This is a genomic window from Leifsonia shinshuensis, assembly GCF_031456835.1.
Taxonomy (GTDB): Bacteria; Actinomycetota; Actinomycetes; order Actinomycetales; family Microbacteriaceae; genus Leifsonia; species Leifsonia shinshuensis_C.
Genome location: NZ_JAVDVK010000001.1, coordinates 725,300 through 782,970, shown reverse-complemented (window position 1 = coordinate 782,970; position 57,671 = coordinate 725,300). Strand labels below are relative to the sequence as shown.

The 57,671-nt window shown below is 71.4% G+C and carries 45 protein-coding genes (1 of these 45 cut by a window edge); 14 read left to right on the top strand and 31 right to left on the bottom strand.

Annotated elements, in window-relative coordinates; genetic code table 11:
* Positions 1–371 precede the first annotated feature (371 nt).
* From J2W45_RS03835 to J2W45_RS03825, 3 genes are all read right to left on the bottom strand, one after another.
* On the bottom strand, positions 372–1,088 hold the full coding sequence (locus J2W45_RS03835) for a ComEA family DNA-binding protein (protein WP_310129133.1): 717 nt from the start codon (positions 1,086–1,088) through the stop codon (positions 372–374).
* Positions 1,089–1,208: 120 nt separating this feature from the next.
* Positions 1,209–3,821 carry a leucine--tRNA ligase gene (leuS, locus tag J2W45_RS03830; RefSeq protein WP_310129132.1) on the bottom strand — a complete coding sequence of 871 codons (2,613 nt, stop codon included), beginning with the start codon at positions 3,819–3,821 and terminating at the stop codon, positions 1,209–1,211.
* Between the two features lie 128 nt (positions 3,822–3,949).
* Positions 3,950–5,350 carry an anthranilate synthase component I family protein gene (locus J2W45_RS03825; protein WP_310129131.1) on the bottom strand — a complete coding sequence of 467 codons (1,401 nt, stop codon included), beginning with the start codon at positions 5,348–5,350 and terminating at the stop codon, positions 3,950–3,952.
* A gap of 17 nt (positions 5,351–5,367) precedes the next feature.
* Between J2W45_RS03825 and J2W45_RS03820 the strand changes: the two genes are divergently transcribed.
* Positions 5,368–6,177 (top strand): aminotransferase class IV, encoded by an 810-nt coding sequence (locus J2W45_RS03820; protein WP_310129130.1) that lies wholly within the window; start codon positions 5,368–5,370, stop codon positions 6,175–6,177.
* A 25-nt stretch (positions 6,178–6,202) separates the two neighbouring features.
* Here the strand turns inward: J2W45_RS03820 and cydC are convergent, their stop codons facing one another.
* The 4 genes from cydC to J2W45_RS03800 are packed head-to-tail and all read right to left on the bottom strand — an operon-like array spanning position 6,203 to position 11,974.
* Positions 6,203–7,876: a thiol reductant ABC exporter subunit CydC gene (cydC, locus tag J2W45_RS03815; RefSeq protein ID WP_310129129.1), complete on the bottom strand. Its 1,674-nt coding sequence runs from the start codon at positions 7,874–7,876 to the stop codon at positions 6,203–6,205.
* Complete coding sequence (gene cydD, locus J2W45_RS03810; protein WP_310129128.1) at positions 7,866–9,515, bottom strand: thiol reductant ABC exporter subunit CydD; 1,650 nt, start codon at positions 9,513–9,515, stop codon at positions 7,866–7,868. Before cydD ends, cydC begins: the two co-directional genes overlap by 11 nt.
* Before the next feature lies 1 nt (position 9,516).
* Positions 9,517–10,548: a cytochrome d ubiquinol oxidase subunit II gene (cydB, locus tag J2W45_RS03805; RefSeq protein WP_310129126.1), complete on the bottom strand. Its 1,032-nt coding sequence runs from the start codon at positions 10,546–10,548 to the stop codon at positions 9,517–9,519.
* 13 nt (positions 10,549–10,561) lie between these two features.
* On the bottom strand, positions 10,562–11,974 hold the full coding sequence (locus J2W45_RS03800; RefSeq protein ID WP_310134902.1) for a cytochrome ubiquinol oxidase subunit I: 1,413 nt from the start codon (positions 11,972–11,974) through the stop codon (positions 10,562–10,564).
* Positions 11,975–12,064: 90 nt separating this feature from the next.
* Here J2W45_RS03800 and J2W45_RS03795 point away from each other — a divergent pair, with 90 nt between their 5' ends.
* The 3 genes from J2W45_RS03795 (at position 12,065) to J2W45_RS03785 (ending at position 14,364) form a co-directional block, all read left to right on the top strand.
* Positions 12,065–12,433, top strand: coding sequence for a BlaI/MecI/CopY family transcriptional regulator (locus J2W45_RS03795; protein ID WP_310129124.1), 369 nt, complete (start codon positions 12,065–12,067; stop codon positions 12,431–12,433).
* The gene (locus J2W45_RS03790; protein WP_310129123.1) at positions 12,430–13,386 is read left to right on the top strand and encodes a M56 family metallopeptidase; all 957 of its coding nucleotides are present in this window, start codon (positions 12,430–12,432) and stop codon (positions 13,384–13,386) included. The genes J2W45_RS03795 and J2W45_RS03790 overlap by 4 nt, the downstream gene beginning before the upstream one ends.
* A 285-nt stretch (positions 13,387–13,671) precedes the next feature.
* Positions 13,672–14,364, top strand: coding sequence for a DedA family protein (locus J2W45_RS03785; protein WP_310129121.1), 693 nt, complete (start codon positions 13,672–13,674; stop codon positions 14,362–14,364).
* On the opposite strand, the gene J2W45_RS03780 is transcribed toward J2W45_RS03785, so the two are convergent.
* From J2W45_RS03780 to J2W45_RS03760, 5 genes are all read right to left on the bottom strand, one after another.
* Entirely contained in the window at positions 14,357–15,283 is a 927-nt protein-coding gene (locus J2W45_RS03780; RefSeq protein WP_310129120.1) for an ABC transporter substrate-binding protein, read from the bottom strand. The two genes, J2W45_RS03785 and J2W45_RS03780, sit on opposite strands and share 8 nt — an antisense overlap.
* Before the next feature lie 65 nt (positions 15,284–15,348).
* On the bottom strand, positions 15,349–16,086 hold the full coding sequence (locus J2W45_RS03775; RefSeq protein WP_310129118.1) for an ABC transporter permease: 738 nt from the start codon (positions 16,084–16,086) through the stop codon (positions 15,349–15,351).
* Positions 16,083–16,772: an ABC transporter permease gene (locus J2W45_RS03770; protein ID WP_310129116.1), complete on the bottom strand. Its 690-nt coding sequence runs from the start codon at positions 16,770–16,772 to the stop codon at positions 16,083–16,085. Before J2W45_RS03770 ends, J2W45_RS03775 begins: the two co-directional genes overlap by 4 nt.
* Complete coding sequence (locus J2W45_RS03765; protein WP_310129115.1) at positions 16,769–17,668, bottom strand: ABC transporter ATP-binding protein; 900 nt, start codon at positions 17,666–17,668, stop codon at positions 16,769–16,771. The genes J2W45_RS03770 and J2W45_RS03765 overlap by 4 nt, the downstream gene beginning before the upstream one ends.
* 263 nt (positions 17,669–17,931) lie before the next feature.
* The gene (locus J2W45_RS03760) at positions 17,932–18,588 is read right to left on the bottom strand and encodes a TetR/AcrR family transcriptional regulator (protein WP_310129113.1); all 657 of its coding nucleotides are present in this window, start codon (positions 18,586–18,588) and stop codon (positions 17,932–17,934) included.
* Positions 18,589–18,790: 202 nt separating this feature from the next.
* On the opposite strand from J2W45_RS03760, the gene J2W45_RS03755 reads away from it, so the two are divergent.
* Genes J2W45_RS03755 through J2W45_RS03745 form a run of 3 tightly spaced genes read left to right on the top strand, consistent with a single transcriptional unit; the run spans position 18,791 to position 22,142 of the window.
* Positions 18,791–19,891, top strand: coding sequence for an App1 family protein (locus tag J2W45_RS03755; RefSeq protein ID WP_310129112.1), 1,101 nt, complete (start codon positions 18,791–18,793; stop codon positions 19,889–19,891).
* Positions 19,892–19,931: 40 nt separating this feature from the next.
* On the top strand, positions 19,932–21,038 hold the full coding sequence (locus tag J2W45_RS03750) for a winged helix DNA-binding domain-containing protein (protein ID WP_310129110.1): 1,107 nt from the start codon (positions 19,932–19,934) through the stop codon (positions 21,036–21,038).
* A 9-nt stretch (positions 21,039–21,047) separates the two neighbouring features.
* Positions 21,048–22,142, top strand: a complete 1,095-nt coding sequence (locus tag J2W45_RS03745) for an FUSC family protein (protein WP_310129109.1) — start codon at positions 21,048–21,050, stop codon at positions 22,140–22,142.
* A 68-nt stretch (positions 22,143–22,210) separates the two neighbouring features.
* On the opposite strand, the gene J2W45_RS03740 is transcribed toward J2W45_RS03745, so the two are convergent.
* A complete protein-coding gene (locus J2W45_RS03740; RefSeq protein WP_310129108.1) occupies positions 22,211–23,977 on the bottom strand; it encodes a proline--tRNA ligase in 1,767 nt (588 codons plus the stop codon).
* A 57-nt stretch (positions 23,978–24,034) separates the two neighbouring features.
* On the opposite strand from J2W45_RS03740, the gene J2W45_RS03735 reads away from it, so the two are divergent.
* The gene (locus J2W45_RS03735) at positions 24,035–25,486 is read left to right on the top strand and encodes an RNB domain-containing ribonuclease (protein ID WP_310129107.1); all 1,452 of its coding nucleotides are present in this window, start codon (positions 24,035–24,037) and stop codon (positions 25,484–25,486) included.
* Positions 25,487–25,507: 21 nt separating this feature from the next.
* On the opposite strand, the gene ispG is transcribed toward J2W45_RS03735, so the two are convergent.
* The 4 genes from ispG to J2W45_RS03715 form a co-directional block, all read right to left on the bottom strand.
* A complete protein-coding gene (ispG, locus tag J2W45_RS03730; RefSeq protein WP_310134900.1) occupies positions 25,508–26,641 on the bottom strand; it encodes a flavodoxin-dependent (E)-4-hydroxy-3-methylbut-2-enyl-diphosphate synthase in 1,134 nt (377 codons plus the stop codon).
* Between the two features lie 88 nt (positions 26,642–26,729).
* Positions 26,730–28,052, bottom strand: coding sequence for a M50 family metallopeptidase (locus tag J2W45_RS03725; RefSeq protein ID WP_310134897.1), 1,323 nt, complete (start codon positions 28,050–28,052; stop codon positions 26,730–26,732).
* Positions 28,053–28,718: 666 nt separating this feature from the next.
* Positions 28,719–29,801: a 1-deoxy-D-xylulose-5-phosphate reductoisomerase gene (locus J2W45_RS03720; protein WP_310129106.1), complete on the bottom strand. Its 1,083-nt coding sequence runs from the start codon at positions 29,799–29,801 to the stop codon at positions 28,719–28,721.
* A 38-nt stretch (positions 29,802–29,839) separates the two neighbouring features.
* Positions 29,840–31,177 carry an aminotransferase class III-fold pyridoxal phosphate-dependent enzyme gene (locus J2W45_RS03715; RefSeq protein ID WP_310129105.1) on the bottom strand — a complete coding sequence of 446 codons (1,338 nt, stop codon included), beginning with the start codon at positions 31,175–31,177 and terminating at the stop codon, positions 29,840–29,842.
* An 83-nt stretch (positions 31,178–31,260) separates the two neighbouring features.
* Here J2W45_RS03715 and J2W45_RS03710 point away from each other — a divergent pair, with 83 nt between their 5' ends.
* From J2W45_RS03710 to J2W45_RS03700, 3 genes are read left to right on the top strand one after another with little or no spacing between them, the layout of a single operon-like run.
* Positions 31,261–32,241: an FKBP-type peptidyl-prolyl cis-trans isomerase gene (locus J2W45_RS03710; protein WP_310129104.1), complete on the top strand. Its 981-nt coding sequence runs from the start codon at positions 31,261–31,263 to the stop codon at positions 32,239–32,241.
* A gap of 10 nt (positions 32,242–32,251) precedes the next feature.
* Positions 32,252–33,106, top strand: coding sequence for a hypothetical protein (locus J2W45_RS03705; RefSeq protein WP_310129103.1), 855 nt, complete (start codon positions 32,252–32,254; stop codon positions 33,104–33,106).
* A 58-nt stretch (positions 33,107–33,164) separates the two neighbouring features.
* Positions 33,165–33,923, top strand: coding sequence for a lysophospholipid acyltransferase family protein (locus J2W45_RS03700; RefSeq protein WP_310129102.1), 759 nt, complete (start codon positions 33,165–33,167; stop codon positions 33,921–33,923).
* A 23-nt stretch (positions 33,924–33,946) separates the two neighbouring features.
* Here the strand turns inward: J2W45_RS03700 and J2W45_RS03695 are convergent, their stop codons facing one another.
* The gene (locus tag J2W45_RS03695) at positions 33,947–34,420 is read right to left on the bottom strand and encodes an OsmC family protein (RefSeq protein WP_310129101.1); all 474 of its coding nucleotides are present in this window, start codon (positions 34,418–34,420) and stop codon (positions 33,947–33,949) included.
* Positions 34,421–34,457: 37 nt separating this feature from the next.
* Between J2W45_RS03695 and gabT the strand changes: the two genes are divergently transcribed.
* Both gabT and J2W45_RS03685 read left to right on the top strand, forming a co-directional pair.
* Positions 34,458–35,819: a 4-aminobutyrate--2-oxoglutarate transaminase gene (gabT, locus tag J2W45_RS03690; RefSeq protein ID WP_310129100.1), complete on the top strand. Its 1,362-nt coding sequence runs from the start codon at positions 34,458–34,460 to the stop codon at positions 35,817–35,819.
* Positions 35,816–36,829 carry an asparaginase gene (locus J2W45_RS03685; protein ID WP_310129099.1) on the top strand — a complete coding sequence of 338 codons (1,014 nt, stop codon included), beginning with the start codon at positions 35,816–35,818 and terminating at the stop codon, positions 36,827–36,829. The genes gabT and J2W45_RS03685 overlap by 4 nt, the downstream gene beginning before the upstream one ends.
* Positions 36,830–36,935: 106 nt before the next feature.
* On the opposite strand, the gene J2W45_RS03680 is transcribed toward J2W45_RS03685, so the two are convergent.
* From J2W45_RS03680 to J2W45_RS03665, 4 genes are read right to left on the bottom strand one after another with little or no spacing between them, the layout of a single operon-like run.
* Positions 36,936–37,787, bottom strand: a complete 852-nt coding sequence (locus J2W45_RS03680) for an ABC transporter permease (protein ID WP_310129097.1) — start codon at positions 37,785–37,787, stop codon at positions 36,936–36,938.
* Positions 37,784–38,704 (bottom strand): ABC transporter permease, encoded by a 921-nt coding sequence (locus tag J2W45_RS03675; RefSeq protein WP_310129096.1) that lies wholly within the window; start codon positions 38,702–38,704, stop codon positions 37,784–37,786. Before J2W45_RS03675 ends, J2W45_RS03680 begins: the two co-directional genes overlap by 4 nt.
* The gene (locus tag J2W45_RS03670; protein WP_310129095.1) at positions 38,704–39,903 is read right to left on the bottom strand and encodes an ABC transporter ATP-binding protein; all 1,200 of its coding nucleotides are present in this window, start codon (positions 39,901–39,903) and stop codon (positions 38,704–38,706) included. Before J2W45_RS03670 ends, J2W45_RS03675 begins: the two co-directional genes overlap by 1 nt.
* Positions 39,903–41,117, bottom strand: coding sequence for an ABC transporter substrate-binding protein (locus J2W45_RS03665; protein ID WP_310129094.1), 1,215 nt, complete (start codon positions 41,115–41,117; stop codon positions 39,903–39,905). The genes J2W45_RS03670 and J2W45_RS03665 overlap by 1 nt, the downstream gene beginning before the upstream one ends.
* A 381-nt stretch (positions 41,118–41,498) precedes the next feature.
* On the opposite strand from J2W45_RS03665, the gene ald reads away from it, so the two are divergent.
* The gene (gene ald, locus J2W45_RS03660) at positions 41,499–42,614 is read left to right on the top strand and encodes an alanine dehydrogenase (RefSeq protein WP_310129092.1); all 1,116 of its coding nucleotides are present in this window, start codon (positions 41,499–41,501) and stop codon (positions 42,612–42,614) included.
* A 35-nt stretch (positions 42,615–42,649) separates the two neighbouring features.
* On the opposite strand, the gene J2W45_RS03655 is transcribed toward ald, so the two are convergent.
* The 9 genes from J2W45_RS03655 to J2W45_RS03615 form a co-directional block, all read right to left on the bottom strand.
* Positions 42,650–43,258 carry a zinc-ribbon domain-containing protein gene (locus J2W45_RS03655; RefSeq protein WP_310129091.1) on the bottom strand — a complete coding sequence of 203 codons (609 nt, stop codon included), beginning with the start codon at positions 43,256–43,258 and terminating at the stop codon, positions 42,650–42,652.
* Positions 43,255–45,564, bottom strand: coding sequence for a transglutaminase TgpA family protein (locus J2W45_RS03650; protein WP_310129090.1), 2,310 nt, complete (start codon positions 45,562–45,564; stop codon positions 43,255–43,257). Before J2W45_RS03650 ends, J2W45_RS03655 begins: the two co-directional genes overlap by 4 nt.
* Positions 45,564–46,904 (bottom strand): DUF58 domain-containing protein, encoded by a 1,341-nt coding sequence (locus J2W45_RS03645; RefSeq protein ID WP_310129089.1) that lies wholly within the window; start codon positions 46,902–46,904, stop codon positions 45,564–45,566. Before J2W45_RS03645 ends, J2W45_RS03650 begins: the two co-directional genes overlap by 1 nt.
* The gene (locus J2W45_RS03640; protein WP_310129088.1) at positions 46,901–47,872 is read right to left on the bottom strand and encodes an AAA family ATPase; all 972 of its coding nucleotides are present in this window, start codon (positions 47,870–47,872) and stop codon (positions 46,901–46,903) included. The genes J2W45_RS03645 and J2W45_RS03640 overlap by 4 nt, the downstream gene beginning before the upstream one ends.
* Before the next feature lie 97 nt (positions 47,873–47,969).
* Positions 47,970–53,879: an Ig-like domain-containing protein gene (locus J2W45_RS03635; protein WP_310129087.1), complete on the bottom strand. Its 5,910-nt coding sequence runs from the start codon at positions 53,877–53,879 to the stop codon at positions 47,970–47,972.
* On the bottom strand, positions 53,876–55,306 hold the full coding sequence (locus J2W45_RS03630) for a serine/threonine-protein kinase (RefSeq protein WP_310129086.1): 1,431 nt from the start codon (positions 55,304–55,306) through the stop codon (positions 53,876–53,878). The genes J2W45_RS03635 and J2W45_RS03630 overlap by 4 nt, the downstream gene beginning before the upstream one ends.
* A 136-nt stretch (positions 55,307–55,442) precedes the next feature.
* Positions 55,443–56,279: a PP2C family protein-serine/threonine phosphatase gene (locus J2W45_RS03625; RefSeq protein WP_310129085.1), complete on the bottom strand. Its 837-nt coding sequence runs from the start codon at positions 56,277–56,279 to the stop codon at positions 55,443–55,445.
* The gene (locus J2W45_RS03620; protein ID WP_310129084.1) at positions 56,276–57,511 is read right to left on the bottom strand and encodes an FHA domain-containing protein; all 1,236 of its coding nucleotides are present in this window, start codon (positions 57,509–57,511) and stop codon (positions 56,276–56,278) included. The genes J2W45_RS03625 and J2W45_RS03620 overlap by 4 nt, the downstream gene beginning before the upstream one ends.
* A gap of 49 nt (positions 57,512–57,560) precedes the next feature.
* Positions 57,561–57,671: the 3' portion of a cache domain-containing protein gene (locus J2W45_RS03615; RefSeq protein ID WP_310129083.1), read on the bottom strand. 618 nt of this gene lie beyond the right edge of the window; 111 of the gene's 729 nt are visible here — the last part of the coding sequence; its start codon lies beyond the right edge, outside the window; it ends in the stop codon at positions 57,561–57,563.

The window sequence follows — 57,671 nt, the reverse complement described above, 5'->3', positions numbered from 1 at the left end:
GCGGTGCGGCGGACGCTCGACGCGCACGACGACCTGGACCACGTCGGAGCGCCGAGCGGCGCGGTCCAGGTCCTGCGCATCCCGGCCCGGCGCTTGCGCCGCCACCACCCCTGCTCCGAGCGCGACGGCACCGAGCATGACGGCGACGCAGGCGAGCACCCGTCCCGGCCGGTCACGGCCGACTCGACTCCGGCCGGCGGGCAACGGCCTGACCGACTTCCGTCGCGCCCGGGCCACAGCGACACCGATGAACGCTGCCGCACCGATCGCCGCCGCGGCACACACCGCGGCCGCCGCATCCGTCAGCCCGATCAGCACCGCGCACGTCGCCCAGAGGCACACGGCGGGCAACGCGAGCCGAAGGTCCGGCATCAGACCACCACCCGGTCCTTGAGCCCGTCGAAGAGCTTCTGGCCGATCCCGGTCACCTTCATCAGATCGGTCACCTGGGCGAAGCGCCCGTTCGCCTGACGCCAGTCCAGGATGCGCTGCGCGAGCGCCGGCCCGATGCGCGGCAGCGTCTCGAGCTCCGCCTGCGTGGCGGTGTTCAGGTTCACGGTCGCCCCGGCCGGCGGCGCAGAGCCGGTCGCCGAAGTCCCGGCACCGCCCGCACCCGGCGCGGCGGCCGGCGCCGTCTCGCCGACGCGGGGCACCACGAGCTGCTCACCGTCGGCGACCGGTCGCGCGAGGTTCACCCCGGCCGCCTCCGCGTCGTCCGTGAGCCCACCGGCCGCGGCGACCGCATCCACCACTCGTGCTCCCGGCGCCAGCGATACCAGCCCCGGTTTCCGCACCGCCCCCGTGACGTGGACGAGTACCGAGCCCCCGGCGTTCGGGAGCGGCGTGCCGGACGCATCCAACCCAGCCCTGACAGACGAGCGCGCGGTCGGCGTCGGCAGCCCCACGGAGTGGCCCTGCTGGGCGCCCGCAGAGACCAGCACTGCGAGGACCCCCGCCAGGATCAGCAGCACCACCGCGGCTCCAACTCCGAGGCGCAGCCGCCTTGGCGCCGTCGGAGAAGCTCCGGCGGCAGACAGGTCGGCATCCATGGCATCGTCCGCCGCGGAAGGATGTGCTCGGTGTCGCATCCCCTCACGCTAGAAAGCGGCACTTGTCCCGTGCGCGCCGACGCCGAATCGGTGCAGAAACGCCGAAAGCGCCGGGCTGTGGAAACAACCCGGCGCTTTTGCGCGATGACGACCCGGCGCTCAGCCCCGCGGCTTGGTCGCGATGTTGACCAGGCGCGGCGCCCGCACGATCACGTTGACGACCTCGCGGTCGCCGACCGAGCGGCGCACGGCGTCCGACTGACGCGCCAGGGCCTCCAGCTCGTCCGATGCGATCTTCGGCGACACCTCGAGGCGGTCGCGCACCTTGCCGTCCACCTGGACCACCGCCGTGACCGACTCCTCGATCAGCAGCGTCGGGTCGGGCTTGCGCCACTGCGCCAGGGCGACCGACGGCTCGTAGCCGAGCTTCTGCCACATCTCCTCCGCCGTGTACGGCGAGAACAGGTTCAGCGCCATGGCGATGACCTCGGCCGCCTCCCGCACCGCGGCGTCGGCCGGGCCGGCGCCCGTGTCGATCGCCTTGCGGGTCGCGTTGACGAGCTCCATCAGGCGTGCGACGACGACGTTGAACTTGAAGGACTCCACGAGACCGGGCGCATCCGCCAGGAAGCGGTGCGTCACCCGGCGCAGTGCCGGGTCGCCGGTCTTCCAGACCACGTCGGGCGCGCTGGTGACGTCGTCCGCGATCCGCCACGCGCGGGCCAGGAACTTGGCGCTGCCGGCGGGCGACACGTCCGCCCAGTCGATGTCGTCCTCCGGAGGTCCGGCGAACGCCATCGTCAGGCGCACCGCATCCACGCCGTGCTCGTCGAGCTGCTCGGACAGCTTCACCAGGTTGCCGCGCGACTTCGACATCGCGGAGCCGTCCATGAGCACCAGACCCTGGTTGAGCAGCGCCGTGAACGGCTCCGTGAAGCTGATGTAGCCGAGGTCGAACAGCACCTTCGTGATGAAGCGCGCGTACAGCAGGTGCAGGATGGCGTGCGTGACGCCGCCCACGTACTGGTCGACGGGCGCCCACTTCTCGGCCTCGCGCGGGTCGAACGCCTGGGTGTCGTCCTTCGGCGACAGGAACCGCAGGAAGTACCAGGAGCTGTCGACGAACGTGTCCATCGTGTCCGTGTCGCGCTTGGCCGGGCCGCCGCAGCTCGGGCAGGAGACGTTGACCCAGTCGGTCGCTCCGCCCAGCGGGCTCGTGCCCTTGGGCTGCAGGTCCAGTCCGTCGGCCGGCGGCAGCAGCACGGGCAGGTCGGCCTCGGGCACCGGGACCTCGCCGCACTGCTCGCAGTGGATGATCGGGATGGGCGTGCCCCAGTACCGCTGACGCGAGATCAGCCAGTCGCGCAGGCGGAAGTTCTTCGCGGCGGCGCCCAGGTGCGCCGCCTGCAGCGCCTCGGTGACGCGACGGATGGCGTTGGACTTGCTCAGTCCGTCGAACGGACCCGAGTTGATCAGCCGGCCCTCGCCGGTCAGCGCCACGCCCGTCTCGGACGGGTTCTCGAGCGCCGCCTCCTCGGGCAGGATCGGCTCGCCGGTCTCCGGGTCGGTGTGGATCACCGGGATGGCGCCGGTCACCGGCTGCGTCGTGTCGACGACCACGCGCACGGGCAGGTCGAACGCGCGAGCGAAGTCGAGGTCGCGCTGGTCGTGCGCGGGCACGGCCATGATCGCGCCGTGGCCGTAGTCGCTCAGCACGTAGTCGGCCGCCCAGATCGGCAGCCGCTCACCGGTCAGCGGGTTGATCGCGTGGCGCTCCAGGAACACACCGGTCTTCTCGCGCTCGGTGCTCAGGCGGTCCATCTCCGTGGTGCCGCGCACGGCCTCCAGGTAGTCGTCGAAGCGCTTGCGCACCTCGGGACGCGCATCCTGAACCAGCTCGGCGGCCAGGTCGGAGTCGGGCGCGACCACCATGAACGTGACGCCGTACAGCGTGTCGGGACGGGTCGTGTAGACCGTGACCGGCTCGTCGCGCCCCTCGATCTGGAAGGTCACGTCGGCGCCCGTGGACCGGCCGATCCAGTTGCGCTGCATCGAGATGACCTTGGACGGCCAGGCGCCCTCCAGCTGGTTCAGGTCGTCGAGCAGGCGGTCCGCGTAGTCGGTGATGCGGAAGTACCACTGGGTCAGCTTCTTCTTGGTGACCAGGTTGTCGCAGCGCTCGCAGCGGCCGTTCACGACCTGCTCGTTCGCCAGCACCGTCTGGTCGAAGGGACACCAGTTGACCTGGCTGGCCTTGCGGTACGCCAGGCCCTTCTCGTACAGCTTCAGGAACAGCCACTGGTTCCAGCGGTAGTACGCCGGGTCGGACGTCTGCAGCACGCGGTCCCAGTCGAAGCTGGGCGCGTAGCGGCGCATGCTCGCCTTCTGCTGGGCGATGTTGTCGTTGGTCCAGCCGGCCGGGTCGAGGCCGCGCTTGATGGCGGCGTTCTCGGCGGGCAGGCCGAACGAGTCCCAGCCGATCGGATGCAGCACGTTGAAACCCTGCTGACGCCAGTAGCGGGCGATCACGTCGCCCAGCGCGTAAGCCTCGGCGTGACCCATGTGCAGGTCGCCGGACGGGTACGGGAACATGTCGAGGATGTACTTGCGCGGGCGCTTGTCGGCGGGGTCGTCGGTCGCGAAGGGTCGCAGCTCCTCCCAGACCGGGAGCCACTTCTCCTGGATCGCCGCGAAGTCGTACTGCGGGCGGTCGGGTGCGTCCTGCGGGGTGCTCGCGGCCGTGGTGCCGGCTGCGTCGTGCTCGTGTGCCACGTGACTCTCATTCTCGGTTCCGTCGTGCCGCGGGCGGGATCGGGCGGCACGGAAGAGGTCCGGGCGAGATGGCCCGGGTCTCCAGAGTACTAAACGTCGGCGCCGTCCAGTCCGTTCCCAGCGCGCCCTCAGTTCGCCGCGGGCGTGACGTCCGGAGGGTCCTGCGCGGTCAGGCCCGCGGCAGCGAGCAGCGCCGACGCCTTCACCCGCACCTCCGCGAGCTCCTCCTCCGGCACGGACAGCGCCGTGATGCCGCCGCCGGCCCCGATGCTGACCGTGCCGGCGGTGAAGTAGAGGCTGCGGATCACCATGGCGAGCCGCGCGCTCCCGTCGAGGCCGACGTAGCCGAAGCAGCCCGCGAACGCACCGCGCGGACCGTCTTCCAGCCGATTCAGGATGCGCATCGCGCTGAGCTTCGGCGTGCCGGTCATCGAGCCTGCCGGGAAGCACGCGGCGACCGCATCCACCGCTCCGAGTCCGGCGCGCAGCCGCCCCTCGACGCTCGAGACGAGCTGGTGGACCTGCGCGTAGCTCTCGACGGCGAGCAGGCTGGTCACCTCGACCGTGCCGAGTTCGCAGACGCGGCCGAGGTCGTTGCGCATGAGGTCGACGATCATGACGTTCTCGGCGCGCTCCTTCTCGCTCGCCTCCAGCTCCGCCCGGAGGGCGAGGTCGTCGGCGACGGTCGCCCCGCGCGGTCGCGTTCCCTTGATCGGACGGGTGCGGACGCGTCCGCCCGCGTCGACGCGGAGGAACTCCTCGGGCGAGGAGCTGACGAGCACGTCCCCGCCGATCCGGACGAACCCGGCGTGCGGCGCGGGGCTGGCGCGGCGGAGCCGCAGGTGCACCGCGAGCGGATCGGCCGCGGTCCGGGCCTCCGCCCGGTTGGTGAGGCACAGCTGGTAGGCGTCCCCGGCGCGGATGGCCTCCTGACAGGCCGCGATCGCGGCCAGGTACGCGGTGTCGTCGTGGCGCCACGTGGCGGTGGCGTCCGGCACGGTGTGCTCGGCGAGACGTGCCGCGGCCGCGCCGCCGCAGTGTGCCAGGACCTCGCCGGTCGCCGCGATCCACGCCCGCCCGTCCGCATCGTCGGCCGCGACCAGCTCGACGGTCCGCGCCGCGTGGTCGAACGACAGGAGGCGGTCGACCAGCAGGAGGGCCGCGTCCGGGATCCCCGTGGGGGCGACGGGCGCGCCGGCCGCCGCGGCACCGGCCTCGTATCCCAGTCGTCCCCACCACCCCAGCGGATGACCGGACGTCTCGCCGGTCGCTCGGCCGGCCAGGTCGTCGCGCAGTGCGCTCAGGATGTCGCCCTCACGAGTGCGCCCACCGAGCGTCACGGTGCCGTCGGCGACCGAGGCGGTCGCGGTGACGGTGCCGGTGCCGATCAGGCTGCGGCCCTCCGTCGCCTCCGGACCGCTGTCGAGCCAGACGGCGTCGCCCGCGTCCGGCGCAGCGAACAGCGCGGCGAACGCGTCCGCCGGGTCGACCCAGGTGTCGAGCCGGAGCACGCGGAGCGGTGGGGCCACCGGACTAGCCTAGGCGAGTGGATGCGCGCACGACGGAACCCCTGACGACCCTCGCCGACTGGGCGGACGGCGAACTGCGGATCCGTGACGACTGCGAAGTGGTCGAGACCGAGCTGCTTGCCGCCGATTCCTTCCTGGTCCGTCACGGCGCGGCCCTCGCGCTGCGGCTGCACCGCTCGCGCTTCGCCGACACGGTGCGCGAGCAGGGCTACGGCGGGGACGACCTCGCGGAGTTCTGGGAGGCGGGCGTAGCGGCGCTGCCGCGCACCGGCGTCTGGTTCCCGCGGTTCGAGCTGGTGCGCGTGCGCGACGCGCTGCGGTTGCGCGTGCGGGTGCGTCCGGCGCCCGAGCTGACGGAGCGCCTGGTGGTGGCGACCGCGGAACGCGACCCGCGCCAGGTGCCGCATCTGAAGGGCCCGGACATCGAACGACTGAGCGCGGCGCGCCAGGCCGCACAGCGGCGCGGCGCGCAGGAGGCGGTCCTCCTCGACGACGGACGCGTGGCCGACGGCGCCACCACGGCCCTGCTGTGGTGGCGCGACGGCACCCTGTTCACCCCGCCGCTCGCGCTGCCGCGCGTCGACAGCGTCGCCGCGCGGACGGTCCGCGGGATCGCCGCGGCGGTCGGCGTGCCGGTCGACGAGGAGGAGGTGCGCCCTGCACAGCTCGAGGGGGCCGTGCTGTGGGCGGTCAACGCGCTGCACGGCATCCGTGCGGTCACCGCCTGGGTCGACGGTCCGGCGCTCGCCGCCGACCCGGCGCGGACGGATGCGTGGCGCGCCCGCTTCGCGGCGCTCGCCCGGCCGCTGCCGGAGCCGGGCGAGTAGCGACCCACCGGGTCCGCGCCCGCGCTCAGGCGACCAGCCGCCCGTCCTCCATCCGGAGGCTGCGGTCGATCAGCTCGCCGGGCACCTCGGTGTGCGAGATGAGCAGCACGGTGCGTTCGTCCTCCGCTGCGGTGGTCAGCACATCGCGGACGATCCGATCCGCGACCGCGGCATCCACGTTGGCGGTCGGCTCGTCGACGATGAGCACCGGGAAGTCGGCGAGCAGCGCCCGCGCGAGCGCGATCCGCTGAGCCTGCCCGCCCGAGACCAGGGCGCCGCGCTCGCCGACGGGCGCGGAGAGCCCGCCGCGTTCGAGCACCCACTCGCGCAGCCCGACCCGGTCCAGCACGCCGAGCAACTCGTCGTCGCTCGCGGTGTCGCGGGCGAAGAGCAGGTTCTGGCGGATGTCCGCGTCGAACAGGTGCGGCCGCTGCTCCACCAGGCCGACCGCCTGGCGCACGTCGTCCTGCCGCAGGCCCCGCGTCTCCCGGCCGGCCAGCAGGTAGCCGCCGTCGTGGTCGAGCAGCCGGGTGAGGACGTGCGCGAGCGCCGTCTTTCCCGCACCGGTGGGACCGGTGAGCAGCACCCGCTCCCCCGGCGCCAGCCGGAGCGTCAGGTCGCGCAGCACCGGCGTGTGCTCACCGGGCCAGTGCGCCGACAGCCCGTCCAGCCGCACCTCGGGCACGCCGGGACCGGCGAAGGATGCGGCGTCCCGCGCATCCACGGGGATGCCGTCCGGCACATCCACCGGAGCCGTCGTCGCGATCCGCTCGGCGCTCGTGCGGACACGACGCCAGGCTCCCAGAGCGAGCGGAACGGCCCCGAAGACCTCGAAGACCGCGAGCGGCAGCAGGGCGATCACCGTGAGCGAGGGCGCGTCCATCCCCGCGGCGAGAGCGGGGACGCCGACCACCAGGGCGCCGAGCGTGGCCGCACCGGCGAACAGCGAGACGGCGCCGGCCGTGACACCCAGGCCGACCGCACGGCGGCGTGCGACGGACGTCAGCCTCTCGCTCGCCGCCCGGACGCGCTCCTGCGCGCCCGCGAGCGCTCCGAACGCTGTCAGGACGTCCAGGTTGCTCACCAGGTCGTGGAGCGCGTCGTTCAGCGCCGCCCGCAGCGGGGCGATCCGGCGCTCGGCCGTGCCGGTCGCCCACCGGTTCACCAGCACCCCGGCCGCCAGCGCGCCCGCCAGAGCCACGGTCAGCACGACGGCCGCGCCCGGGAGCACCAGCGCGGTGACGACGACGCTGCCCGCGACGACGATGCCCGCGGTGACCAGCGGCTGGACGACCCGCAGCGACAGGTTCTGCAGCTCATCCACGTCGTCCGCCAGCCGCGTGAGCAGGTCGCCCGAACGAATGCCCCGCAGCCCGTCCGGAGCCAGCGGCTCGAGCCGGCGGTAGAGGCGGGCGCGGACCGTGCCCAGCTGCCGGAAGGCCGCGTCGTGGCCGGACAGCCGCTCGAGGTACCGGAAGAAGGCGCGGCCGAGCGCGAAGGCGCGCACGCCCACGATGGCCAGCGAGAGGTACATCAGCGCCGGCTGCTCCGACGCGCGGGTGATCAGCCACGCGGACACGCCCAGCAGGGCGACGGCGCTTCCGCCGCTCAGCACGCCGAGGGCGATGGCGGCCCACAACCGCCTCGCGGGCGGCAGTGCCAGCCGGAGGATGCGACGGACCTCGGGATCAGCCGACATGGGCCACCTCCTGACGTGCCTCCAGTGTGATCACTCGGCCGGCGGCCGAGGCGACCGCCTCGCGGTGGCTGACCACGAGCACGGCGACGCCCTCCGCGGCGATCCGCCGCAGGCCCGCGACCAGCCGCTCCTCGGTCCGGGCGTCGAGGGCGGACGTCGGCTCGTCGAGCACCAGGATGCGGCAGCCCCGCGACCGCAGGCGGTACAGCGCGCGGGCGACTGCCACCCGCTGCGCCTGCCCGCCCGACATCCCGCTGCCGCCCGCGCCGACCACGGTCTCCGGGTCGAGCTCGTCCGCGGCGGCCTCGTGGAGCACGCGGGCCACGAGCTCGGCGTCCGGGTGCTCCTCCCCGAGTGCGACGTTCTCTGCGATCGTTCCAGCGAGGAGCCCGGGACGCTGACCGGCCCAGGCGAGCGCCTCGCGCCGTCCCCCGGCATCCACGCGCCCATCGGCGACGATGTTGCCCTCGAACGCGACGAATCCGAGTGCCGCCGCGAGCAGCGTCGACTTCCCGGCGCCGCTCGGGGCCCGCAGCACCGTCAGCTCGCCGGGCAGCGCCGTCGCGGAGAACCCGTCGACCGCGGTCCGGCCGTCGTAGGCGACGGTCACGTCCTCGAACACCAGTCCGCTCGTTTCCGAGGCCACGCGGCTGGTGCCCTCCTGCTGCGCGGCGCCATCCACCGCCTCCGCCTCCTCGATCACCGCGAACGCCCGCGCCGCCGCCTCGATCCCCTCCGCGGCCGCGTGGTACGACGCGCCGACGTTGCGCAGCGGCAGGAATGCCTCCGGCGCCAGCAGCAGCACGAACAGCCCCACCGAGAGGTCGAGGGAACCGCCCAGCAGCCGCAGTCCGATCGTCACCGCGATCACCGCGACCGACAGGCTGGCCGCCAGCTCCAGCACGAATCCCGAGAGGAACGACATCCGCAGCACCCGCATGGTGTGCACGCGGTACTGCTCGCTCACCTCCCGGATGCGCGCCTCCTGACGGTGCTGGCGCCCGAACAGCTTGAGGGTGGGCAGCCCCGCGACGACGTCGAGGAACCCGCTCGACAGACGCGACAGCGCCGTCCACTGACGCTGCTGCGCCGCCTGCGTCGCCCATCCCACCAGCACCATGAAGACCGGGATGAGCGGGAGCGTCACCAGCAGGACGATCGCGCTGGTCACATCCCGCCACCCGATCGTCACCACGAGCAGCGGGGTCGCGACCGCGGTGCCGATCAGCTGCGGCAGGTACTTCGCGAAGTAGCCGTCGAGCGCCTCCATGCCCCGGCCCGCGACCAGGGTGACGTCGGCACTGGTGCGGCGGGAGGTCCATCCCGGTCCCAGCCTCCCGACGGCCGTGACCAGCCGCTCGCGCAGCTGCCCGACCGCGCGCGCCCCGCCGCGCGACGCCACTGCGTCGACGGCCCAGAGCAGCACCGCGCGGACGGCGATGACGACGCCGAGCAGCACGAGCGTCCCGCTCAGCTCCGGCAGCCGCTCCCCCGCGATCGCGCGGACGATCACGTCCGTCACCAGCCACGCGAACGCGACGATGGATGCGGTCTGCAGCGCCGCGAGCACGGCGCCGGCCGCCAGCGTGCCGCGCGTGGCGGACGCGTAGCGGAGCAGGCGCGGGTCGAGCGGGCGCACGTCAGACCGTCACGGTGGGGACGACGGGCTCGGCCGGCTCCTGCGGGATGTGGTCGTGCGTCACCCGCTTGCGGAAGATCCAATACGTCCAGGCCTGGTACACGAGGATCAGCGGAAGGAAGATCGCCGCCACCCAGGTCATGATCGACAGCGTCGTGGCGGAGCTCGACGCGTTCGCGATGGTGAGGCTGTTCTGCGGGTTCGGCGACGACGGCATCACGTCCGGGAAGAGCGCCGCGAACAACGACACAACTGCGAGGGCGATGGTCGCCGCCATGAAGCCGAACGACCAGCCCTCGGCGCCACGCAGGTTCGCGATCCAGGATGCGACGAGCGCGATCGCCGCGAAGAGCGCGAGGGCCAGGAACACCGGTGAGAAGTGCGTCACCGCGGTCCAGCCGAGGAAGGTCGCGGCCACGACCACCGCCAGGGCGCCGGACACGGTGGCCAGGCGGCGCGCCCTCCGGCGCAGGTCGCCGTCGGTCTTCAGCGACAGGAACACGGCGCCGTGGGTGAAGAACAGCAGCAGCGTCGTCAGCCCGCCGAGCAGCGCGTAGCCGTTGAGCAGGTCGAAGAACGTCCCCGTGTAGTCGTGGTGCGCGTCGAGGGCGACACCCTGGACGATGTTCGCGAACGCGACGCCCCACAGGAAGGCGGGAAGCGCGGAGCCGACCACGATCATCCCGTCGAACCACCGCTTCCAGCGGGCCCCGGCGCGCTGGTGCCGGTACTCGAACGACACGCCGCGCACGATGAGCGCGAGCAGGATGAGCAGGAGCGCCAGGTAGAAGCCGCTGAACAGCGTGGCGTACCACTCCGGGAAGGCCGCGAAGAGCGCGGCGCCGCCCACGATGACCCACGTCTCGTTGAGGTCCCACACCGGGCCGATGGTGTTGATCATCACGCGGCGGTCGACGTCGTCGCGGCCGAGGAACGGCAGCGCCATCCCGACGCCGAAGTCGAAGCCGTCGAGCACGAAGTAGCCGACGAAAAAGAACGCGACGATTCCGAACCAGAGAACTGCGAGATCCATTGCCCTGCTCCTCCTAGTAGACCGTCGCGACCGGGATGGGCTCGCCGGCCTCGTCGAGATGCTGGTCGATGTCCTGCGGGCCCTTCTGCGCCGCCCGCTTGATGAGCAGGAACTCGACGACGGCGAGGGTGCCGTAGACGGCGGTGAACGCGATCAGCGAGATCAGCACTTCGACGCCCGTCGTGCCGGGCGAGACGCCGTCGGCGGTCTTCATCAGGCTGAACACGATCCAGGGCTGGCGGCCCATCTCGGTGAAGATCCAGCCGACGACCATCGCCAGCAGCGAGAGCGGCATCGCCCAGATCGCGATCTTCCACATCCACGCGCGGGGTGGGGTGCGGCCCTTCCGCGTCAGCCAGAGGCCGACCACCGCGATCAGGACGTGCAGCATCCCGAGCCCGATCATCCAGCGGAAGGCCCAGTAGGTGACCCAGATGACCGGCGTGTAGTCGCCAGGGCCGTAGAGCTGGGTGTACTGCGCCTGCAGGTCGTTGATGCCCTCGACGGTGCCGTTCAGGCTGTGCGTCGACAGGAACGACAACAGGTACGGGATGCGGATGGAGAACAGCTCGTGCACGCCGTCCGGTGTGCCGAGAGTGAAGATCGAGAAGGATGCGTCCGCGCCGGTCGAGGTCTTGTAGAGCGCCTCCGCGGCCGCCATCTTCATCGGCTGCGTCTCGACCATGGCGAGGCCCAGCTGGTCGCCGCTGAGGACGGTGCCGATGCCGGCGCCGACCATCAGCCACAGGCCGAACTTCAGGGCGGGACGCATCGTGTCGAGGTGCCGGTTGCGCGACAGGTGCCAGGCGGCCACCGCGATGATCAGGCCGGCCGACACCATGAAGCAGCCGAAGATCGTGTGCGGGAACGCGGCCAGCGCCACCTTGTTGGTGAGCACCGCCCACAGGTCCGTGAGCTCGGCGCGTCCTTTGGCGGGGTTCAGGTGGTAGCCCACCGGGTTCTGCATGAAGGCGTTCGCCGCGAGGATGAAGTACGCGGACAGGATGCTACCCACCGAGACGACCCAGATCGTGGCGAGGTGCAGACCCTTCGGCAGACGGTCCCAGCCGAAGATCCAGAGGCCGATGAACGTCGCCTCCAGGAAGAACGCGAGCAGGCCCTCCAGCGCGAGCGGTGCGCCGAAGATGTCGCCGACGAAGCGGGAGTAGTTCGACCAGTTCATGCCGAACTGGAACTCCTGCACGATGCCGGTCACGACGCCCATGGCGAAGTTGATCAGGAAGATCTTGCCGAAGAAATGCGTCAGCTGCAGGTAGTGCGGCTTGCCGGTGCGGTACCAGGCGGTCTGGAAGACGGCGGTGCAGGTGACCAGACCGATGGTCAGCGGCACGAAGAGGAAGTGGTAGATCGTGGTGAGCCCGAACTGCCAGCGCGACAGCAGGAGCGGGTCCAGCAGTTCGTTCACGTGCATCCCTCCGACTGTTCTACACAACGTAGAACTTCTACTTCTACAGAGTGTAGAACATTCTCAGCCGGTTCGCGCTACCCTGGATACGTGGCCAATCTGGGTGAACTCGAACGGGCGGTGATGGACGCCCTCTGGGACGGCGACGCCCCCCTCAGCGCAGGCGACCTCCGCGACAGGCTAGCGACGGCGCGCGAGACCGGAAAGGCACCGGCGCTGACCACGGTCCTCACCGTGCTCTCCCGTCTCGAGGCGAAAGGGTTCGTCGGGCGCGACCGTGACGCCCGCCCGCACCTCTATTACGCCGCGCTGTCCCGCGCCGGGCACGTCGCCGACCTGATGCGCGAAGTGCTGGAGTCGTCCTCCGACCGCACCGAGGCGCTCGCCTACTTCGTCGGCTCGGTCGACGAGTCCGAGGCCGAGGTGCTGCGCCGCCTCCTCGCCGACCGCAGCGTGTGAGCACCGACCCGGCCGCGCCGCTCGCCGGCGCGATCTTCCTGGGCGCGCTGGCCGTCGCGCTGGCGTGGCCCGTGCCGCTGCTCCTCGCCCGGGCGAAGTGGCCGTCCGCCGCGCCGACGCTCGCCCTGGCGCTCTGGCAGTCGATCGCCCTCGCCGGGGGCATCTCCATGATCGGCTCGCTGCTGCTCGCGGGACTCGAGCCGTTCGGCGACGACCTGTGGAGCCGCATCGGCGGAGCGTGGGCCTCGCTCTTCCACGGTCCGCTGCCGCCCGAGGTCAGCCTCCTGAACGCGTTCCTGCTGAGCGCGGCCGTCCTTCTCACCGCACACCTCGTGCTCAATCTCGCGCTCACCTCGGTGCGGAGCCGCAACCAGCGGCACCGCCACATGGAGCTGCTGCGCCTGCTCTCCTCCCCGCTGCCCGACGTTCCGAGCACACGCGTGATCGACCATCCCGCGCCCGCTGCCTACTGCCTGCCCGGGGCACGCAGCGTGACCGTGCTGTCCGAGGGCATGATCGAGCTGCTCTCCCCCGCCGAGCTGGATGCCGTGGTCGCGCACGAGCGCGCCCACCTGCGGCAGAAGCACCACCTGCTGCTGGACGCGTTCCGCTCCTGGAAGCGCTCCCTCCCCTGGTTCCCGATCGCCACCCGGGCGCAGGACGCGGTCGCCCTGCTGATCGAGATGCTCGCCGACGACACGGCGCGCCGCACCTCCGGGGATGCGGTGCTCGCCGAGGCGATCCGCCTCGTGGACGCCACCGGCCCCGCCGGCGCCGCCCTCGGCGCCCCCAAAGACCGGCGCACGCCCGAGCAGCGGCGCGCCGCCCTCGTCGCGCGCGAGGAGCGCCTCACGGACGGCCGGCGCACCGTCGGCCCGCTGCTCCGCGCGGCCGTGGTCGTCGCGACGGTGCTGCTCGTCGTGGTGCCGCCCCTCGTGATCCTGCTGAGCTGACGCTGCCCGCACGTCCCGCTGGCGCCGCTCGCGCCCTTAGGTGCCGAGATTTGTGCCAAATCGCGGTTATCGCGCCGCCATAACCACGATTTGGCACAAATCTCGCAATCGGACGTCACCGCGGATTCGTGCCGAATGTCGCTTATCGGGGCGGAGGGGGCGACATTCGTGACGAATGTCGCCCGCGGGACGGTACGGGAGGCGGCGCGAAGGCGCAGCGGCGGCTCAGGGGGCGACCAGGGGGCGCCGCTACGCTGCGGGTATGCCGAGACGTGAGCCGTCGACATGAACGATGCACTGACGTGGGTGCTCGACCTGGTGCAGGGCGTCGACCCGGTGCTGCGGACACTGCTCGCCGGGCTCGGCATCCTGTTCGAGACGTCCATCCTGGTCGGGCTGATCGTTCCCGGCGACACCATCGTGCTGGTGGCCGCCACGGGCGTCGACGGGCCCGCGGAGTACGCGGCCCTCGTCGCCGCCGTGATCGTCGGCGCGCTGTGCGGGGAGTCGATCGGCTTCGCCCTCGGGCGCTGGTTCGGGCCGCGCATCCGGGTCAGCGCGCTCGGCCGGCGGGTCGGCGTGCGCAACTTCGACCGCGCCGAGGCCTACCTCGCGCGGCGCGGCGGCATCGCGGTGTTCCTCTCGCGGTTCCTGCCGGTGCTGCACTCGCTCATCCCGCTGACCGTCGGGATGAGCCCGATGCGGTACCGCACGTTCCTCGCATGGACGGCGCCCGCGTGCGTGCTGTGGGCGTTCGCCTACGTCAGTGTGGGTTCCGCGGCGGCGGGGAGCTATCGCGAGCTGTCGCGCGAGCTCCATGGCGCCGGCTACGTGTTCGTGGCGGTGATCGCCGTGTTCCTGGTGGCGGTCTTCGTCGTCAAGAAGGTGCTGTCCGCCCGCGAGGCCAAGCACATGGAAGCGGCGGCCCGGGAACCCGGACCGCCGCTCGATGAGACCGAAGAGCCCTCGGCTACTTGATCGGGTGGTCCTGCAGCCACTTCTTGGCGAGCACGTCGGGCTGCGTCTTGCTGGAGCCCTGGTTCTCGCCGTTCAGGTCGATCAGGTCGGAGGTGGTGAGCTCCTTGGAGACCTTGTCCAGGACGTCCTTGACCTTGTCCGACGCCTTCGAGCTGTTGATCAGCGGCACGATGTTCTGGGCCGCGATCAGGTTCTTCGGGTCCTTCAGAGTCACGAAGCCGTTGTCCTTGATGGCCGGCGTGGTCGTGTAGATGTCGGCGAGCTGCACGTCGCCGTTCTTCAGCGCGGCGACGGTCAGCGGGCCGCCCGAGTCGCTGATCGGCTTGAGCGTCGCGGTGACGCCGTAGGCCGACTTCAGCCCCGGGATGCCGTAGGGCCGCGTCCCGAACTCAGGATTCGCGCCGACCGTGAGCGGGTCGGTGACCTTCTTCAGGTCGTCGAGGCTCGTGACACCCCACTTCTCCGAGAACTCCTTGGTGACGTTGTACGAGTCGGCGTCCTGGGCCTCCGACTGGTCGAGCACCTCGTAGCCCTTGGGCAGGGCGTCGTTCAGGGCGGCGTAGACGTCGTCGCTGGAGGTCGCGGTGCTGTTCTTGTCGTAGAACTGCAGCAGGTTGCCGCTGTACTCCGGGATGAGGTCGATGGAGCCGTCCTGCAGCGCCTTCAGGTACACGTCGCGCTGGCCGATGCTCGGCTTGTACGCGACCTTCACGCCGTTGGCGGCCAGGGCCTGGCCGTAGATCTGCATGAGGATCTCGGACTCGCCGAACGCGGCGGAGCCGACCGTGACGGTGTCACTGGACGACGAGGCGGAACCGGTGCTGAACGCGCCGCCCCCGGAGGAGCAGGCGCTGAGGGCGAGCAGCGCCCCGGCGGCGAGCACGCCGGCCGCGAGGCGGCTCTTCTTCGATGCGAACATGATCTTCTCTTCTCTTGGGTGCTCCCGGTCGGGGAGGCTGGTGTGCTGGGTTGGACAGGACGGGTTCAGGTGGTGGGGGCGCCTTCCGGCACCGGGCGGGCGGCCGAGCGGCCGCCTTCCGCGCTGTCGCGGACACGCCCCGCGGTGACACCCCGGGGCACGACGAGGCGCTGGACGATGGCGAACAGCCCGTCCGCGACGAGGGCGAGGGCGACCACGATGATGGAGCCGCCGAGTACCTCCGGGTAGTTCTGCACCGAGAGGCCGTCGAACAGGAAGCGGCCGAGACCGCCGACCGGCAGGATCGCCGCGACCGTCCAGGTGGCGATCACCTGCAGACCGCCCGAGCGGATGCCGCCGATCACGAGCGGCAGCGACAGCGGCAGCTCGACTTTCGTGAACACCTGCCATCCGGTCATGCCGATCGCGCGCGCGGCGTCGATGGGCGCCCGGTCGACCGACTCGAGTCCCGAGTAGGCGCCCGCCAGGATCGGCGGGATCGCGAGGATCGTCAGGGCGATGAGCGACGGCACGATGGTGAGGTTGGTCGTCAGCAGCGCCAGGTAGATGACGAGGCCCAGCGTCGGCAGTGCGCGCAGCGCTCCGGAGACGCCGACTGCGAGCCCACGGAACCGGCCCGAGTGACCGATCGCGAACCCGATGGGCAGGGCGATGATCGCGGCGAGCAGCAGCGTGAGCAGCGAATAGACGATGTGCTCGCCCAGACGGGCGGGGATGCCGCTCGGCCCGGACCAGTTGGCCGGGTCGCCGATCCACCCGAAGGCAGCCAGGATGTCGGTCATGCGCCGGTCACCGCCCTCATCGCCGCGCGCCGGCTGAGCCGTGCTGCCCGCCGGTTGGATCGCGTCCAGGGCAGGAGCAGACGGCCGAGCCCCACGAGGATCAGGTCGAAGACGAGCGCCACCACCATGATCAGGATGATGCCGACCGCCACCTCCTCGGTGTACGAGCGGTTGAGGCCGTCGGTGAACAGGTAGCCGAGGTTCGGGACGCCGAGGAGCGCTCCGACGCTGACGAGACTGACCGTGCTCACCGACACCACGCGGAGTCCCGCGAGCAGCACCGGTCCGGCCAGCGGGAGTTCGACGGACCAGAACCGGCGCCAGGACGAGAACCCGACGGCGGTCGCCGACTGCAGCACGTCACCCGGCACGGAGCCCAGCGCGTCCGCCGTCGTGCGCACCATGAGCGCGAGCGCGTAGATGCTCAACGCCACCACCACGTTGAGGGGCGACAGGATCTGGGTGCCGATCAGCGCGGGCATCGCGAAGAACAGCGGCAGCGACGGGATCGTGTAGAGGATGCCTCCGATCGTCAGCAGCACGCCGCGGCTCCACCGGTAGCGGTTCGCGACCCACCCGATGGGCAGGGAGACCACGAACCCGATGACGATCGGGAGAGCGGCGAGCCACACGTGGGAGACCGTGAGATTCCAGACCTGGCCGAGGTTCGACCACAGAAAACTCACGACGCGTCCTCACCCTGCGCCGGAGCACCCGCGACCGAGACGGTCGCGGCCTTTGCCTCGGAGGGAGCGGCTGTGCCACGCGGCGAGCCGGAGAGCACGCCGGCGGCGCGCCCGTCGCTGTCGACGAGCACCGAACCGGTCGGCGTCTCCTCGACGTGGAGTGCACGGCGGCCACGGTCGGCGCCGACGAACGACGCGACGAAGTCGTCGGCCGGGTCGGCGAGGATCTCGGCGGGCGTGCCCTTCTGGGCGACGATGCCGCCCTTGCGGAAGATCACGACCTGGTCGCCCAGCTTGAAGGCCTCGTCGATGTCGTGCGTCACGAAGACGACGGTCTTGTCGAGGTCGCGCTGCAGGTGCAGCAGCTCGTTCTGCAGGTCGTCGCGCACGATCGGGTCGACGGCGCCGAAAGGCTCATCCATCAGGAGGATGTTCGGGTCGACCGCCAGCCCGCGGGCCACGCCCACGCGCTGCTGCTGGCCGCCTGAGAGCTGGCTCGGGTACCGGTCGGCGAGCGAGCGCTCGAGGCCCACCGTGTCCATGAGCTCCAGCGCGTGCTCGCGCGCCTCTTTCTTCTTGACGCCCTTGAGCAGCGGGACCGTCGCGATGTTGTCGACGACCTTGCGGTGCGGGAGCAGGCCCGAATTCTGCATGACGTAGCCGATCGAGCGGCGCAGGGCGACCGGCTTGAGCGACAGCACATCCTGGCCGTCGATCTCGATCGACCCGGACGTCGGGTCCACCATGCGGTTGATCATGCGCAGGATGGTCGTCTTGCCGCTTCCGGAGGAGCCCACCAGCACGGTGATCCGCCGCGACGGGATGACGAGCGAGAAGTCGTCGACGGCGAGCGTCCCGTCCGGGAAGCGCTTCGTCACGTCGCGGAACTCGATCACGAGAGCTCTCCCCGGATCGGGGTCGCTGCGCGATCGGAATCGCTCCTGGGGGCGGGGGCGTGTGCGGCCATCTCCTCCACCCAAACAAAACCGCGCGGTTTTGGCAATGAAAAGAGACGAATCGTGACGTTCAGGGTCGGTCGCATTCCGGCCCCCCTTCGTTCGGTGATGTAGCCGTTCGGGTTCTGCGCACTCTGTTCGGAGCACTCACCCGTGTGGATGGCAACCTGCCACCCACCACCGACATTCCCGATCCGACGGGATCAGTGCTGCGGGTCGAAGCGCCGCTCGAGGTACTCCTTGGCCACGGTCCTGGCCTCGGCGATGTAGCGCTCGTCGCCGTTCGGGTCCTCCACGAATGCGCGGTTGATCAGGGAGTCCATGATCTCGACGACCACGTCGAGACGGAACGCCAGGTCGTCCCCGGCGGGCAGCCCGTACTCATCGGAGAGGATCTGCGCGAACTGGCGGGCGAACCCGGCGTCGCGCACGACCTCGTCCTCCGGGACGCCCGCGCGCTCGGCGTCGGCGAACCGGATGATGCGGAAGCCCGGCTCGGTGCGGAACATGTCGACGAAGGCGTCGATCGCGGCCTCCACGGCGTTCCACCAGTGCTCCGGCGACTGCGCGTCGATGGCCTGCACGACGGAGTGGCGGTAGCGCAGGAGCGCGCGGTCGCGGAGGGCCTGCAGCAGCACGATGCGGTCCGGGAAGTACCGGTAGACGGTTCCGATGGAGGCTCCGGCCCGCTCCGCCACCATGGCGGTCGTCAGCCGGTCGAATCCGATCTCATCCACCACGGCCGCGGCCGCGTCGAGCAGCGCGTCGATGCGTGCGGCGCTGCGCTCCTGGATGGGCTCCGTGCGGACGAGCGGTGCTCCGACCGTGCTCTGTCCGGCCACCAGATCGTTGATGGGCACGAGGGCGACTCCTTTTCTCAGTCGAACAAGGCGGTGTTTCGGGTCCCCAGCCCGGCGACAGGATCACCGTCGCACTCAGACGATCATATTCGTGGAAACCTCACTTCCGCTGTGGAATACCCTTCGACGCGCCGCAGAAACAGTCCCCCAGATCTGGGGGATGCATTCGTGTGCACGTTCACTCCGTGAGAAAATGCCTTAGATGCCCTCTTCCGATTCGCGCCATGACAAGGTCTCCGGCGACCCCATCGTCCGTCGCGGCGCGGCGGTCGAGCCGATCATGCACCGCGCCGCCCGCATCGAGGACGCGTTCCACGACTTCCGCGCCCGCCGGGCCCGCAAACGCGGTTTCCTGGCGACGGTGGTGCCGTACACCGGCTACGGCTCGCCCTCGTGGGTGCGCATCCTGGGCCGCGTCGTGCTCGCCAAGGAGCCGCGCCCGGGGAGCCGTGCCGAGCGGCTGCACCGCAGGCGCGAGGAGTCGATCCGCGGCTGGCGCTCCTTCATCAGCGTGCCGCTCGCGGAGACGACGGTCACGGTCGAGATCGAGGGCGACCGTCACGAGGTGACGACCGACCGCGGCGGCGTGATCGACTCCGTGGTCCCGGTGCAGCTCTCCCCCGGGTGGCACATCGTTCGCCTGTCCACCGCGGAGTCGACGCGCGTGTTCGAGGCGCCGGTCTTCGTGCTCGACCCGAAGGCCACCTTCGGCGTGATCTCCGACGTCGACGACACCGTCATGGTGACGGCGCTCCCCCGGCCCTTGCTCGCCGCCTGGAACACCTTCGTGCTCGACGAGCACGCGCGCGTCCCCACCCCGGGCATGTCCGTCCTCCTCGAGCGGCTCTCCGCCGCGCATCCCGGAGCACCCGTCGTCTACCTGTCGACGGGCGCCTGGAACGTCGCGCCGACGCTCACCCGGTTCCTGTCGCGCAACCTCTTCCCGGCCGGCCCGCTGCTGCTCACCGACTGGGGGCCCACACACGATCGCTGGTTCCGCAGCGGCCGCGAGCACAAGCGCACCAGCCTCGAACGGCTGGCGCAGGAGTTCCCGGGGCTGAAGTGGCTGCTGATCGGCGACGACGGGCAGCACGACGAAGACCTGTACGGCGAGTTCACGGTCGCGCATCCCGACAACGTCGCCGCCGTCGCCATCCGCCAGCTGTCGAACAGCGAGGCGGTGCTCGCCGGTGGCCGGTCGAAGGCGGACAAGCACCGGGAGCTCTCCGGTACGCCCTGGGTGTACGCGCCGGACGGCGCCGGTCTCAGCGAGCAGCTGACGGAGCTCGGACTCCTGCCGTAGCGGGCACCGACGTGTCGGTGGCGTCTGCCAGGCTGGTGCCATGTCCTCCGGCCCCATCGCGCACGCGAACCGCGCCGACCTGCTCCGGATGCGCCGGCTCGCGCAGGCGATCGACGGCCCCCGCGAACAGGATCCGGCCGGGGTGGCGCGCCGGCTGCTCGCCCTGCAGGGCCAGGACTTCGCGGCGGGAAGCTGGGCTCTCGCCGTGCGCACCGACCGTGCCACACGCGACGACGTCCTCGCCGAGCTCGACGCCGGCCGCATCATCCGCTCCTGGCCGATGCGGGGGACGCTGCACTTCGTACCGCCGGACGACCTGCGCTGGATGCTCTCGGTCACGACCGACCGGATGGTCGCCGGTCTGGCACGTCGGCACGAGCAGCTCTCGCTGACCGCCGCCGACTTCGCGCGCGCGGCCGATGTCGTCACCGGCGCACTGGAGGGCGGCGGCCGCATCGGGCGCGCGGAGCTGATGGAGCTGTGGGAGTCGGCCGGGATCGGCACCTCCGGTCAGCGCGGCTATCACCTCATCTACTTCCTCTCCCAGACCGGCCTGCTCTGCTGGGGCCCGGTGGTCCGCGGCCCGAACGGCACGCTGGCGCAGGCGCTCGTCCTGCTCGACGAGTGGGCGCCCGCCCCGCCCGCGATCGGAGCGGACGAGGCGAGCACGCGATTCCTGCTCCGCTACCTGACCGGTCACGGCCCGGCGACGATCCGCGATTTCGTCTGGTGGATGAAGGGCACGATCAGCGCCGCGAAGGCGGCCCGTGCGGAGCTCGGCGACGCGCTCACGGCGATCGAGTGCGACGGAGCCGAGTACCTCGTCACGTCCGAGCTCGCCGACCGCGCAGCGGCCACCCCCGCCACCCGCGCCGAGAAGGAGGCGGTGCACCTCCTGCCCGCGTTCGACGAGTACCTCCTCGGCTACCAGGACCGCTCCCCCATCCTCGACGACGAGCACGCCGAGCTCATCGTGCCGGGCGGGAACGGCATCTTCCAGCCGATCATCGTCGCCGGCGGCCGCATCGTGGGCACGTGGCGCCGTGACGGCGCCCGCGTCGTCCCCGCCCCGTTCGCCGAGCTGAGCGGCGCCCGCCGGGCGCGCCTCGAGAGGGCCGCTTCGGCCTACGCCCGGTACGCCGGGTAGCGTTGAAGGGTGGCACGCACCCGCTCGACCTCCCGCCGGCTCCCGGCTGGCATCGCGCTCCCCGCCACCATCCGCACGTCCACGCGCGCCCCGTTCCTCCAGGTGGTGAAGACCGCCGTGGCGATGATCGTCGCGTGGGCGGTGGCGAGCGTCTTCGTGCACGGCGAACTGCCGATCTTCGCCACGATCGCGGCCCTGCTGGTCGTGCAGCCGAGCGTCAACCAGTCGGTGGGGCGCGCGATCGAGCGCTCCCTCGGTGTGATCGGCGGTGTCGTCGTCGCCTACCTGATCGGGCTGGCCTTCGGCACCAACAGCTGGATCGTGCTCCTGGCGGTCGTCGTCTCGGTGCTGCTCGCCTGGGCGCTCAGGCTCACCCCCGGGACGGCGAACCAGGTGCCGATCACGGCCATGCTCGTGCTCGCCATCGGCGCCTCCGACCCCGAGTACGCCCTCGCCCGGATCGTCGAGACGGTGCTGGGCGCGGCCGTCGGCGTGATCGTCAACGTCGCGATCGTCCCCCCGGTGCTCACCGCCCCGGCCCGGGAGGCGGTGGTCGCGGTCGGCACGGAGATCGCGTCCACGCTCGACCGGCTCGCCGACGCGCTCACCACCCGGCACACCCGGGGCGAACTGGATGCGCTGCTCATCGAGGCGCGGCTGCTGCGGCCGATGGAGGCCAAGGCGCAGAGCGCGATCACCGCCGCGGACGAGAGCCTGTCGCTGAACCCACGCCAGCGCAAGCACCGCGTCTACCTGGAGCACGACCAGCGACTGTTCGACAGCCTCCGCCCGCTGATCAACCGCACGCTCGGGATGACGCGGGCCTACCACGACCACTACGACGACAGTCTCGCCGGCGAGCCGACCATCCACGCCATCGCCGACGAGCTGCACCGCGCCGCGCACGACCTGCGGCTGCTGGCGCGCGACCCGGACGAGCCGGTCGCCGAGCCCGGCACGGAGACGGCGGGCATCCCGGTGCTCACCGCGCCCCTGACGGTCGCGACGCCGGACCCGCGCCACTGGGTGCTGATCGGCTCCCTCGTGGAGGACATGCGCCGCATCCACGTCGAGATCGCGGGCGACGACGCCTCGTCCGGCTGAACTCCGAATGACCGGCTCAGGTCCGGCTGAGGCGCCGTGCCCGCGGCGCGGGCCCGCTCCGACCGGGGCTAGGCCGTCAGCTCGGCGACCGCCTCGGCCACCGGCAGAGTGCGCCGGTCGCCGGTGCGCCGGTTCCACAGCTCGACCTCGCCATCGGCTGCGCCGCGACCGACCACGAGCACGCGCGGCACGCCGATCAGCTCGGCGTCGCCGAACTTCACACCGGGCGACACCTTCGGCCGGTCGTCGTAGAGCACGTCGAGCCGGGCGTCCTCGAGCTGGCCGATGATCTCCTCGGCCAGGTCGTAGGCGACCTGGTCGCGACCGGTGGCGACGACGTGCACGTCGAACGGAGCGATCGACTCGGGCCAGACCAGCCCGCGGTCGTCGTTGTTCTCCTCGGCGAGGATGGCGAGGATGCGCGTCACACCGATGCCGTACGACCCCATCGTGACCGTGACGAGCTTGCCGTTCTCGTCGAGCACCTTGAGGCCGAGCGCCTCGGCGTACTTGCGGCCGAGCTGGAAGACGTGGCCGATCTCCATGCCGCGGGCGAGTTCCACCGGTCCGGACCCGTCCGGCGCGGGATCGCCGGGCTTGACCTCGGCGACCTCGACCACCCCGTCCCACGAGAAGTCGCGGCCGGCGACCAGGCCGAAGACGTGCTTGCCCTCGATGTTGGCGCCTGTGATCCATCCCGAGCCGTCGACCACGCGCGGGTCGACCACGTAGCGGATGCCCGTGGCGGACTTCTCGCCCAGCACGGGGCCGTCTGCCGACCAGGGGCCGATGTAGCCCTTCACGAGACCGGGGTTCTTGGCGAAGTCGTCGTCGGTCGCGGCGTCCACCTCGGCGGGCGCGAAGGCCACCTCGGCGCGCTTGAGGTCGACCTCGCGGTCGCCCGGCAGGCCGACGACGACCAGCTCGCGGGTTCCGTCGAGGTTCGTCAGGGCCAGGACCACGTTCTTCAGCGTGTCCGCCGCCGTCCAGGCGCGCCCGTCCGGACGCGGGTGCTTCTCGTTCGCCACCTCGACCAGCGTCTGGATCGTCGGCGACCCGGGGGTGTCGAGCACCTCCTGGGGCGTCAGCTTCTCGTAGGAGCGCGCGGGAGGCGCGATCGTCGTGAACGCCTCGACGTTCGCGGCGTACCCGCCGGGCGAGCGCACGAAGGTGTCCTCGCCGACGGGCGTCGGGTGCAGGAACTCCTCCGACCGCGAGCCGCCCATCGCTCCGGCATCCGCCTGCACGATGACGTACGACAGGCCGAGCCGGGTGAAGATCCGCTCGTAGGCCTCGCGCTGGGCCATGTAGCTCGCGTCGAGTCCCTCATCCGTGGCATCGAACGAGTACGCGTCCTTCATCGTGAACTCGCGGCCGCGCAGGAGGCCGGCACGCGGGCGCGCCTCGTCGCGGTACTTGTCCTGGATCTGGAAGATCGTCAGCGGCAGGTCCTTATAGGACGAATAGAGGTCCTTCACGAGCAGGGTGAAGACCTCCTCGTGCGTCGGCGCGAGCAGGTAGTCGGCGCCCTTGCGGTCCTGCAGGCGGAAGATGCCGTCGCCGTACTCCTCCCAGCGGCCGGTGGCCTCGTAGGGCTCGCGCGGCAGCAGCGCGGGGAAGTGCACCTCGTGGGCGCCGGCGGCCGCCATCTCCTCGCGGATGATCCGCTCGATCTTCTCCTTCACGCGCAGCCCCAGCGGCAGCCACGCGAAGATGCCCGGCGCCTGGCGGCGGATGTAGCCGGCGCGCACCAGCAGGCGGTGGCTGGTGACCTCGGCGTCCGAGGGGTCTTCACGGAGGGTGCGGAGGAAGTAGTTGCTCAGGCGTGTAGGCACCGTTCCATGTTAAGGGGAGCCGGAAGGCGGCACGGCCACGGAGACTAGGGTGGCGGCATGCCCGACCGCAGGACCCGCGTCGCCGCCTCCCCCGCGGCTGCACCGCTCGCCGCATCGCTCGCCGCGTTCCGCCAGGAGCTCGGGCTGCCGGAGGCCTTCCCGCCCGCCGTCGAGACCGAGGCGCAGGAGGCCGCGGCTGCGCATCCGCTGCCGGACGCCGATGCGGCGGACCTGCCGTTCCTCACCATCGACCCCGCCGGGTCCACCGACCTCGACCAGGCGATGCACCTCTCGCGCGCGGGCGACGGCTTCCTGGTGCGGTACGCGATCGCGGACGTCCCCGCCCTGGTCGCGCCCGACGGGGCCGTCGACCAGGAGGCGCGCGGCCGCGGGCAGACCATCTACGCCCCGGACGGACGCGTGCCCCTCCACCCCGACGTCATCGGCGAGGACGCCGGCTCGCTGCTCCCCGACGTCGTGCGCGGTGCGTTCGTTTGGGAGATCGCCCTCGACGGCGACGGCCACCAGACGTCCGCGCACGTGTCGCGGGCGCGCATCCGCTCGCGCCGCCGCTGGAGCTACGAGGAGGCGCAGGCCGCGCTCGACGACGGGAGCGCGCCGCCGGAGCTCGCGCTGCTGCGGGAGATCGGGGAGGCCAGGATCGCGTGCGAGCGCGAGCGTGGCGGAGCGAGCCTCAACACGCCCGACGAGGAGGTCGTCGTGCGCGACGGGACCTACGCCCTGGAGCGGCGCGCGCCGCTCCCGGTCGAGGAGTGGAACGCGCAGCTGTCGCTCCTGACCGGGATGGCGGCGGCGCAGCTGATGATCGAGGGCCGGGTCGGCATCCTGCGGACCATGCCCGCGCCGACCGACGAGGCGTTCCAGACCTTCCGCGCGCAGACGGTCGCGCTGGGCCTGCCGTGGGCCGAGGGGATGCCGTACGGCGCCTACCTGCGCACGCTCGACCCGGTGCACCCGCTGGCGGCGGCCGTGCTGCAGGCGGCCACGGCGCTGTTCCGTGGCGCCGGTTACGTGGCGTTCGACGGCGAGCCGCCGCACGACCCGCAGCAGGCCGCGATCGCCGCGCCGTACGCGCACGTCACCGCGCCCCTGCGGCGGCTCGTCGACCGCTGGGGCCTCGTGATCTGCGAGGCGCTCTGCGGCGGACGTCCGGTGCCCGAGTGGGCGCGGACGTCGCTCGGCACCCTCCCGTCGATCATGGGCGCCTCCAGCCGCCTCGCCGCTCAGGTCGAGGCGGGCGCCGTGGACCGGGTGGAGGCCGCGCTGCTCAGCTCGCGCATCGGCGCGGAGCTGGGCGCGACGGTGCTCGCGGTGCGCAACGGGACCGTGCTGGTGCAGCTGGACGAGCCGGCCGTCACCGCGTCGACGCCGCGCTGGGACGGCGTCGAGCCGGGCGACCGGATCCGTCTCCGCGTGATGGCGGCCGACATCGGGACCGGACGGGTGGCCTTCGAGCCGGTGCCGTCCGACGCGGTCCGTCAGCCCTGACGGTTCAGTGTGCCCTGAGGGTCAGTGAGCCCCGACGCTGACCGTCGGCTCGCCCGACGGGCGGTCGGCCATCTCGTCGGCGAGGCGGTTGGCCTCCTGGATGAGCGTCGCGACGATCTCGGACTCGGGCACGGTCTTGATGACCTCGCCCTTGACGAAGATCTGGCCCTTGCCGTTGCCGCTCGCGACACCGAGGTCGGCCTCGCGGGCCTCTCCGGGGCCGTTCACGACGCAGCCCATGACCGCGACGCGCAGCGGAACGCTCATGCCCTGGAGGCCCTCGGTGACGCTGTCGGCGAGCGAGTAGACGTCCACCTGCGCGCGACCGCAGCTCGGGCAGGAGACGATCTCGAGCTTGCGCTCGCGCAGGTTGAGCGACTGCAGGATCTGCAGGCCGACCTTGACCTCTTCCGCCGGCGGCGCCGAGAGCGACACGCGGATGGTGTCGCCGATGCCCTCGCCCAGCAGGATGCCGAACGCGGTGGCCGACTTGATGGTGCCCTGGAAGGCGGGGCCGGCCTCGGTGACGCCGAGGTGGAGCGGCCAGTCGCCGCGCTCGGCCAGCATCCGGTACGCCTTCACCATCACGATCGGGTCGTTGTGCTTGACCGAGATCTTGAAGTCGTGGAAGTCGTGCTCCTCGAACAGGCTGGCCTCCCAGACGGCCGACTCGACGAGCGCCTCCGGGGTGGCCTTTCCGTACTTCTCGAGCAGGCGGCGGTCGAGCGATCCGGCGTTCACGCCGATACGCAGCGAGACGCCCGCCGCCTTGGCGCGGCGTGCGATCTCCCCCACCTGGTCGTCGAACTTGCGGATGTTGCCCGGGTTGACGCGGACGGCCGCGCACCCGGCGTCGATCGCCGCGTAGACGTAGTTGGGCTGGAAGTGGATGTCGGCGATGACCGGGATCTGGCTCTTCTTCGCGATGATCGGCAGCGCCTCGGCGTCGTCGCGGCTCGGGACGGCCACGCGGACGATGTCGCAGCCGGAGGCCGTCAGTTCGGCGATCTGCTGCAGCGTGGCGTTGATGTTGGTCGTCGGCGTGGTGGTCATCGACTGCACGCTGATCGGGGCGTCGCCGCCGACCAGCACTTTGCCCACTCGGATCTGGCGGGACTTGCGACGGGGGGCGAGGGTTTCGGGGACTTTGGGCATCCCCAGATTGATTGCTGCCACGTCCCCAATCCTACGCGGCTGCGTGGGAGTCGGCTGGGCACCCGGTGCGCGCGACCCGTGCGCCCGGTCAGCCGAAGAGGTTGACCGGCTTGACGATGTCGGCGTACATCAGCAGGACGCTCATCCCGCCCAGCACGATCACCACGGCGAAGGTCAGCGGCATCAGCTTGGCCATGTCGACCGGGCCCGGGTCGCGGCGGCGGAACAGCTTCGCGAACGTGCGCCGCAGTCCCTCCCACAGGGCGCCGGCGATGTGGCCGCCGTCGAGCGGGAGCAGCGGCACCAGGTTGAACACGAACAGCGCGATGTTCAGCGAGGCGAGCATCCCGATCATCGTGTAGACCTTGTCCACCACCGGGACGCCGTCGAGCGCGGTGAGCTCCCCCGCCGCGCGGCCGATGCCGACGACGCTGATCGGGCCGTTCGGGTCGCGCGGCGCCGAGCCGAAGGCGGCGTTCCAGACGTCGACCATGCGCTGCGGCAGGTGGGCGAAGACGTTGACGACGGCCCCCGTCTGCGCGCCCACCGCCGGGAGCACCGCGGTGATGGGCTGCGGGACGAGCTTGGCGACCGGGCCGATGCCGACGAACCCGACCGTCAGCGTCTCGATGCCGCCGGCCGCGTTCTTGACGACCGCGCCGTTCGCGTCGGTCTTGGCGACCTTGTTCACGACGGGCGTGACCTGCACGGTCCGCTGCTCGCCGTCGCGGCTGAGCACCACCGTGAGCGTCTGACCGGCCGACTTCCGGATGATCGCGGTGGACTGGTCCCAGCTGGTGATCCGGGTGCCGTCGATGCTCACGATCGTGTCGCCGGGCTTCAGCCCAGCGGCGGCGGCCGGCCCCTGGGTCGCGTCGGCCGGGCACGCCTTCGCGGTGCTCCCGGCGGGCAGCACGCACTGGCTGACCGTCGCGACGGTCGTGGAGCTCTGCGGCGCGCCGAAGCCCATCAGGAGCACGCCGAACAGCAGCACGCCGATCAGGAGGTTCATGAACGGGCCGCCGAACATGATGACGATGCGCTTCCAGACGGGGAGGCGGTAGAAGGTGCGCTCCTCCTCGCCGACGGCGACCGTCTCGGAGCTCGCGACGCGCGCATCCTGCACCATCTGCTGCATGAACCCGGTGGTCGCGTTGCGCCCGCGGCCGCCGTCCTTGCCCGGGGGGAACATCCCGATCATCGAGATGTAGCCGCCGAGCGGGATGGCCTTCACGCCGTACTCGGTCTCGCCGCGCCGGAACGAGAACAGCGTCTTGCCGAAGCCGATCATGTACTGGGTCACCTTGACGCCGAACAGCTTGGCGGGGACCAGGTGCCCGATCTCGTGCAGCGCGATCGACAGAGCGACGCCGATCAGGATGATGACGACGCCGAGGACGAACAGGAGCACGGAATCCACGGCTTCAGGCTAGCGGCGTACGCCTTGGAGCTGGCCGCGAAGCCGCCCGGTGCGCGCTATGCCGCGGCTGGGAAGTTGGGAGACGCCGGAGTGCGGCGACCCGCGCCTCGCGCTCCCGTCCCGCGTCCCGCGTTCCGCGTCCGCGTCCCGCGTCCTATCGTCGGAGATCTGCGCGCGACCGTCGGAGATTCAGCGCGAATCCTTCCGGATCTCCCTCCAGAGAGCGCTGTGTCGGAGATTTGGACACCTTTCTCCGACGATCGGCCGGTGGGGAAAGGTCGAGGCGGCCGACAGCCGGCGTCCGGGCATGCGCAGGCTGCACCCTCCGTCCGGTCCCCTATCGTCGGAGATCTGCGCGCGACCGTCGGAGATTCAGCGCAAATCCCTCCGGATCTCCCTCCAGAGAGCGCCGTGTCGGAGATTTGGACACCTTTCTCCGACGATCGGCCGGTGGGGAAAGGTCGAGGCGGCCGACGGCCGGCGTCCGGGCGTGCGCAGGCTGCACCCTCCGTCCGGTCCCCTATCGTCGGAGATCTGCGCGCGACCGTCGGAAATTCAGCGCAAATCCCTCCGGATCTCCCTCCAGAGAGCGCTGTGTCGGAGATTTGGACACCTTTCTCCGACGATCGGCCGGCGCGTCTGGCGCGGCGCCCGCGCTCAGCGGGCCGCGATGAGCGCGTCGGCCTTCGCGCGCGCCCAGCGCTCCGACTCGGCGAGCGACTCGCGGGTGAGCTCCCCCGCCGGCACGTGGGCGTCGACGACCCGCTCCACCGTCCCGACGATGTCGAGGTAGCCGATCGCCCCGGCGTGGAAGGCCGCGACCGCCTGCTCGTTGGCGGCGTTGAAGACGGCCGGGTAGGTGCCCGCGGCCATCCCGACGCGCTTCGCCAGGGCGACCGCGGGGAACGCCTCGTCGTCGAGCGGCTCGAAGGTCCAGGTGTGGGACGCGGTCCAGTCCAGCGGCACGCCGACGTCGGGGACGCGGTCCGGCCAGCCGAGGCCGAGCGAGATCGGCAGGCGCATGTCCGGAGGGGACGCCTGCGCGATGGTCGAGCCGTCCACGAACTCCACCATCGAGTGGATGACGGATTGCGGGTGCACGGTGACGTCGATCCGGTCATACGGCACGTCGAAGAGCAGGTGCGCCTCGATCACCTCGAGGCCCTTGTTCACGAGGGTCGAGGAGTTGGTGGTCACCACGAGCCCCATGTCCCAGGTGGGATGCGCGAGCGCCTGCTGCGGGGTGACGTCGCGCAGCGACTCGCGGGAGCGACCGCGGAACGGGCCGCCCGACGCCGTCAGCACGAGGCGCCGGACCTCCCCGGCGGACCCCGCGCGGAGCGCCTGCGCGATGGCCGAGTGCTCGGAGTCGACCGGCACGAGCTGACCCGGCGCCGCGGCGCGCTTCACCAGCCCGCCGCCGACGATCAGCGACTCCTTGTTCGCCAGCGCCAGCATCGCCCCCGTCTCGAGCGCGGCGAGCGTCGGACCGAGGCCCACGGAGCCGGTGATGCCGTTGAGGACGACATCCGCCTCCACCGACCGCACCAGCAGCTCGGAGTCGGCCGCGCCCAGCGCCGTGTCGACCACGCCGAAGCGCTCCGCCTGCGCGGCCAGCTCGTCGGCGCTCCGCCCGGCGCTCAGGCCGACGACGCGGAAGCGGTCCGGGTTCGCCGCGATGACGTCGAGCGCCTGCGTCCCGATGGAACCGGTGGACCCGAGGATGATGACTCTGCGCACGAGGCCATCGTACGAGAGCCGTCGCCCGCCGGGGCTGCTCAGCCCAGGCGGCCGAGCGCCTCCTCCAGCACCGTCGCCGCGTCGTCGATCAGCTCCTCGCTGATGACGACCGACGGCAGGAGCCGCAGGACGCTGTCCCAGCTGCCCGCGTCGAGCGGGATGACGCCGTTGCGGGTGGCGTGCGCCAGCACATCCTTGAGCGCCTCCGGGTTCGGGGTCTTCGTCCCGGGCTTCACCAGCTCCACGCCGAACATCGCGCCCTTGCCGCGCACCTCGCCGACCACGGGGAAGCGGTCCGCCCAGTCGCCGATGCGCGCCCACAGCGCCTTCTCCACGCGCCGGGCCTCGGCGAGCAGGTCCTCGTCCTCGAACGCCTGGAACACCGCGAGGGCCGCCGCCGTCGAGACCGGGTTGCCGCCGAACGTGCCGCCGATGCCGCCGGGCTGGACCGCATCCATGATCTCGGCGCGGCCGGTCACCGCCGCGAGCGGGAAGCCGCCGGCGATGCCCTTCGCGCTCGTGACGAGGTCCGGGACGACGCCGTGGTGCTCGATGGAGTACCACGTGCCGGTGCGGCCGATGCCCGCCTGGATCTCGTCGGCGACGAACACGATGCCGTTCTCGGCGCAGAACTCGGAGAGCCGGGCGAAATAGCCGGGCGCCGGGATGATGATGCCGCCGTCGCCCTGGATCGGCTCCACGAAGAGGGCGGCGAGCTCGGTCGCCCCGATGTGCGTGCGGATGTAGTCGATGGTCCGCTCGGCAGCCTCCTCGCCCGTCATCCCCTCCGGGTCGCGGAACGGGTAGCTGATCGGCAGGCTGTAGATCTCGCCGGGGAACGGTCCCATGCCGGCGCGCTCCGGCCAGGGGCGGTACGTCATCGCCATGGTCAGGTTCGTCCGGCCGTGGAAGGCGTGGTCGAGCGTCGCGATCGCGCGGCGGCCGGTGAACTTGCGGGCGATCTTCACCGCGTTCTCCACGGCCTCCGCACCCGAGTTGACCAGGATGCTGTGCTTCTCGAAGTCGCCGGGCGTGATCTCGGCGAGCTTCTCGGCGACCGCGACGTAGTTCTCGTACGGCGTCACGGTGAAGAGCGTGTGCGTGAGCTTCGACGCCTGCTCGGCGGCGGCCGCCGCAACGGCCGGGTGCGCGTGGCCGATCGTGGTGACGCCGATGCCGCATCCCAGGTCGATCAGGCGGTTGCCGTCCACATCCACCAGGATCGCGCCAGAGCCGGAATCCATGTAGATGTTGGCCAGCGTGCCCGCGCCCCGGCTGACCGACGCGACCCGCCGCTGCTGCAGCTCGACCGAGCGCGGGCCGGGCAGCTCGGTGACCAGGTGACGGGACTGGGGCACGGTGAATTCGCGGGTCATGGATCCATCGTAGGCGGCGCATCCAGCCGACCCATTCCCGCCGCTCAGGTTCGGCCGAGGCTGATAGGGCAGGATGGACGACCGTGCGTACCTCTCTCAAGGCCCTGACCGCGACCGCGTCGGCCGCCCTCCTCGTCGCCGGACTCGCGGGCTGCAGCTCCGCCGCTCCCGCCGCCACGTCGACCCCCGCCGCGAACGCGTGCCAGAACGTCAAGTCGGGCACGGCGTCGAAGTCGGTGAAGGTGACCGGCGACTACCGCGCGACCCCCAAGGTCACGTTCGACGCGCCGCTCAAGACCACCGACGTGGAGCGCACCGTCGTCATCACGGGTCACGGGGCCGAGGCGAAGGGCGGCTCCAGCGTCGACATCGCGCTGGCCGCCTACAACGGGACGACGGGCAAGGAGCTGACGGCGCCGCAGGGCTTCGACGGTTCCGCCGCTGCCACCATCCAGGTGAACGACAAGGCGTACGTGCCCGGCCTCGTCCGCGCGGTGGAATGCCTGCCGACCGGGTCGCGCGTCGTGCTCACGGCACCGGCCAAGGACGCCTTCGGCAACCAGGACCTCTCGCAGCTGGGCCTCACCACCAAGGACAGCGTCGTCTTCGTCGCGGACGTGGTCTCGCTGACCCCGACGCGCGCCGACGGCACGCCGGTCGCCCCGACCGCCGGATTCCCGACCGTGAAGCTCAACACCAAGACGGGCGAGCCGGCCATCACCATCCCGAAGGCCGACCCGCCGACGGAGACCAAGATCGCGCTGCTCAAGCAGGGCGACGGCGAGACGGTGCAGCCGGGCGACACGGTGACGGTGCAGTACAAGGGCGTCCTGTGGCGGAACGGCGAGATGTTCGACTCCAGCTGGAGCCGCGGCGCGCCCGCCTCCTTCCAGACCACCGGCGTCGTCGCAGGATTCAAGAAGGCGCTCGAAGGCCAGAAGGTCGGCTCGCAGGTGATCGCGATCGTCCCGCCCGCCGACGGGTACGGCTCGGCGGGCTCCGGAGAGATCAAGGCCACCGACACCATGGTGTTCGTGATCGACATCCTGAAGACCACGCGCTGAGGCCCGACCGGTGCGGCTCCCCCGCCTGCGGCTGATCGCCGCCGCGTCCGCCGCGGCGGCGGCGCTCGCGCTGGTGCCCGCGGCGGCCGTTGCGGAACCCCCGGCGCCGTTCTATCCGGGCTACATCATCAGCGATGACAGCTTCTTCAACCCGGATGCGATGACCGCGGCCCAGATCCAGGACTTCCTGGAGCAGCGCTCGTGCCATCCGAAGGACGACTCCCCCTGTCTGTCCGACTTCCGGATGGACGTGCCCGCTCAGCCGGCCTCCGCCGAGCGGTGCACGGCGATCGCGCCGAAGCGCAACGAGCGCGCGAGCAGCATCATCGCGCGAGTCGCCCACGCCTGCACGGTCAGCCCGCGCGTGCTGCTCGTGCTTCTGCAAAAGGAGCAGTCGCTGCTGACGACGCCCAGCGCCTCCGGCTACCAGCGGGCCACCGGGTACGCGTGCCCCGACACGGCCGCCTGCGACACCCGCTACTTCGGGTTCTTCAACCAGGTGTACCGGGCGGCGTGGCAGTTCCGCGAGTACACCGTGCACCCCCGCGACTGGCGGTACAAGATCGGCGGCAACACTATCCAGTACCACCCGGATGCGGCCTGCGGCGCGAGCACGGTGACGATCCTCAACCAGGCGACCGCGAACCTGTACAACTACACGCCCTACCAGCCGAACGGCGAGACGCTGAAGGCGCCGAAGGGTCCCGGCGGGGCGTGCTCCGCCTACGGCAACCTCAACTTCTCGCGGCTCTACAGCGCCTGGTTCGGCTCGCCGCTCGCGGTCCGCTACACCGGGTTCGTCGACGGCTGCCTCGTCTACCGGGGCGGATTCGGCTGCACGCTCGGCACACCGCTGGAGCCGTGACGCGCCGGACCGGCGCGCATGCCGCCTCCGGCATACGTCCGCGCCTACCCTCGAAGGGATGAGCATCGACGAACCCGACGATGGCGTCGCCGAGGTGAAGAGGCCCGGCGCGCTGTACTTCGCCGGCCGCATCCTCATGGCGCCGCTGCTGAAGCTGGTCTACCGGCCGCGCGTGATCGGCAAGCGCAACGTCCCGAAGCACGGCGCGGTCATCCTCGCCAGCAACCACCTGTCGTTCATCGACTCGGTGGTGATCCCGATGACGGCTCCGCGGCGCGTGCAGTTCCTCGCGAAGTCGAGCTACTTCGAGGGCACCGGTGTGAAGGGACGCGTCTCGCGCGCGTTCTTCACGGCGATCGGCGCGGTCGGCGTCAAGCGGGGCGCCGGGGCCGCGGCGCAGGAGGCGCTCGACCAGGCCAAGCGCATCATCGACACCGGGGCGGCCTTCGCCATCTACCCCGAGGGGACCCGGTCGCTCGACGGGCGCCTCTACCGCGGTCGCACGGGCATCGGCTGGCTCGCGCTGACCACCGGCGCCGTCGTGGTCCCGGTCGGGTTGATCGGCACGGACCAGATGCAGCCCGTGGGCGCGCGCATCCCGAAGATCCACCGCATCACAGTGAGTTTCGGGCAGCCGATCGACGTGTCGACCTTCGGTCCGGCGGAGTCGGGACGCGCACGGCGCCAGGCGACGGACGCCATCATGGCGGCCATCCACGGGCTCACCGGCCAGGAGCTCGCCGGCGTCTACAACGAGGCGCCGCCCGCCAACACCGTCGAGCGCGTCAAGCGCGCCCTCCGCCCCGAGCGCCTCTGAGTCGTCGCGCCCTGCGCCCTCGGTCAGGCGAGGGTGAGGAGCTCCGGGGCGTGGTGGACGGGGAAGTTCACGCTCGCCGCGATGAAGCACTTGCGCGAGGCGGGCGCGTGCAGCGACGCGGCCAGCTCGGCCTGCGCCGGGTCGGCGACCGTGACCCGCGGCCGCAGCGTGACCTCGGTGAAGTGTCCGCCGCCGTCGCCCGTCTGCACCATGGTGCCCGTGGCCGCATCCGTGTAGCCGACCACGACGACGCCAGCCCCGGCCGCCTCCGCGAGGTAGCTGAGCATGTGGCACTGCGAGAGCGCCGCGAGCAGCAGCTCCTCGGGGTTCCAGCGGTCGCGGTCGCCGAAGAACACCCGGTCCGCCGAGCCCTCGATCGAGTGCTTCCCCTCGGTGCTCACCACGTGGTCGCGGCCGTAGTCCCTGTAGCCGCTGGTGCCCGTCCCCCGGTTGCCGGTCCACTGCAGGTCGATCGCGTACGAGTGCTCGAGCTTCATGCTCCGATTCTCGCACCGCGGCTAGACTCGGATAACCATGACTGACACCGTGAGCACCCCCGCGCCCGTCTACTCCGTTCCACAAGAACGCCGCATCGTGACCGCCATCCCCGGCCCCAAGTCGCAGGAGCTGCACGAGCGCCGGCTGGCCGTCGTGCCGACCGGCGTCTCCTCTGCGCTGCCCGTGTACATCGCCCGGGCCAACGGCGCGATCCTGGTGGATGTGGACGGCAACCAGTTCATCGACTTCGGCGCCGGCATCGGCGTCACCACGGTGGGCCACACCGAGACCGCGGTCGTCGAGGCCGCCGCCGGGCAGCTGCAGGACGTCATCCACACGCTCTTCACCATCACCCCGTACGAGGAGTACGTGCGCGTCGCCGAGCTGCTCGCCGCCCACACCCCCGGCGACCACGCCAAGAAGACCGTGCTCGTCAACTCGGGCGCCGAGGCCGTCGAGAACGGCGTGAAGATCGCCCGCAAATACACGGGCCGCCGCGCGGTCGCCGTGCTCGACCACGCGTACCACGGCCGCACGAACCTGACGATGGCCATGAACTACAAGGCCATGCCGTACGCGACCGGCTTCGGACCGTTCGCCGGCGACGTCTACCACGCGCCGAACTCCTACCCGTACCGCGACGGGCTGAGCGGCGCCGAGGCGGCCGCCCGGACGATCGCGTACCTCGAGAAGGTCGTCGGCGCCTCCGACCTGGCCTGCCTCGCCGCCGAGCCGATCCAGGGCGAGGGCGGCTTCATCGTCCCGGCCGAGGGCTACCTGGCCGCGCTGCAGGAGTGGTGCACGGCCAACGGCGTCGTGTTCATCGCCGACGAGATCCAGAGCGGGATGGCGCGCACCGGCGCGTACTACGCCAGCGAGCACTTCGGGGTCGTCCCGGACCTCGTGCTGAGCGCCAAGGGCATCGCCGGCGGCCTGCCGCTCGCGGCCGTCACGGGACGCGCCGAGATCATGGACTCGGCGCAGCCCGGCGGCCTCGGCGGCACGTTCGGCGGCAACCCGGTCGCCGCGGCGGCCGCGATCGCGGTGTTCGAGACAATCGAGCGCAACGACCTCCTCGCCGAGGGGCAGCGCATCGAGAAGGCGCTGAAGCCGGCCCTCGAGGCCCTCCAGCAGAAGCACGACATCATCGGCGAGGTCCGCGGGATCGGCGCCATGATCGCGATCGAGCTGGTCAAGCCGGGCACCGCCCAGACCACCAAGGAGCCGAACCCCGAGGCGGTCAACGCGATCGTCGCGGCGGCGGCGCAGCAGGGCATCCTGTTCCTGAACGCCGGCACGTGGGGCAACGTCCTGCGCTTCCTGCCCAGCCTGGCCGTCTCGGACGAGCTGATCGCCGACGCCGTCTCGGTGATCGACGACGCCATCTCGGCCCTGTGAGCCCCGAGGTCTCCGTGGGCGCCGAGGTGTTCTCCGTCGACGAGTCCGTCGAGCTGGCCGTGGTGGAGCGCAGCGGCTTCGTGGAGTCCCGGCACGCCGGCTCCGCGGTGGTGCTCGGTCCCGACGGCACGATCGTGCGCACCCTCGGCGCGCCGGACCGGCCGGTGTTCCCGCGGTCGAGCATGAAGCCGTTCCAGGCGGTCGCCGTGATGGGCGCCGGTGTGCCGCTGGAAGGCGCGAACGCGGTCCTTGCGACCGCGAGCCATGCCGGAACGCCCGCGCACCTCTCCGTCGTGCGGAGTCTGCTCGCGCAGGCCCAGCTCACCGAGGACGCGCTGCACTGCCCGGCCGACTGGCCCCTCGACACGGCGGCGCGCGACGAGCTGGTGCGGGCCGGGGAGCACAAGCACCCCGTGTTCATGAACTGCTCGGGCAAGCACGCCGCCATGCTGTTGGCCTGCCGGGTGAACGGCTGGCCGACCGAGAGCTACCTGGACCCGCAGCATCCCGTGCAGCAGCACATCCGCGACACGATCGAGCGCCTCACCGGGGAGAAGGTCGTCGCGACCGGCGTCGATGGATGCGGTGCTCCCGTGCACGCGATGTCGCTGATCGCGCTCGCCCGCGGCATCCAGCGCATCGCCACCGCGTCGGACGGCTCGCCGTTCGCGCTGTTCCGCAACGCGGCGCTGCTCAAGAACGCGGTGCTCGCCGACGGCTGGGCGATCGACGGCCCGGGACGCGCGAACACCGTCGTGATCGACGAGCTCGGCGTCTTCGCCAAGGGCGGGGCCGAGGGCGTGATGGTCATGGCCGCCCCCGACGGAACGACGGTGACGCTCAAGGTGCTCGACGGCAGCCTGCGCGCCGCCTCGATCGTCGCACTGCGGCTGCTGGCGGACGCCGGAGCGCTCAGCCACGAGGACGTCGACCGCGTCGCCCCGAAGCTCGACCTCGCGGTGCTCGGCCGCGGCGAGCCCGTCGGCGCCATCCGCGCCTCCTACGCCTGACCCCTCCCCCGAGCCCTCCCCTCGTCGAGTACACGAAAAGTGCACGCTTTCTCACCGAGAAGCGTGCACTTTTCGTGTACTCGACGGAGGGGGGCGAGCCGCGGGACTACTGGCGGGCGAGGCGGCGGGCGCGGGCGGCGGCGGTGAGCTGCGAGACGAGCACCACGAGGAGCGTCAGGATGAAGACTGCCGAGGCGATCACGTTGGCCTGCGCGGGGATGCCGCGCGACGCCGCGATGTAGATGTACATCGGGAACGTGGTCACCGCGCCGGCGTTGAAGTTCGTGATGATGAAGTCGTCGAAGCTCAGCGAGAACGACAGCAACGCGGCCGACAGGATGCCCGGGAGCAGCAGCGGGAACGTGATCCGCCAGAAGACGGCGTTGGGCGACCCGTAGAGGTCGCGGCCCGCCTCCTCCAGCGCGGGGTCGAGGGAGGCGACGCGCGCCTTCACCGTGACCACGACGAAGCTGATGCAGAACATCACGTGGGCGATGATGATCGTGCCGAAGCCCTTGTTGACGCCGAGGCTCAGGAACTGGGCGGCCAGACCCGCACCGAGCACCACCTCCGGGCTCGCCATCGGCAGGAACAGCAGCAGGCTGGTCTGCGAGCGGAACCGGAACCGGTACCGCATCAGCGCGATGGCGATCATCGTGCCCAGCACGGTCGCGCAGACCGTCGAGATGATGCCGATGATGATGCTCGCCATGAACGCGTCACAGATGCCCGCGGCGTCGCAGACGTTGGTCCAGTTGCGCAGCGTGAATCCGCGCCAGGCGATGTTGTTCTTGATCGCGTCGTTGAACGAGAAGATGAACGTGTAGACGATCGGGATCAGCAGGAACGCGAGGGCGAGGAAGGCGTAGACACCGAGCCCGAGCCCCTTGTACCGCCGCCGGCCGCGCGCGGCGCTGGGCGGCGTCGTCGTGTCGGTGGGCGTCATCATGGTGGTCACAGGAGCTCCTCCGTCCCGCTCCGCCGCACGTAGAACCCGACGATGACGAGGATGACCGCCATCAGGATCACGGACATGGACGCGGCAGCCGGATAGTTCTGCAGCACCAGGAAGTTGCTCTCGATGACGTTGCCCATCATCGAGGTGTCGGCGGCCCCGAGGAAGTCCTGGGAGGCGTTGATGTAGTCGCCGGCGGCGGGGATGAACGTCAGCAGCGTCCCCGACACGATGCCGGGCATCGACAGCGGGACGGTGACCTTGCGGAAGGTCGTCCACGGGCTGGCGTAGAGGTCCTGTCCGGCCTCGAGCAGCCGGGTGTCGAGCCGCTCCAGGGTCGAATACAGCGGCAGGCACATGAACGGGATGAAGTTGTACGTGAGCCCGAAGATCACCGAGAACGGCGTCCCCGTGATGTGCGCATCCGGCGGCAGGATGGACAGGGCCTTCAGCGAGCTGGCGATCCAGCCGTCGTCGCTGAGCAGTGCCTTCCACGCCAGAGTCCGCAGCAGGAAGCTGATGAAGAACGGGGCGATCACCAGCGTCATCAGCAGGTTCTGCACCAGCGGCCGTCCGCGCATCGTCACGCCGATGAAGTACGCGAGCGGGTAGCTGATCAGCAGCGCTGCGGCGGTCGCGATGAGCGCGTAGCCGAACGACCGGATGATCTGCGGCCAGTACTCCGAGAACGAGTCGACGTAGTTCTGCCACTGGAACGCCGTCTGGTACTGCCCGATGTCCCCGTCGACGACGGGCGCCTGGAACGAGGTGATGATCAGGGAGATCAGCGGTGTGAGGAAGAACAGCACGAGGTACAGCACGCCCGGCAGCAGCAGGACCAGCGCGATCCCGCTCTTGCGGCGGACCGCGGGCTCCTGGTCCTGGACAGGGGGCGCCCCGGTGAACGCGGCGAGGGCCATTACGCCTCCTCCAGCTCCGTGAGCATCCGCTCCCGGGCCTGGGCCGCGATCGCCTGGGTGTCGGCGTCGTCGGAGAAGCGCCCATCCGCGGGCGGCTCGTCGGCGAGCACGAAGGTGTGCCCGGCGTCCCAGGCCACCCAGACCTCGGCGCCGAGGCCGGCGATCGGTCCGCTGGCCGTGTTCTGCGCGAACACCACGATGGTGCCGAGACCGGGCACATCCACCAGGTACTGCGTGCTCACACCGCTGAACGACACGTCCGTAACCCGGCCGGGCCCGAGGCGGTTCGCGCCCGACGGGATCGTCTCCGGGGTCTCGTGCAGGGTCAGCTTCTCCGGGCGCACGCCCACGGTGACGAAGCCGCTGGTGCGCTGGGCGCGGGCACGCGGCACCTGGATGCGCTCTCCCCCGACGTCCACGCCGAGCAGCTCGCCCGACGCGTCGCGGACCGGACCGGCGAACAGGTTCGACTGGCCCAGGAAGTTCGCGACGAACACCGTCGACGGCAGCTCGTACAGGATCTCGGGCGAGCCCATCTGCTCGATCCGGCCCTTGTTCATCACCGCGACGGTGTCGGCCATGGTCATGGCCTCCTCCTGATCGTGCGTGACGTGCACGAAGGTGAGGCCGACCTCGGTCTGGATGGACTTCAGCTCCAGCTGCATCTGCCGCCGGAGCTTGAGGTCGAGCGCGCCGAGCGGCTCGTCCAGCAGAAGCAGTGCCGGCCGATTGACGATGGCGCGGGCGAGCGCCACCCGCTGCTGCTGGCCGCCGGAGAGCTGCGCGGGCCGCCGCGCGGCCAGGTGGTCGAGCTCGACCAGCCGCAGCGCCTCGTGCGCCTTGGCGACCGGGTCGCCGATGCGGCGGCGGCGCAGCCCGAACGCGACGTTCTCGAGGATCGTCATGTGCGGGAAGAGCGCATAGCTCTGGAACACCGTGTTGACGGGACGCTGGAACGGCTTGGTGCGCGTCACATCCTCGCCGCCGATCATGATGCGGCCGGCGGTGGGCTCCTCGAGCCCCGCCACCAGGCGCAGGGTGGTGGTCTTGCCGCATCCGCTCGGCCCCAGCAGGGCGAAGAACGAGCCGGCCGGGATGGTGAGGCTGAGGTCCTCGATGGCGGTGAAGCCCGGGAACCGCTTGGTGATGCCGTCCAGCCGCAGATCGGCGCCGGATTCGGCGAAGACTCCCTTCGGCATCAGGCCCCCAGGATCACTTTCTGGAACGACGCCTGATACTTCTGCTCCTCCGCGGGGCTCAGCGAACGGAAGATCTTGACCTTCGACAGCGTCTCCTCGTCCGGGAAGATGAGCTGGTTGTCCGCGAGCGACGGGTCGATCTTCGTCGCCTCCTCCTTGGCGCCCTCCACCGGGGTGATGTAGTTCACCCAGGCCGCGACCTCGGCGGCGACCTCCGGCTGGTAGTAGTAGTCGATCAGCTTCTCGGCGTTGGCCTTGCGCGTCGAACCGATGGGGATGACGAAGTTGTCGCTCCACAGGGTGCCGCCGGCCTCGGGGATGGCGAACTCCCAGTTGTCGCCGGCCTCGGCGTTCAGCTGGGTGATGTCGCCCGACCAGCAGATCGCGGCGAGGGTGTCGCCGGACTTAAGGTCGTTGAGGTACGAGTTGCCCTTGATGTTGCGGATCTGGCCGTCGTTCACCTCTTTGGTGATCTTGTCGATCGCCTTCTCGTAGTCGGCGTCGCTGAAGTCCTTGGAGATGTCCACGCCCTGCTGCAGCATGATCAGGCCCATGGTGTCGCGCATCTCGCTGAGAACGCCGACCTTGCCCTTGAGCTCCGGCTTCCACAGGTCGTCGACCGACCTCAGGCCGCTGGGCAGCTTCTCCTTGTTCCAGCAGATGCCGGCGAAACCGCTCTGCCACGGGAGGGACTTCTTGCGGCCGGGGTCGAAGTCGACGTCCTGCAGGTTGGCGACGAGGTTCTTCTTGTTCGGGATGGCCGACTCGTCGAAGGGCTGGACGTAGCCGAGGCGGATCCAGCGCGCGATCATCCAGTCCGTCAGGCAGACCGTGTCGGCGCCGATGTCCTTGCCGAGGGCGAGCTGGTCCTTCACCTTGGCGTAGTAGGTGTTGTTGTCGTCGACGGCGACGTCGTATTTGACCTTGATGCCGCTCTGCTTCTCGAACGCCTCCAGCGTGGGGTACTTGCCGGCGTCGTCCTGGTCCAGATAGGCCTGCCAGTTGGCCCAGGTCAGCGTCTTGTCGGAGGCGGACTGGTCCTTGGCGGCGGTCGGCTTGCTGGATGCGCCACCGGTCGAGCACGCGGCGAGGGCGAGGGCGGCGGCGCCGGCTCCCGCACCGGCGAGAAGGCCGCGGCGCGTCAGCTGGGAGGCGCGCGCCGACTGCACGAGCTGGCGGATCATCGGGTCTTGCGGAAGGTTGCTCGGTTTCACTGTGGTGCTCCTCGGGGATCGAACACGGACCACGGGCGACGGCGCTTCGGCGGCACGTCGTCGTGCCGTCGCGGTGGACCGATCCTGACATACAACCGTCGCGATCCGCAGTAAAAAGTGGTCGGATCGTCCATTCGGAAACACAATCTTTACGAAATCCGTGCCGGATCGGTCGAATCGCCCGGGAAACCGCAGACCGGACGTTCTGCCGCGACAGCGGAAGCCCGGACCGGCCGGGCGCACCTGGCGAGTGCGGAAATCGTCTGCCACGGCCGGGTCGGCCCGCGAAATCAGCATCGCGGTGCCGTAATACCTATCGAAATCGTCCGTGAACCCGGCTATGGTGAATGCGAACCCCATGTCGAGTGTCGAAGGAGCCCCATGAAGGTCGCGATCCCCCGCGAGATCAAGAACAACGAGTTCCGGGTGGCGATCACGCCGGCCGGAGTCCACGACCTGGTTGGGGCGGGTCACGAGGTCTTCGTCGAGACCGGCGCGGGCGTCGGCTCCTCCATCCCCGACGAGCTGTACGCCGGAGCCGGAGCGACCATCCTGCCCGACGCCCGGTCGACCTGGGAGGCCGGCGACCTCATCCTGAAGGTGAAGGAGCCGATCGAGAGCGAGTACGGGTACTTCCGCCGCGGCCTCGTCCTCTTCACCTACCTGCACCTCGCCGCGGACGAGGCGCTCACCCGCGCGCTCGTGGACAGCGGTGTCACCGCGATCGCCTACGAGACGGTCCAGCTGCCGACCCGCGCCCTGCCGCTCCTCGCCCCGATGAGCGAGGTCGCCGGACGGCTCGCGCCCATCGTCGGCGCGAACACGATGCTGAAGCCGAACGGCGGCCCCGGCCTGCTGGTGCCGGGCGTCCCCGGCACGCACCCGGCCGTCGTGACCGTGCTCGGCGGCGGCGTCGCCGGCACCAACGCCATCTCCGTCGCGGTCGGACTCGGCGCCGAGGTCACCGTGCTCGACACGAACATCCAGCGCCTCCGCGAGCTCGACGCCCTGTACGCGGGACGGATCAAGACGATCGCGTCGAACAGCTTCGAGATCGACAAGGCCGTCGTCGCCTCCGACCTCGTCATCGGCTCGGTGCTCGTGCCCGGTGCGAAGGCGCCGAAGCTCGTCACCAACGAGATGGTGTCCCGGATGAAGGCGGGCAGCGTGCTCGTCGACATCGCGGTGGACCAGGGCGGCTGCTTCGAGGACTCCCACCCCACCACGCACGCCGACCCCACCTTCACGGTGCACCAGTCGGTGTTCTACTGCGTCGCCAACATGCCGGGTGCGGTCCCCCACACCTCCACCTACGCGCTGACCAATGCGACGCTCCCCTACGCGCGCGCCATCGCCAACCGCGGCTGGCAGGAGGCGCTCCGCGCGGACGCGTCCCTCGCGCTCGGCCTCAACGTGCACGACGGGCGCGTCACGAACGAGGGCGTGGCCTCCGCGCACGGCCTCGAGGCCGTCGCCGTGGCGGACGCCCTGGCGTAGCCGCTGGTCTCAGCGGCGCCGCGCGGCGCCCGCGTTCAGGAGACGTCGAACCACTGGTCGCCGATCTCCACGCGGGTGCCGCGCGTCACGCGGTAGCGGCGGCCCGCCTCGCACTGCCGGGCGACGCCGCCGAGTGGATGCGCGACCGTCCCGTTGCCGGAGTAGCGGTCGCAGATCCACAGCTCGTCGCCCTCGAGCCCGAACTCCACGTGCGTCTTGGAGACGCTGCGCGTCGGGTCGGACAGCACCACGAGCTGATCCACGTGCTCCCCCGGCTGCGTGATCGGGCGGCGCCCGATCAGCCCGGAGCCGGACACCTCGACGACGTCGCCGGTGGAGAAGCTGAGCGTGTAGGAGCGGTGCGCCACCGGGTGGAGCGGCGGCGCCTCCTCCACGGGGATGATCGTCATCGCCTGGGTGGGCGGGAGGCCGTCCTCGTCGAGTTCGAGCTGGTCGGGGAAGCGTCCGGCGATCGCCGGCGCCGGCGGACGCTCGGCGAGGCGGTCGGAGATGATCGACGTGTCGGAGGGACGCTGATCGGCGATCTCCGGCGGGCGCAGCCGCGAGGAGGTCACCGAGCTGCCGCACATCGGGCAGAACAGCGTGCCTTCGGCCAGCTCTGCTCCGCACACGCGACAGTTCATCGGTTCCGTCCCTTCCCGCTTCGTCTTCCACGGTAGCCGAGCGAGCGCAGCGAGACCGCCGCGAGCAGCCGCTTCCAGCGCGTGTCGCGCTTCGCGAGCTGGCCGCGCAGGTCGTCGACCGCCTTCCAGACCGACTCGGCCTCCGCGGGGGTGGGCGCGACCCCGCTGAACGTCGCCCGGTCGGCGACCTTCGCGAGGGCCGCGGCCCGCGATCCTCCGATGGTGCCGGCGAACTCCACCCGGGTCGCCGCGGGCGGCGGGTCGTAGCCGTGATCGACGGCAGCGTCGGCGAACTCGCGCCAGCCGCCGACGATGCGCTCCCGGGCCGTCGGCGCCGACCTCCGCAGGACGCGCCGCCGCCACTTCGCGGCGAGCACCGCCAGGAACGGCGACGCGACGAGCGCCAGCACCAGCAGTGTCCATCCCACCACCACGAGCACCGCGAGCAGGGTCTCGAGCACCGGGTTCGGCTTGGGCTGGTTCGAGGGGTCGACCTGCGCCTGCGGCGGTTCGTCGTTCCGCTGCGGATTGTCGTCGACCGGCGGCTGGACGTTCGTCTGAGGCCGCGAGATCTGCGTGGGCTGCTCCGGCTGCTTCGGCGGCACCGGCCGCAGCGGCGGCGTGGGGTCGACGGTCACCCAGCCCGAGTTGGTCTGCACCTCGATCCAGGCGGAGATGTCCGACCCGGTCAAGGCGACCATCGGAGAGGTCACGTCCTTCGGGGCGACGAACCCCATGACCACCCGGGCCGGGAAGCCGAGCTGCCGGGCCATCAGCGCCGCGGTGACCGCGTACTGCTCCTGGTCGCCGAGCATGGGGACGTCGGTCAGCAGCTCCGTGATGCGGTCCGCACCGTGGCCGGACCGGCTGGCCGGCTCCTTCGGGCCGACGCCGTGACTGATGTAGCCGTCCTGCGCCAGCCCGCGCAGCGCAGCGGCCAGCTTCGGGCCGGCGCCCGAGACGCCCGCCGTGTACTTCTGCAGCACCGACTGCAGCTCGTCCGGGATCACCGACGGGCGCGGAACGGAGTCGGACCCGGGCTGCACCTTCTCGAGCTGGCCGGCGGTCAGCAGGGGCTTCACCACGGACTGCTCCGTGTAGATGTCGCCGGTGCGGAGCGGCGCGGTGACGGCGCCGGTGCCGGTCACGTCGTTGTAGAAGAACGAGTCCGCGAGGCGCCCGGCATCGGCGCCCCGGAACTCCACCTGTTCGAGCTGACCGCTTCCGGGCAGCCACGGACCGCGGTAGGCGTCCACCACCACGGTCGTCGTGGTCCGCTTGCCGTTCGTCGCGCCCTGGTCGAGCCGGTACGGGACGCGGGCGAACGAACCGGACGCGCTGGTGACGTCGCCGCTCCCCACGGAGTAGGTGACTCCGTCGTAGGTGTCCAGGGTCGCGATGCGCAGGCGGCGGTCGGCGGGGAGACCGGCCACCGTGAGCATCGTCTTCTCGGCTTCCGCGGGCTCCAGGTACGACCGGAAGCCACTCAGCGGGCTGGGATAGTGGCGCGGGTCGAAGGGCTGCTCGACGGCGGTCCGGACGACCTCGCGCTCCCCCGGCGGAGGGAGCAGCGCCGCCGCGGCGATGCCGCCCGCGGATGCCGCCACGAGCATGACGGTCGCGCCGGTGGCGGTCAGCAGCGCGGTCGAGCGCCGCTCGCTGCGCGACTCGACCAGCTGGCCGCTCTGCTCGCGCAGCGAGCGGACGGCCGCCGAACGCCGCAGCAGGCGGAAGCGGATGAGCCACGCCAGCAGCACGGCGAACAGGGCGAACAGCAGCAGCAACGGCACCGGTGCGACCGAGGAGCCGAGCAGGATCCCCGCGACGAGCAGCAGCACCGGCGGCAGGGCCGCGAGCTCGGGCCGGGAGGAGCGCAGCGCCGTGGAGACGGTCACCACCGTCGCCAGGAGCGTCAGGAGGAAGGCCGGGACGAGCAGGGCCTGGTACGAGCCGACCGGCACGCTGATGGTGACCAGCTGCTTCCAGCTGAGCCACGTGCCCTGCACCAGGTCCACGAAGCCCGGCAGGGTCGGGAGCAGGCCGCCGGTGGAGCCCTCCGAGGGCACGGCCAGCTGCACGCCGGTGCCGAGGTAGACCAGGACCACCAGCCCCGCGACCGCGATGCTGGGAAGCCGCCACGCCCATCCGACGACGCCGATCGCCGTGCCGAGGAGCAGGGTCGCGACGAGCATGACCACGAAGGCGCTCGACTGGTAGATCGGCCAGAACGCCCAGGCGCCGAGTGCGACCGCGACGAGGGCGAACGCGACGTCGACGAGCGCGCGGAGAGAGCGGCGGGCGGGCATCAGGTGGCCAGCCGTTTCGCGAGGCTGCGCTGCAGGTCCTCCAGGTAGCCGATGGTGAGGACGCTGAGGTCGGCGACGCGGCGCAGCGACGGCACGGCGCCCTCGTCGCACACGATCGCCACCACGTCCACCCCGAGCGGGAAGTGCGCGGCGGCGCCGCGCAGCTGCGCCGCCGTCGGCGTGGAGCCGCAGACGAGGAACGCGATCGAGATGCCGGCCGAGTCCTCCGACGCGACCTGGGCGAGCTCGGCGAGCCGCAGTGCGGAGTCCGCCGTCTCCACCCCGGAGAGGTCGTCGAGCAGGCGGCCGCGGTTGACGGTGCTCAGGCGGCGGGCGCTGAACACCATCCGCTTGGCGAATTCGGGCGTCTCGGCGCTGGCCACCACGGACACAGTGCGCGAGTCGAGCATGGCCCGCACGCCCAGGGAGCCGGTGACGCTCACGGCGAGCTCGAACTCCTCGTCGGTGGCGTAGTCGGCCGCCGAGAGGCTGAGCGCCACGAGCAGGTGGCTGCGCCGCGTCTCCTCGAACTGGCGCACCATGTAGCTGCCGGTCTTCGCCGTGGACTTCCAGTGGATGTACCGGCGCTCGTCGCCGGGGACGTACTCCCGCAGCGCGTGGAAGGCGATGTCGCTCGAGGTCAGGTCGCGCGTCGGCGAGCCCTCCAGGTCGCGGACGAACCCGGTGCTCATGCTCGGGATGGCGATGGTGCGGGGATGCACGAACAGGTCGAGCGAGTCGGCCCACACGACCTCGCGGCGGAGCAGCCCGATCGGGTCCGCGCGGACGGTGCGGACCGGGCCGATCGGCACGATCCCCCGGCGGGTGGTCGGCACGACGAAGACGTCCGAGTGCTCCTCGGACGGCGCGAGCGACGGAGCGGCGAACTCCGCCAGCCCGTGTCCGACCGGCACCTCCACGCGGACGCCCGGCAGCCTCCGCCGCAGCGGATTGCGGACGGCCACCTCGCCGGGCGCACGGTCGCCGACGACCACACGGTTGGCGGGCAGCGACAGCCCGACCTCGTAGGCGGTGCGGCCGATCAGGTAGCCGGAGGCGACCACCAGCAGCACGAGCGCGGTCCACCCGGCGACGACCGCCTCCACCCAGCCCCACACGTACCCGGCGGTGAGCGCGAGCACCGCGAGGACGAGCATGGACCAGCCGAGCGCCGTCACCACAGCGCCGACCCGGCGCGCCACCGCGGCGATCGCACGGCCGGCCGCGGCGGAGTTGCGCACGACCCACACGATCGCGTCGGCGAGGAACCCCTCGCGCTCGCCGACGATCCGGGCGCGCGCGTTGGTCAGCTCGGTCTGCGAACGGGTGACGGTGGTCACACGGCGGCCCGATCGCTCGGCGGCGGGGTCTCGATGAGGAGCTGGCCGATGAGGCTGGACGCGCTGACGCCCTCGAACTCGGCCTCCGGGTCGAGCACCAGGCGGTGCGCGAGCACGGGCTCGGCGAGAGCTTTCACGTCGTCCGGGGTCACGTAGTACCGGCCGGATGCGGCGGCGAGCGTCTTGGAGGCGCGCAGCAGGGCGAGCGCGCCGCGCACGCTGACGCCCAGCCGGATCTCGTCGGCGGTGCGGCTCGCCTCGACCAGGCGGGAGACGTAGTCGTTGATCGTCGGGTCAACGTGGACTCCGCGCGCCATGGTGCCCATCTCGACGACGGTCGCGGCGGAGATCACCTCGGGGACGACGACCTCGTGCGCCTTCCGCTCCGAGCCCTCGAGGATGCGCAGGGTCGCTTCGTGGTCCGGGTAGCCGATCGACGCCTTCATCAGGAAGCGGTCGAGCTGCGCCTCCGGCAGCCGGTACGTGCCCGCCTGCTCGATCGGGTTCTGGGTCGCGATGACCATGAAGGGCGCGCCGACCGAGTGACGGACGCCGTCCACGGTGACCTGCTGCTCCTCCATGACCTCCAGCAGCGCGGACTGGGTCTTCGGGCTGGCGCGGTTGATCTCGTCCGCAAGCACGATGTTGGCGAAGACCGGCCCGCGGTGGAACTCGAAGGCGCCGGTGCGCTGGTCGTAGATGTTCACACCGGTGATGTCGCCGGGCAGGAGGTCCGGGGTGAACTGCACGCGGTTGGTCGTGCCGCGCACGCTCTCGGCGATCGCGCGGGCGAGCGACGTCTTGCCGGTTCCCGGGTAGTCCTCGAGGAGCAGGTGCCCCTCGCTGAACAGTGCCGTGAGCGCCAGGCGGATCACGTGCGTCTTGCCGAGCAGCACGCGGTCGATGTTCGCGACGAGGCGCTCGAACACTCCGGAGAACCAGCCGGCCTGCTCGGGGGTCATCGTCATGCTCCGGCCTCTTTCGGTTCGGGGCGCGGCCGGTCGGGCCGCAGGGGTGGGATGGTGTGCCGCGGGATGCGGCTCACCTCAGTATGGCGTCCGCTGCTCACGGCATCCCCGATCCCGGGTACGACGCGGAGTACGTGTCGCCGCCGGACACGACCCGGACCACCAGCGTGGGCGACGGGTCGTTCGCCGGCGCGGTGCACGACGCGGTCTGGCCGGCGGGCGGCATCGGCAGCTCCGTGGTGCCGTCGCAGCTGTAGGTGACGGCGTCGTAGGCGCCGGTCGGCCAGCCGGTCCAGGTGAACACGTGGCTCGCCGGGTCGTACCGCTGGCCGTCGATGGCGAGGCTCACCGCGACGCCCAGGTCTTGCGTCGCGTTCTGGTCGGTGCACAGCGAGGAGCCGTCCGGGTATCCCTCGCACACCCGGGTGATGCGCACGGTGAGCGGCACCCCGTAGTGGTTGCCCGAGCCGGAGAGCACCCCGCTCGTGCCCGCCAGCGTGCCCGAGTCGACGACCGCGCCGCCGCTGAGGAGCTGGTAGTCGAAGCGCGGGTTCGATCCGCCGCCGGCGTTGTAGGAGATGGTGACGGGGAAGTCGACCGTCGTGCCGTCCTGCTGCCGCGGGCCGACCGCGATCCCGGTCACGTCGCCGGGCGACTGCCGCGGGGTGGCGCTCACGATGGCGGCCGGCGTGCAGCCCTGGCCGTTGTAGGCGTAGACGATGAAGTTGTAGCTCTGGTTGGGGCTCAGCCCGGTGAAGACGGTGCTGCCGCCCTGCACCCGGCGGAGATTGTTGGCGGACAACGTGGGCTGGCCGGACTGCACGCCCGTCACCTGGCAGCTCGTCGGGTTTCCGCCCTGGAACACCGCGACGTAGTAGTCGGTGATGGCCTTGCCGTTGTCGCCGAAGACGTTGGACCAGCTCAGGGTCGCGCTCGTGCCGCCCTTGGTGTCCGGGGTCGCCACCGGGGCGATGCCGGTCGTGGTGGGCGCACCGGCCGGGACGCCGCTCCCCTGGCTCTGGTTCCACGTCGTGCGGCCCTGGTAGAACTCGTTCCGCGACGACACCGTGTAGGCGATGGCGGCGCCGTTCGCGATGCCCGGGTCGGTGATGTTCAGGGCGTAGCTGGTCCCCACCGGATCGGAGCCGGAGACCTGCAGCGCGTTGGTCACGCCGCCGAGCGACACGACGTAGGAGGTGATCGGGCTGGCTCCCGGCGCGTCCGCCGGCTTCGACCAGGTGATGCGCAGCCCCTGGTCGAGCGGCGACGACGACAGCGCGGTCGGCGCGTTCGGGATGACGTCGGACCAGACCGGCTCGGCGTAGGCGGTCGGATCGGAGAGTCCGAGGGCGTTGCGGGCGCGCACGCTCAGGGTGACCGCGTTCGCCGGGCCGTTGCCGGGCGTCGTGATCGCGCAGGTGGTGGTGGCGCACGGGGTGGTGGAGAGCACCTGCCCGGTCGACGCGCTCGCCATCGTCACCTCGAACCCGGTGATCGGCGAGTTGTTGAACGCGCCCGGGATCCAGCTGAGCGTCAGGCTGCGATCGGCGATGGTGCCGATCTGCACGTTCGACACGGGAGCCGGGCGGTCCTGGACCGACACCGTGACCGTTCCCCAGGTGTATCGGTCCGGGTCGCCCGTGGCGTCCGCCACCTCGTACTGGAGCGTGGTGTCCGCGGCCGCGGCGGTCGACGAGACGGACACCTGCAGCTGCGAGTTGTCGGCGCTCGGGGTGATGGTCAGGCCGTCCGGCAGCCCGCTGCCGATGCCGCGGACCGCGACGACGGTCAGCGGCTTGCCCGGGAACGGGTTGGTGGCGCCGTCGTTGGCCAGCACGTCGACGGAGGAGGTCTGCCCGCGCGGTGCGATCACCCGGTCGGGCTGCGGGCTCGCCAGCGGCCGTGTCGACGGCACGACGGAGATGTCGATGCGCCCCGCCTGGCCGGCGTTCACCGCATCCTTCACACCGATCGAGAGCGAGGGCGTCGACCCCTTCGCCGTCCCGGTCGCCACGGTCACCGTCAGCTTCTGCCCGTCGAGCGACGCGCTCACGCCCTCGGGACGCGGGTTCTGGATGGAGTACACCAGCTCGCCCTGGTCCTTGGCGTAGGGGTACTTCGTGATCTTGGTCAGGTCGATCGTCTTGGTCTGGCCGGGCTCGAAGTCGATGAGCGCACCCGTGAACACCGGCGGCTGGTTCTCGCGCGGCGTCACCTCGATGGGCAGGACGATCGTGGCGACGTTGCCGGACGGGTCGGTCGCGCTCGCGCCGTCGGTCACCTGGAACGAGATCGACGCCGGGCCGAAGTACCGCGGCGACGACGTGAACTGGAGGGTGTCGTTGCCGGCGACCAGGTCGTCGCCGTTCGCGTGGGTGGCCCGGACGGTGGCCGCGTCGGTGAGCCGCACCTTCCGGTCGCCGACCGCGACGATGTAGTCGTTGAGGTGGATGGTGAGCGTCTTCTCGCTCACCACCGTCAGTTTCGGGGCGCCGCGCTTGAGCTGCGGGAGGGCGTCGTCGTACCCGGGCACGTGGACGAAGCCGTAGGCGACGACGGACTCGTCCTCCGGGTTGGCGACCCGGAACGGGACGATCTGGCTCTTCGCCCCGATGGCGATCCGGAGCCGCTTCGAGGAGGTGACCTGCGCGTCCGCGCTGTAGCCGGGCACGAGCGACAGCTTGAGCGTCGAGACCGGACCGTCGGCGAAGAAGACGTTGGCGAGCACGTTGACGTCGACCCGCTCCTTGCCCAGGATGTCGGACAGGCCGAGCGTGGTGTCCGAGACCACCGGCCGCGCGGGCGGCGCCTTCGGGTCGACGGTCAGCCGGAGGAAGGCCTGACTCGTGCCGCCGCGCTCGTTCTGGATCGTGTAGAGGAAGCCGTAGGCGCCCGGCGTCTTGGGGGCCGTGACCGTCACGAGGTCATCGGCCACCTTCGCCTTGGCCTTGCCGTCGAGCGAAGCGACGGCGGTGACGCTGAGCGGGCTGCCGTCGGGGTCGCTGTCGTTGGCGAGGACCTGCACCGTGAGGGTGCGGCCCGGGCGCGCGGTCACGTCGTCCTCGACCGCGATCGGGTTGCGGGCGCCCTCCGCCCGCGCGGCGATGCCGACGCGGACGGTCCCGGTCGCCCGGGCGCCGAGCGCATCCACCACAGCGTACGTGAAGGTGTCGGTGCCGGCCGAGTAGTCGCCGGCCTGGAAGTCCATCCAGTCCGGCCCGGAGGCGATCACGGCGCCCTTCTGCGGATTGGTCTCCTGGCCGATGAACTGCACCGAGTCGCCGTCCGGGTCGATGCCGGAGAGCGGGACGGTGATGCGGACGGTGTCGCCGGCGAGCACGCGCGCGGTGACGGTCTTCGGCACCGGCGGGTTGTTCGTCGCGGCGTCGCGCTCGCGCACGGCGATGGTGACCTCGGCGGTCGCCCACTGTCCGTCGGCGCCGTACACCTTGTACGCCGCCGTGTAGTTGCCGGGCTTCGACGGCGCCAGGTAGCGCAGGTGGTCGCCGCTGACGAACAGCAGGCCCGCTCCGTTCGGCAGCGGTGTCGCGAGCGTCGGATCGAGGGTCAGCGTGTCGCCGTCGGGCTGGACGTCGTTGGCCAGCACGGGGATGTCGACCACGTCGCGCACGCGCACCGAGACCGAGTCGGGTGCGGCGATCGGCGGCTGGTGGACCGTCAGCGGGGGCAGCTGGACGACCGTGACCGTTCCGACGGTGTCGGCGAGGCCGTTGCTGAGCCGGTAGTGGAAATCGACCGGTCCGGCGAGCGGCCGGCTGAGCGTGACCCGCAGGGTGCGCTGCTGGAGCACCTGGACGCGGACGCCGCTCGACGCCTCCGGCTCCGTCGCCCCGGTCACGAGCAGCACGCCGCCCGACGGGTCGATGTCGGTCGAGAGCACGTCGACGTCCTGCGAGGACTGCTCGCGGATGAACGCGGTGTGCGGCACCGCGATCGGCGCCGTCTTGGCCCCGGGCGGAGCCTTGACCTCGACGCGCACCACGCCGGTCGACGTGATGACGCCGTCGGTCACCGAGTACTCGATGTTGTGCGTCCCCGCCTGGTCGGACTCGAAGCGGAACGTGCCGCCCTGGTAGTCGGGCGTGATCGTCGCGTCGGCCTTCGTGGGCACGGTGCTGAGCCGGACGGTTCCGTTGCCGCCCCGCACGTGGTCGAGCGGCGACACCGTGACCTCCTGGCCCTGGTAGGCCAGCACGGCGAACGGGTCGGCGATGATCGGCACCTGGCCCGGCGGACGGACCGTCACGGCGAGCAGCCCGGCGGACTCGGCCCGGCCGTCGGAGAGGGTGAGCGCCACATCCTTCACGCCGGTGCCGTCGCCGTGGTCCGAGTAGGCGACCTGGCCCTGGGGGGTGAACGTCACGGTGTCGGGGGCCGGGATGGACGCCGCCGACAGGTAGAACGAGTCGCCGTCGGGGTCGTAGCAGTCGCCGAGCACCGCCGACGTCACGCGGCCGCCGGCCTGGACCACCGCCTTCGCGTTCCGGACGCAGACCGGCGGCGCGTTCTCGCCGGAGGTGCGGACGGTCACGGTGACGTGGGCGCTCGCGGTCCCGCCCCGGCCGTCCGAGATCGTGTAGTCGAAGCCGATGGAGCCCGTGGCGGTGTCCGGCAGCGACAGCTGCAACTGCTGGTCCGCGTTGGTGAGCTGCAGCGTCCCCTGCGTGGCGGGCACGGCGGTGAACGAGTCGATCGTCAGCACGTCGCCGTTGGGGTCGTAGTCGTTGAGCAGCACCGGGAGCGGCGTGACGCGGCCGGGGCGCGCGCCGAAGGTGTCCGCGACGGCGACGGGAGGCTGCTCCTGCTTCTCGTACTGCGGCGCCGTGTCCTGCTTGGTCTGGTTGACGAGCTCCTGGGTGGTCTTCTTGGAGACGAGTTCATCCCAGTTGTCGATGCGGGTGTTGCCGCTCTGGACGGCCCACGCGACGCCCGAGCGCCCGTCGTTGAGGACCACCCGGTCGCCGTTGGCCCGGAAGTCGAGCGTGGCGCCGGCCGGGACCTGGTCGAGCGTCGAGCGCTCCCCCGCGCCGGTGCTCGAGCAGGAGCGCCACGCCGTCCCGGCGCTCCAGGCGGCGTAGGTGCACCCTGCCACGGTCACCGGCGCGGCCGGCGTGCCGCTGACCTGCGCGACCGGACGGGTCGCCCGGCCGCCGTCGAGCGGCACCCGCACGAGACCCGTCCCTGTGGCGATCCAGACCGCGTCCCCGTCCGCGGACGGCTGCTGCAGCACCGGCTCGGCCCCCACGGCCAGGAACGCGCCCAGGTCGACGGCGCGTCCGTCCACCCACAGCGTGCGCTGGTCGGGATCGAGCAGCGCCCAGTGCCCGCCGACCGCGGTCAGGGACACGTTCGCGCCGTCGCCCCGCGTCGCGACCGGGGTGGTCGTGGTCGACGGCTCGGCCGCGTTGAGGTCGGCGCGCACCAGCGAGCGCGTGCCCGGCTGGTAGGCGAAGAGCACACCGGACGGATCCATCGCCGAGACGGCGCGGCCGCCCAGGTCGACGGTGGCCGCCGAGCCGGAGTTGAACCGGTCGAGCTGCGCCACGGAGGTCAGCCACAGCTGCCCGGTGGTCTGCGACAGGAGCGCGACGTGGCCTCCCGCGAGCGACACCTGCGGCGACCGCGGAGGGAGGGCGACCGACTTGCCGGCCTCCGCCTTCGCGGGATCCACGACCGCGATCGTGTTGGCCTCGCGGTCGATCAGCAGCACATCGGTGCCGTCCTGCACGACGTCGAGCGCCTCGCCGGTGCCCGCGACGACCGAGTTGAGCTTGTCGATCTCGGTGTTGGCCCGGCCGAGCGACTTCTTCGCGTCGCTGGCCACCCACACCGCCGCGTCGTCGAGGTGCAGGTGCTGCGCGCTGTATCCCCCGGACACGACCGCCAGGGTGGTCACGAGCGCCGCGATGGCCGTGCCGCTGACCGCCGTCGCCGCGACGGACTTGTGAGCGGCCAGCCAGGACCCGAGGCGCGCGAGCGGGGTCACGTCCCGTCCGTCCGCTCGACGCACTTCTGGCCGCTGGGCGTGCCCGTCTTGCCGTCGCGGTTCACGGTGACCGTGACGCACACCGTCTCGCCGGGCTTCGCATCCACCCGGAACTCGGTGGCGTGCTGGCTGCTGGGCGGCTGGTCCTGAACGGTCACCTGGTAGGTGTCGCCGCTCTGCAATCCGGGATCGCTCCAGCTGAACACGATCGTGCTGCCGGTCACCCGGCCGCTCAGGTCGCGGACCGTGGGGATGTCGCCGTTCGACCCGGCGCGCACCAGCACGACGGACGCCGTCACAGCCAGTACCACGACCAGCGCCGCGCAGGCGATGAGCGACGCGACGAGCGCGCGCGAGACCTTCGACGGGGGCGCCTGCTGCGGCGTCTGCGCGCTGCCGGCGCTCTCCCGGACCACCGTGTGCGTCGCGGCCCGGGTGACCGTCGCGGAGGCGGGCGCCGTCCGGCGACGGCGGCGGCGCGCGCCCGGATCGACGGCGACGACGCCTTTGACGCGGGTGCGGTCCTCCGGGTCGCCGGCCGTGGCCAGCGCCCAGTCGTCCATGGCGACCTCGATCGGCGTCTGCGGCAGCTCGAGCTCGGCCTCCACCGCCTGCAGCTCGCGGATGAACTCGAGGGCGCTGCGCTGACGCTGCCCGGGCTTGCGCGACATCGACCGCAGCAGCACCTGCTCCAGCCGCGGCGGGACGTCGGCCCGGCCGATCGGCAGCGGCCGGCTCTTGGTGATGCGCTGGATGAGCTCGGCGGAGGTGTTCTCCTTGCCCGGCACCTCGAACGGGGAGCGCCCGGCGAGCAGCGAGTACATCGTCGCGCCGAGCGACCAGACCTCGCTGGCGATCGTGCCGCTCGTCTCATCGAGCAGAACTTCGGGGGCCGACCACGGGATCGACAGGCCGATGGCCTCCGTGACGTCGGCCTCGCTGAGCGTCGCGGCGATGCCGAAGTCGCTCAGCACCGGGTGCCCGTAGGCGGTGCTCAGGATGTTGGACGGCTTGATGTCGCGGTGCAGCACCCCGGCGCGGTGGGCCGTCTCGACGGCGCTGGCGATCCGGACGCCGATGCTGAGCACCTCCGGGACCGACAGCGGCTCCGACCGGTACCGCTGTCCGATCGCCGCCGAGCACAGCTCCATGACCAGGTAGGGACGCCCGTCCGACGACACGCTCGCCTGGTAGACGGTGAGGATCGAGGGATGCGTGCTCAGCTGGGCCATGAGGTTGGCCTCGGCCTGGAACATCTGCTTGACCTGGCTCGTGACCACCTCGGCCAGCATCACCTTGACCGCGACCTGGCGGCGGGGCATGTTCTGCTCGTAGAGGAACACGTCGGCGAACCCGCCGGACCCGAGCACACGCACGTACGAGAATCCGGGGAGGTTCGGCGGCTGGGACGGCAAACGCCGGGCCATGGCTCCTCCGGTTCGTCGACGAAACGCGTTCGCGGCTGCAAAAGCGTTTGATAATTGTAGGCAGCCGCTCCTGAGCCGCAGCCGGGCCGGACCCGCACTGGGGACAACTCGATTACCCCCAAGTCGGGGGACAGTTTCAGTGTCTGCGGGCGGGCCTGCGGGACTCCCCGTCGCGGTGCGCTCCCGACTCCGGCGTCGCCAGCACGTCCACCACCACCACGGTCACGTTGTCGCGCCCGCCGTTGCCGAGCGCCGCATCCATCAGCTGCTGCGCCGCGTCGAGCGGGGACGAGCCCTCGCCGAGGAAGTAGCGGATGCCGTGCTCGGTCAGCTCCTTCGTCAGGCCGTCCGAGCAGACCAGCAGCCGGGAGCCGGCGACGATCGGCAGCAGGAAGTAGTCCGGGACCGGGTCCTCGTTGAAGCCGACCGCGCGGGTGATGACGTTGCTGTGCGGGTGGACTTCGGCCTCGGCCGGCGTGATGGCGCCCGCGTCGAGGAGCTCCTGCACGATCGAGTGGTCGACCGTCAGCTGCTCCAGCGTGCCGTCGCGGTAGCTGTAGACCCGGGAGTCGCCGATGTTGAACACCAGCCAGTAGGGCGAGCCGTCGACCAGGGTCAGGGCGATCCCGGTCACCGTCGTCCCCGTGCCGAGGTCGGTGTGCCCGACCCCGCGGCTCATGTCGTCCACGGCCGCGCGCAGGGCCTCGGTGAGCGTCACCTCGCCGACGAAGTCCGCCTTCACCTTCTCGGCGAGGCGCGTCACCACCGCCGTGCTGGCGAAGTCGCCCGCGGTGTGACCGCCCATCCCGTCGGCGACGGCGAAGATCGGCGACCGCGCGAGGAGGCTGTCCTCGTTGACGCTGCGCCGGTATCCCGTGTCGCTCAGCGCGGCCCACGAGAGACTGATGCGCGCGTCGGGATCGCCGGGGACGGCCACCGTGTGGCGTCTGCTGCTGCGACCGATCTGGGTCACTCGCGTCCTTCGTCTCGTCGGGCGGTGATCTCGATGATATTACCGTCGCCGATCTCGACCCTCGCTCCTGCGAGCACGACCACCGACTCCCCCGGCCGCAGCCGGCGGGCGCCCGCGGGACCGGTCACGACGGTGCCATTCGTCGAACGGAGGTCGGTCACCACGACGGCGTCCCCCGACTGCTCGATGCGGGCGTGCGTCGACGACACCTCCTGCGTCGGCGATGCGACCGTCGCCAGCCGCGGCGTCTCGCCGGATTCCACCCGCTGCATCGTGGGGCGCCGTCCCACCAGGACCGGGGCGTCGAGCGCGATGGTGTCCCCCGACGGGAGGCGCACCGCGAAGGTCGCGCGGGGCGGAGGAGCGACGACCGGCTCGGTGATGGGCAGCTCATCCGTGGGCACGACGGTGAGCGGGGCGGACGGCGTGTCGCGCTCCAACGGCCCAGCGGGCGGCGGCGGGATGCGCGGCGCGGCGCTCGCGGGTCCGGGCGCCGGTGCGGCGGTCGGCTCCTCGATGTCGACCGCACCGGGCAGTTCGTGGGCGGCGGGGTGGACGGCAGGGGGCACGACCTCCGGGTCGTCGGCCGCAGCGCCCGCACCCCGGCCGAACAGGCTCGAGCTCCGGTTGCGGTCCCGGATGATCGTCTCCTCGGCCGCCGGGCCGGCGGAGGCGTCGTCCGGCGCCTCGGCGGCTGCCTCGCCCCGGGCCGGTGCGGCGCTCCGTTCGGCGCGCTCGATCGGCGTCAGCGTCCAAGTGAGGAGCTCGCCGTCGGCGATGCCGATGCCGAGCGGCAGCGAGCCGATGGCCAGCCGCGCGACCGGTCCGGTCGCCGCGTCGTCGCCCTGCAGCACGAGGCCCGTCACGGTGCGGAACTCCGCCAGCACCCACGGCTGGACGCCCCCGGCGGAGAACCGGCGTGCTCCCCCGACGGAGAACACGTCGATCGCCGCGGAGCCGCGGACGACCGCCGTGACCGTCACCTCGCCCGCCGCGTTGGGCTCGGCGAGCTCCGCGACGGCGAAGGACCGCACGCTGTCGGGTCCGGCCAGCGGGAACGCACCCACCACGGACTCGATGGTCGCGAGGTCCGAGTCGGCGAGCCAGTACACGGCGTCGACGATCTCGTCGGAGACGGTGCTCTCGACGGCGGCGACGAAGCGGCGCCCGGCGATGAGCAGCCATCGCGAGGGGCCGGCCGTCGGGGCGTAACGGATGAAGCCGCCAGTCATCGTCGGCTCCTCTCGTGGTCGATGCGAGTGTAGCCGGGAACCGGCACGGTCACCGAGCGACGGGATGCTCGACCAGGCGGAACGGGGTCCCGGCGCAGTGGCGCGCGCGGTCCGGCACCGCGACGACCGTCCCGACCGCGACCGCGGGGTCGGTGGACAC

Excerpts from the sequence above, each read along its gene's own strand:
- ispG (WP_310134900.1), bottom strand. The coding sequence starts at position 26,641 with ATGCCCAAAGTCCCCGAAACCCTCGCCCCCCGTCGCAAGTCCCGCCAG.
- J2W45_RS03700 (WP_310129102.1), top strand. The coding sequence starts at position 33,165 with ATGAGCATCGACGAACCCGACGATGGCGTCGCCGAGGTGAAGAGGCCC.
- gabT (WP_310129100.1), top strand. The coding sequence starts at position 34,458 with ATGACTGACACCGTGAGCACCCCCGCGCCCGTCTACTCCGTTCCACAA.
- J2W45_RS03755 (WP_310129112.1), top strand. The coding sequence starts at position 18,791 with ATGCCCTCTTCCGATTCGCGCCATGACAAGGTCTCCGGCGACCCCATC.
- J2W45_RS03775 (WP_310129118.1), bottom strand. The coding sequence starts at position 16,086 with ATGACCGACATCCTGGCTGCCTTCGGGTGGATCGGCGACCCGGCCAAC.
- J2W45_RS03670 (WP_310129095.1), bottom strand. The coding sequence starts at position 39,903 with ATGCCGAAGGGAGTCTTCGCCGAATCCGGCGCCGATCTGCGGCTGGAC.
- J2W45_RS03835 (WP_310129133.1), bottom strand. The coding sequence starts at position 1,088 with ATGCGACACCGAGCACATCCTTCCGCGGCGGACGATGCCATGGATGCC.
- ald (WP_310129092.1), top strand. The coding sequence starts at position 41,499 with ATGAAGGTCGCGATCCCCCGCGAGATCAAGAACAACGAGTTCCGGGTG.
- cydB (WP_310129126.1), bottom strand. The coding sequence starts at position 10,548 with ATGGATCTCGCAGTTCTCTGGTTCGGAATCGTCGCGTTCTTTTTCGTC.
- J2W45_RS03695 (WP_310129101.1), bottom strand. The coding sequence starts at position 34,420 with ATGAAGCTCGAGCACTCGTACGCGATCGACCTGCAGTGGACCGGCAAC.
- J2W45_RS03675 (WP_310129096.1), bottom strand. The coding sequence starts at position 38,704 with ATGGCCCTCGCCGCGTTCACCGGGGCGCCCCCTGTCCAGGACCAGGAG.
- J2W45_RS03630 (WP_310129086.1), bottom strand. The coding sequence starts at position 55,306 with ATGGCCCGGCGTTTGCCGTCCCAGCCGCCGAACCTCCCCGGATTCTCG.
- J2W45_RS03620 (WP_310129084.1), bottom strand. The coding sequence starts at position 57,511 with ATGACTGGCGGCTTCATCCGTTACGCCCCGACGGCCGGCCCCTCGCGA.
- J2W45_RS03640 (WP_310129088.1), bottom strand. The coding sequence starts at position 47,872 with ATGACGATGACCCCCGAGCAGGCCGGCTGGTTCTCCGGAGTGTTCGAG.
- J2W45_RS03750 (WP_310129110.1), top strand. The coding sequence starts at position 19,932 with ATGTCCTCCGGCCCCATCGCGCACGCGAACCGCGCCGACCTGCTCCGG.
- J2W45_RS03785 (WP_310129121.1), top strand. The coding sequence starts at position 13,672 with ATGAACGATGCACTGACGTGGGTGCTCGACCTGGTGCAGGGCGTCGAC.
- J2W45_RS03715 (WP_310129105.1), bottom strand. The coding sequence starts at position 31,177 with ATGACCCGCGAATTCACCGTGCCCCAGTCCCGTCACCTGGTCACCGAG.
- J2W45_RS03780 (WP_310129120.1), bottom strand. The coding sequence starts at position 15,283 with ATGTTCGCATCGAAGAAGAGCCGCCTCGCGGCCGGCGTGCTCGCCGCC.
- J2W45_RS03735 (WP_310129107.1), top strand. The coding sequence starts at position 24,035 with ATGCCCGACCGCAGGACCCGCGTCGCCGCCTCCCCCGCGGCTGCACCG.
- J2W45_RS03655 (WP_310129091.1), bottom strand. The coding sequence starts at position 43,258 with ATGAACTGTCGCGTGTGCGGAGCAGAGCTGGCCGAAGGCACGCTGTTC.
- J2W45_RS03650 (WP_310129090.1), bottom strand. The coding sequence starts at position 45,564 with ATGCCCGCCCGCCGCTCTCTCCGCGCGCTCGTCGACGTCGCGTTCGCC.
- cydC (WP_310129129.1), bottom strand. The coding sequence starts at position 7,876 with ATGTCGGCTGATCCCGAGGTCCGTCGCATCCTCCGGCTGGCACTGCCG.